Origin of the sequence: Pseudomonas sp. Pseusp16, from assembly GCF_047324915.1 — a bacterium.
Lineage (GTDB): Bacteria > Pseudomonadota > Gammaproteobacteria > Pseudomonadales > Pseudomonadaceae > Aquipseudomonas > Aquipseudomonas fluorescens_CD.
This window is the reverse complement of the sequence record NZ_CP168522.1, coordinates 1,890,132-1,944,112: the sequence shown is the minus strand read 5'-3', so window position 1 is coordinate 1,944,112 and position 53,981 is coordinate 1,890,132. Positions and strand designations below refer to the sequence as shown.

At 57.7% G+C, this 53,981-nt stretch carries 60 protein-coding genes and 1 tRNA gene (2 of these 61 cut by a window edge); 28 read left to right on the top strand and 33 right to left on the bottom strand.

The genetic code is table 11. The annotated features are described in order from the left end of the window. From ACEN8Q_RS08600 to ACEN8Q_RS08545, 12 genes are all read left to right on the top strand, one after another. Nucleotides 1-558 carry the 3' portion of a baseplate J/gp47 family protein gene (locus ACEN8Q_RS08600; protein WP_413704980.1) on the top strand. 330 nt of this gene lie to the left of the window's left edge, so only the last 558 of its 888 coding nucleotides appear in the window; its start codon lies beyond the left edge, outside the window; it ends in the stop codon at nt 556-558. Further along, nucleotides 555-1,166 carry a phage tail protein I gene (locus ACEN8Q_RS08595; protein ID WP_413704979.1) on the top strand — a complete coding sequence of 204 codons (612 nt, stop codon included), beginning with the start codon at nt 555-557 and terminating at the stop codon, nt 1,164-1,166. The genes ACEN8Q_RS08600 and ACEN8Q_RS08595 overlap by 4 nt, the downstream gene beginning before the upstream one ends. Beyond that, nucleotides 1,159-3,471, top strand: coding sequence for a phage tail protein (locus tag ACEN8Q_RS08590; protein WP_413704978.1), 2,313 nt, complete (start codon nt 1,159-1,161; stop codon nt 3,469-3,471). Before ACEN8Q_RS08595 ends, ACEN8Q_RS08590 begins: the two co-directional genes overlap by 8 nt. Continuing rightward, nucleotides 3,471-4,058, top strand: a complete 588-nt coding sequence (locus tag ACEN8Q_RS08585; protein WP_413704977.1) for a hypothetical protein — start codon at nt 3,471-3,473, stop codon at nt 4,056-4,058. The genes ACEN8Q_RS08590 and ACEN8Q_RS08585 overlap by 1 nt, the downstream gene beginning before the upstream one ends. A 96-nt stretch (nt 4,059-4,154) precedes the next feature. Continuing rightward, a complete protein-coding gene (locus ACEN8Q_RS08580) occupies nt 4,155-5,318 on the top strand; it encodes a phage tail sheath subtilisin-like domain-containing protein (RefSeq protein WP_413704976.1) in 1,164 nt (387 codons plus the stop codon). A 12-nt stretch (nt 5,319-5,330) separates the two neighbouring features. After that, nucleotides 5,331-5,834 (top strand): phage major tail tube protein, encoded by a 504-nt coding sequence (locus tag ACEN8Q_RS08575; protein WP_322617139.1) that lies wholly within the window; start codon nt 5,331-5,333, stop codon nt 5,832-5,834. 11 nt (nt 5,835-5,845) lie between these two features. Next, nucleotides 5,846-6,154: a phage tail assembly protein gene (locus ACEN8Q_RS08570; protein WP_008020753.1), complete on the top strand. Its 309-nt coding sequence runs from the start codon at nt 5,846-5,848 to the stop codon at nt 6,152-6,154. A gap of 141 nt (nt 6,155-6,295) precedes the next feature. After that, entirely contained in the window at nt 6,296-8,632 is a 2,337-nt protein-coding gene (locus ACEN8Q_RS08565; RefSeq protein WP_413704975.1) for a phage tail tape measure protein, read from the top strand. 9 nt (nt 8,633-8,641) lie between these two features. Next, on the top strand, nt 8,642-9,499 hold the full coding sequence (locus ACEN8Q_RS08560; protein ID WP_413704974.1) for a phage tail protein: 858 nt from the start codon (nt 8,642-8,644) through the stop codon (nt 9,497-9,499). Beyond that, nucleotides 9,474-9,680, top strand: a complete 207-nt coding sequence (locus ACEN8Q_RS08555) for a tail protein X (RefSeq protein WP_413704973.1) — start codon at nt 9,474-9,476, stop codon at nt 9,678-9,680. Before ACEN8Q_RS08560 ends, ACEN8Q_RS08555 begins: the two co-directional genes overlap by 26 nt. Before the next feature lie 52 nt (nt 9,681-9,732). After that, nucleotides 9,733-10,767 carry a phage late control D family protein gene (locus ACEN8Q_RS08550; protein ID WP_413704972.1) on the top strand — a complete coding sequence of 345 codons (1,035 nt, stop codon included), beginning with the start codon at nt 9,733-9,735 and terminating at the stop codon, nt 10,765-10,767. A 200-nt stretch (nt 10,768-10,967) separates the two neighbouring features. Further along, the gene (locus ACEN8Q_RS08545; protein ID WP_413704971.1) at nt 10,968-11,762 is read left to right on the top strand and encodes a DNA adenine methylase; all 795 of its coding nucleotides are present in this window, start codon (nt 10,968-10,970) and stop codon (nt 11,760-11,762) included. A 154-nt stretch (nt 11,763-11,916) separates the two neighbouring features. Here the strand turns inward: ACEN8Q_RS08545 and ACEN8Q_RS08540 are convergent, their stop codons facing one another. The 6 genes from ACEN8Q_RS08540 to ACEN8Q_RS08515 form a co-directional block, all read right to left on the bottom strand. Continuing rightward, nucleotides 11,917-12,438, bottom strand: a complete 522-nt coding sequence (locus ACEN8Q_RS08540; protein WP_413704970.1) for a hypothetical protein — start codon at nt 12,436-12,438, stop codon at nt 11,917-11,919. Nucleotides 12,439-12,500: 62 nt separating this feature from the next. Continuing rightward, nucleotides 12,501-12,896 carry a hypothetical protein gene (locus ACEN8Q_RS08535; protein WP_413704969.1) on the bottom strand — a complete coding sequence of 132 codons (396 nt, stop codon included), beginning with the start codon at nt 12,894-12,896 and terminating at the stop codon, nt 12,501-12,503. Nucleotides 12,897-13,181: 285 nt separating this feature from the next. Then, nucleotides 13,182-13,388 carry a hypothetical protein gene (locus tag ACEN8Q_RS08530; protein WP_413704968.1) on the bottom strand — a complete coding sequence of 69 codons (207 nt, stop codon included), beginning with the start codon at nt 13,386-13,388 and terminating at the stop codon, nt 13,182-13,184. A 157-nt stretch (nt 13,389-13,545) separates the two neighbouring features. Further along, entirely contained in the window at nt 13,546-14,052 is a 507-nt protein-coding gene (locus tag ACEN8Q_RS08525) for a hypothetical protein (RefSeq protein ID WP_413704967.1), read from the bottom strand. A gap of 78 nt (nt 14,053-14,130) precedes the next feature. Beyond that, nucleotides 14,131-14,733: a hypothetical protein gene (locus ACEN8Q_RS08520; protein WP_413704966.1), complete on the bottom strand. Its 603-nt coding sequence runs from the start codon at nt 14,731-14,733 to the stop codon at nt 14,131-14,133. Between the two features lie 746 nt (nt 14,734-15,479). After that, on the bottom strand, nt 15,480-16,775 hold the full coding sequence (locus ACEN8Q_RS08515; RefSeq protein ID WP_413704965.1) for a S8 family serine peptidase: 1,296 nt from the start codon (nt 16,773-16,775) through the stop codon (nt 15,480-15,482). A 488-nt stretch (nt 16,776-17,263) separates the two neighbouring features. On the opposite strand from ACEN8Q_RS08515, the gene ACEN8Q_RS08510 reads away from it, so the two are divergent. Beyond that, on the top strand, nt 17,264-18,193 hold the full coding sequence (locus tag ACEN8Q_RS08510) for a hypothetical protein (RefSeq protein ID WP_413704964.1): 930 nt from the start codon (nt 17,264-17,266) through the stop codon (nt 18,191-18,193). Between the two features lie 167 nt (nt 18,194-18,360). Here ACEN8Q_RS08510 and ACEN8Q_RS08505 read toward each other — a convergent pair whose 3' ends face one another. Next, nucleotides 18,361-18,570: a hypothetical protein gene (locus tag ACEN8Q_RS08505; protein WP_413704963.1), complete on the bottom strand. Its 210-nt coding sequence runs from the start codon at nt 18,568-18,570 to the stop codon at nt 18,361-18,363. A gap of 375 nt (nt 18,571-18,945) precedes the next feature. On the opposite strand from ACEN8Q_RS08505, the gene ACEN8Q_RS08500 reads away from it, so the two are divergent. After that, nucleotides 18,946-19,081, top strand: a tRNA-Leu gene (locus ACEN8Q_RS08500). Between the two features lie 147 nt (nt 19,082-19,228). On the opposite strand, the gene ACEN8Q_RS08495 is transcribed toward ACEN8Q_RS08500, so the two are convergent. After that, complete coding sequence (locus tag ACEN8Q_RS08495; RefSeq protein WP_413704962.1) at nt 19,229-19,714, bottom strand: hypothetical protein; 486 nt, start codon at nt 19,712-19,714, stop codon at nt 19,229-19,231. Between the two features lie 317 nt (nt 19,715-20,031). Between ACEN8Q_RS08495 and ACEN8Q_RS08490 the strand changes: the two genes are divergently transcribed. Beyond that, a complete protein-coding gene (locus ACEN8Q_RS08490; protein ID WP_413424953.1) occupies nt 20,032-20,637 on the top strand; it encodes a hypothetical protein in 606 nt (201 codons plus the stop codon). A gap of 191 nt (nt 20,638-20,828) precedes the next feature. Here ACEN8Q_RS08490 and ACEN8Q_RS08485 read toward each other — a convergent pair whose 3' ends face one another. Then, nucleotides 20,829-21,023: a hypothetical protein gene (locus tag ACEN8Q_RS08485; protein ID WP_413424955.1), complete on the bottom strand. Its 195-nt coding sequence runs from the start codon at nt 21,021-21,023 to the stop codon at nt 20,829-20,831. Nucleotides 21,024-21,115: 92 nt separating this feature from the next. Continuing rightward, complete coding sequence (locus ACEN8Q_RS08480) at nt 21,116-21,958, bottom strand: NAD(P)H-binding protein (RefSeq protein WP_413704961.1); 843 nt, start codon at nt 21,956-21,958, stop codon at nt 21,116-21,118. A gap of 178 nt (nt 21,959-22,136) precedes the next feature. Here ACEN8Q_RS08480 and ACEN8Q_RS08475 point away from each other — a divergent pair, with 178 nt between their 5' ends. Next, complete coding sequence (locus ACEN8Q_RS08475) at nt 22,137-22,802, top strand: TetR/AcrR family transcriptional regulator (RefSeq protein ID WP_413704960.1); 666 nt, start codon at nt 22,137-22,139, stop codon at nt 22,800-22,802. Nucleotides 22,803-23,056: 254 nt separating this feature from the next. Here the strand turns inward: ACEN8Q_RS08475 and ACEN8Q_RS08470 are convergent, their stop codons facing one another. The 6 genes from ACEN8Q_RS08470 to ACEN8Q_RS08445 form a co-directional block, all read right to left on the bottom strand. Next, nucleotides 23,057-23,287, bottom strand: coding sequence for a hypothetical protein (locus ACEN8Q_RS08470; protein WP_008020792.1), 231 nt, complete (start codon nt 23,285-23,287; stop codon nt 23,057-23,059). A 131-nt stretch (nt 23,288-23,418) separates the two neighbouring features. Further along, nucleotides 23,419-23,640: a hypothetical protein gene (locus tag ACEN8Q_RS08465; protein ID WP_413424961.1), complete on the bottom strand. Its 222-nt coding sequence runs from the start codon at nt 23,638-23,640 to the stop codon at nt 23,419-23,421. A 125-nt stretch (nt 23,641-23,765) separates the two neighbouring features. Next, entirely contained in the window at nt 23,766-24,845 is a 1,080-nt protein-coding gene (modC, locus tag ACEN8Q_RS08460) for a molybdenum ABC transporter ATP-binding protein (protein WP_413424963.1), read from the bottom strand. Between the two features lie 3 nt (nt 24,846-24,848). After that, on the bottom strand, nt 24,849-25,529 hold the full coding sequence (gene modB, locus ACEN8Q_RS08455) for a molybdate ABC transporter permease subunit (RefSeq protein WP_413704959.1): 681 nt from the start codon (nt 25,527-25,529) through the stop codon (nt 24,849-24,851). Beyond that, nucleotides 25,529-26,296: a molybdate ABC transporter substrate-binding protein gene (modA, locus tag ACEN8Q_RS08450; RefSeq protein WP_413424967.1), complete on the bottom strand. Its 768-nt coding sequence runs from the start codon at nt 26,294-26,296 to the stop codon at nt 25,529-25,531. Before modA ends, modB begins: the two co-directional genes overlap by 1 nt. Before the next feature lie 125 nt (nt 26,297-26,421). Continuing rightward, entirely contained in the window at nt 26,422-27,489 is a 1,068-nt protein-coding gene (locus tag ACEN8Q_RS08445; RefSeq protein ID WP_413424969.1) for an NAD(P)H-dependent flavin oxidoreductase, read from the bottom strand. A 260-nt stretch (nt 27,490-27,749) separates the two neighbouring features. On the opposite strand from ACEN8Q_RS08445, the gene ACEN8Q_RS08440 reads away from it, so the two are divergent. Beyond that, complete coding sequence (locus ACEN8Q_RS08440) at nt 27,750-28,733, top strand: MDR family oxidoreductase (protein WP_413704958.1); 984 nt, start codon at nt 27,750-27,752, stop codon at nt 28,731-28,733. Here ACEN8Q_RS08440 and ada read toward each other — a convergent pair whose 3' ends face one another. The 5 genes from ada to ACEN8Q_RS08415 all read right to left on the bottom strand — a co-directional run bounded on the left by ada (nt 28,734) and on the right by ACEN8Q_RS08415 (nt 31,885). Further along, nucleotides 28,734-29,798 carry a bifunctional DNA-binding transcriptional regulator/O6-methylguanine-DNA methyltransferase Ada gene (gene ada / locus ACEN8Q_RS08435; RefSeq protein WP_413704957.1) on the bottom strand — a complete coding sequence of 355 codons (1,065 nt, stop codon included), beginning with the start codon at nt 29,796-29,798 and terminating at the stop codon, nt 28,734-28,736. It lies immediately after the preceding gene. 87 nt (nt 29,799-29,885) lie between these two features. Beyond that, nucleotides 29,886-30,566: a DNA oxidative demethylase AlkB gene (alkB, locus tag ACEN8Q_RS08430; RefSeq protein ID WP_413704956.1), complete on the bottom strand. Its 681-nt coding sequence runs from the start codon at nt 30,564-30,566 to the stop codon at nt 29,886-29,888. Further along, complete coding sequence (locus ACEN8Q_RS08425; RefSeq protein WP_413704955.1) at nt 30,556-31,260, bottom strand: 2OG-Fe(II) oxygenase; 705 nt, start codon at nt 31,258-31,260, stop codon at nt 30,556-30,558. The genes alkB and ACEN8Q_RS08425 overlap by 11 nt, the downstream gene beginning before the upstream one ends. Before the next feature lie 117 nt (nt 31,261-31,377). Continuing rightward, nucleotides 31,378-31,545, bottom strand: a complete 168-nt coding sequence (locus ACEN8Q_RS08420) for a hypothetical protein (protein WP_007975954.1) — start codon at nt 31,543-31,545, stop codon at nt 31,378-31,380. Between the two features lie 37 nt (nt 31,546-31,582). After that, nucleotides 31,583-31,885, bottom strand: coding sequence for a DUF1883 domain-containing protein (locus ACEN8Q_RS08415; protein ID WP_007900033.1), 303 nt, complete (start codon nt 31,883-31,885; stop codon nt 31,583-31,585). A 201-nt stretch (nt 31,886-32,086) separates the two neighbouring features. On the opposite strand from ACEN8Q_RS08415, the gene ACEN8Q_RS08410 reads away from it, so the two are divergent. Then, the gene (locus tag ACEN8Q_RS08410) at nt 32,087-32,443 is read left to right on the top strand and encodes a hypothetical protein (protein ID WP_413704954.1); all 357 of its coding nucleotides are present in this window, start codon (nt 32,087-32,089) and stop codon (nt 32,441-32,443) included. Between the two features lie 72 nt (nt 32,444-32,515). Beyond that, complete coding sequence (locus tag ACEN8Q_RS08405; RefSeq protein WP_413704953.1) at nt 32,516-32,746, top strand: hypothetical protein; 231 nt, start codon at nt 32,516-32,518, stop codon at nt 32,744-32,746. Here ACEN8Q_RS08405 and ACEN8Q_RS08400 read toward each other — a convergent pair. Beyond that, entirely contained in the window at nt 32,737-33,039 is a 303-nt protein-coding gene (locus ACEN8Q_RS08400; RefSeq protein WP_413704952.1) for a hypothetical protein, read from the bottom strand. The two genes, ACEN8Q_RS08405 and ACEN8Q_RS08400, sit on opposite strands and share 10 nt — an antisense overlap. Before the next feature lie 136 nt (nt 33,040-33,175). Next, a complete protein-coding gene (locus ACEN8Q_RS08395; protein ID WP_057400160.1) occupies nt 33,176-33,364 on the bottom strand; it encodes a hypothetical protein in 189 nt (62 codons plus the stop codon). 290 nt (nt 33,365-33,654) lie between these two features. Between ACEN8Q_RS08395 and galU the strand changes: the two genes are divergently transcribed. Beyond that, entirely contained in the window at nt 33,655-34,494 is an 840-nt protein-coding gene (galU, locus tag ACEN8Q_RS08390) for a UTP--glucose-1-phosphate uridylyltransferase GalU (protein WP_007975949.1), read from the top strand. Between the two features lie 130 nt (nt 34,495-34,624). Further along, nucleotides 34,625-35,983 (top strand): glutathione-disulfide reductase, encoded by a 1,359-nt coding sequence (gene gorA / locus ACEN8Q_RS08385; RefSeq protein ID WP_413704951.1) that lies wholly within the window; start codon nt 34,625-34,627, stop codon nt 35,981-35,983. Here gorA and ACEN8Q_RS08380 read toward each other — a convergent pair. After that, nucleotides 35,980-36,990 carry a DNA-binding protein gene (locus tag ACEN8Q_RS08380; protein ID WP_413704950.1) on the bottom strand — a complete coding sequence of 337 codons (1,011 nt, stop codon included), beginning with the start codon at nt 36,988-36,990 and terminating at the stop codon, nt 35,980-35,982. The two genes, gorA and ACEN8Q_RS08380, sit on opposite strands and share 4 nt — an antisense overlap. 413 nt (nt 36,991-37,403) lie before the next feature. On the opposite strand from ACEN8Q_RS08380, the gene ACEN8Q_RS08375 reads away from it, so the two are divergent. The 4 genes from ACEN8Q_RS08375 (at nt 37,404) to ACEN8Q_RS08360 (ending at nt 41,867) form a co-directional block, all read left to right on the top strand. Beyond that, a complete protein-coding gene (locus tag ACEN8Q_RS08375; protein WP_413424990.1) occupies nt 37,404-38,342 on the top strand; it encodes a site-specific integrase in 939 nt (312 codons plus the stop codon). Nucleotides 38,343-38,481: 139 nt separating this feature from the next. After that, nucleotides 38,482-39,045 carry an alkyl hydroperoxide reductase subunit C gene (gene ahpC, locus ACEN8Q_RS08370; protein ID WP_010460707.1) on the top strand — a complete coding sequence of 188 codons (564 nt, stop codon included), beginning with the start codon at nt 38,482-38,484 and terminating at the stop codon, nt 39,043-39,045. Between the two features lie 140 nt (nt 39,046-39,185). Continuing rightward, a complete protein-coding gene (gene ahpF, locus ACEN8Q_RS08365; RefSeq protein ID WP_413704949.1) occupies nt 39,186-40,748 on the top strand; it encodes an alkyl hydroperoxide reductase subunit F in 1,563 nt (520 codons plus the stop codon). A gap of 357 nt (nt 40,749-41,105) precedes the next feature. Beyond that, nucleotides 41,106-41,867 carry a hypothetical protein gene (locus ACEN8Q_RS08360; RefSeq protein WP_413704948.1) on the top strand — a complete coding sequence of 254 codons (762 nt, stop codon included), beginning with the start codon at nt 41,106-41,108 and terminating at the stop codon, nt 41,865-41,867. On the opposite strand, the gene gloA is transcribed toward ACEN8Q_RS08360, so the two are convergent. Then, complete coding sequence (gene gloA, locus ACEN8Q_RS08355; RefSeq protein ID WP_413704947.1) at nt 41,854-42,375, bottom strand: lactoylglutathione lyase; 522 nt, start codon at nt 42,373-42,375, stop codon at nt 41,854-41,856. The genes ACEN8Q_RS08360 and gloA overlap by 14 nt on opposite strands. Nucleotides 42,376-42,519: 144 nt before the next feature. Here gloA and ACEN8Q_RS08350 point away from each other — a divergent pair, with 144 nt between their 5' ends. Then, the gene (locus ACEN8Q_RS08350) at nt 42,520-43,038 is read left to right on the top strand and encodes a DUF4946 domain-containing protein (RefSeq protein ID WP_413704946.1); all 519 of its coding nucleotides are present in this window, start codon (nt 42,520-42,522) and stop codon (nt 43,036-43,038) included. 163 nt (nt 43,039-43,201) lie between these two features. Here the strand turns inward: ACEN8Q_RS08350 and ACEN8Q_RS08345 are convergent, their stop codons facing one another. The 3 genes from ACEN8Q_RS08345 to ACEN8Q_RS08335 all read right to left on the bottom strand — a co-directional run bounded on the left by ACEN8Q_RS08345 (nt 43,202) and on the right by ACEN8Q_RS08335 (nt 46,316). After that, nucleotides 43,202-43,564, bottom strand: coding sequence for a histone-like nucleoid-structuring protein, MvaT/MvaU family (locus tag ACEN8Q_RS08345; RefSeq protein ID WP_007975932.1), 363 nt, complete (start codon nt 43,562-43,564; stop codon nt 43,202-43,204). 233 nt (nt 43,565-43,797) lie between these two features. Continuing rightward, nucleotides 43,798-45,330 (bottom strand): EAL domain-containing protein, encoded by a 1,533-nt coding sequence (locus tag ACEN8Q_RS08340; protein WP_413704945.1) that lies wholly within the window; start codon nt 45,328-45,330, stop codon nt 43,798-43,800. 104 nt (nt 45,331-45,434) lie between these two features. Further along, on the bottom strand, nt 45,435-46,316 hold the full coding sequence (locus ACEN8Q_RS08335; protein ID WP_413425604.1) for a LysR family transcriptional regulator: 882 nt from the start codon (nt 46,314-46,316) through the stop codon (nt 45,435-45,437). A gap of 78 nt (nt 46,317-46,394) precedes the next feature. Here ACEN8Q_RS08335 and ACEN8Q_RS08330 point away from each other — a divergent pair, with 78 nt between their 5' ends. Both ACEN8Q_RS08330 and hppD read left to right on the top strand, forming a co-directional pair. Beyond that, nucleotides 46,395-47,339, top strand: coding sequence for a DMT family transporter (locus tag ACEN8Q_RS08330; RefSeq protein WP_413425606.1), 945 nt, complete (start codon nt 46,395-46,397; stop codon nt 47,337-47,339). Between the two features lie 250 nt (nt 47,340-47,589). Continuing rightward, nucleotides 47,590-48,666 (top strand): 4-hydroxyphenylpyruvate dioxygenase, encoded by a 1,077-nt coding sequence (gene hppD / locus ACEN8Q_RS08325; RefSeq protein WP_008020954.1) that lies wholly within the window; start codon nt 47,590-47,592, stop codon nt 48,664-48,666. Between the two features lie 129 nt (nt 48,667-48,795). On the opposite strand, the gene rarD is transcribed toward hppD, so the two are convergent. From rarD to ACEN8Q_RS08300, 5 genes are all read right to left on the bottom strand, one after another. After that, the gene (gene rarD / locus ACEN8Q_RS08320) at nt 48,796-49,677 is read right to left on the bottom strand and encodes an EamA family transporter RarD (RefSeq protein ID WP_413425609.1); all 882 of its coding nucleotides are present in this window, start codon (nt 49,675-49,677) and stop codon (nt 48,796-48,798) included. A gap of 212 nt (nt 49,678-49,889) precedes the next feature. Beyond that, nucleotides 49,890-50,900, bottom strand: a complete 1,011-nt coding sequence (locus ACEN8Q_RS08315) for an aldo/keto reductase (RefSeq protein WP_413704944.1) — start codon at nt 50,898-50,900, stop codon at nt 49,890-49,892. 78 nt (nt 50,901-50,978) lie between these two features. Then, complete coding sequence (locus ACEN8Q_RS08310) at nt 50,979-52,274, bottom strand: efflux RND transporter periplasmic adaptor subunit (protein ID WP_413425613.1); 1,296 nt, start codon at nt 52,272-52,274, stop codon at nt 50,979-50,981. Next, nucleotides 52,264-53,748 (bottom strand): TolC family protein, encoded by a 1,485-nt coding sequence (locus ACEN8Q_RS08305; protein ID WP_413704943.1) that lies wholly within the window; start codon nt 53,746-53,748, stop codon nt 52,264-52,266. The genes ACEN8Q_RS08310 and ACEN8Q_RS08305 overlap by 11 nt, the downstream gene beginning before the upstream one ends. After that, a protein-coding gene (locus ACEN8Q_RS08300; RefSeq protein ID WP_413425699.1) for an ABC transporter permease crosses the window boundary here: on the bottom strand, nt 53,741-53,981 show its end. 956 nt of this gene lie beyond the right edge of the window; only the last 241 of its 1,197 coding nucleotides appear in the window; the start codon falls outside the window, past its right edge; its stop codon occupies nt 53,741-53,743. Before ACEN8Q_RS08300 ends, ACEN8Q_RS08305 begins: the two co-directional genes overlap by 8 nt.

Genomic DNA, 53,981 nt, shown 5'->3' with positions numbered 1-53,981 from the left:
CTTGAGGAAGACGATGCCCTGCGCGAGCGAGTGCAGCTGTCATATGAGGGGCTGACCACGGCGGGACCGCGAAACAGCTACATCCTGCATGCGCGCAACGCCTCGGGCCTGGTGGCCGATGCCACGGCGGAAAGTCCGTCACCCGCTGTGGTGGTGGTCACCGTGCTCAGCCTGGAAGGCAGCGGCGCCGCCTCGCCGGAACTGCTGGAAGAGGTCCGGCTGCACCTCAATGACGAAGACGTGCGACCGGTGGCCGACCGCCTCACGGTGCAGAGTGCGGTGGTTATTGATTACCACATTGAAGCGGTGCTGTACCCGCAGGCACCGGGGCCGGAAAACGAAGCCTACCTGGCCGAAAGCCAGAAACGCCTGAGCGAGTGGATCAACCCACGCCGTCGCCTCGGTCTGGAAGTGGCGCGCTCGGGGATCGATGCGCAATTGCACGTTCCCGGGATCGCCCGGGTTGAGCTGCTGGGCTGGACGGACGTCAGACCGAGCAAGGCCGAGGCGGCGTATTGCACGAGCTACAACGTGGTGTTGGGAGACAGTCTGACATGAGCAGTCAGTTGCCCCTCAACAGCACGCCGCTAGAGCTGGCCGTCGAGGCGGCCAACTATGAAAACACACTGATTCCGCTGCGCAGTTTGTACAACGCCGATACCTGCCCGGAACACCTGTTGCCGTATCTGGCGTCGGCCTGGTCGGTGGACCGCTGGAACAACAACTGGACGCAGGAGGCCAAGCGCACGGCAATCCGTTCGGCGTACGACGTGCATGCGCGCAAAGGCACCATCGGTGCGTTGCGCCGGGTGGTCGAGCCCTTGGGCTACCTGATCGACGTGGTCGAGTGGTTCGACACTGTGCCGGAAGGCGCGCCCGGCACCTTCGCCCTAGAAGTCGGCCTGAATGATTCGGGTATCACCGAGGAACTGTATGAGGAACTGGCGTGGTTGATCGACGACGCCCGTCCGGTCAGCCGGCACATGACCAACCTGGCGCTCAGCCTGCAGACCGAGGGGGTGCTGGGCATTGCCGTGTGCGTGCAAGAAGGTGAAGAGATCGACGTGTACCCGCCGGCCCCGAAAGACATCGACGTAACCGGAACTTTTGGCCCGGCGCTCTGCGTCGATGAAACCGATACTTTGGACGTTTATCCCTATGATTGATAAAACCAGTCAGTTTTTTGCCATTCTCACGGCGGTCGGTGAAGCCAAGCACGCCAATGCCATCGCCATGGGCCTGGACTGGATGTTCACCGAGATGGGCCTGGGCGATGCCAACGGCACCGACCCGATTCCCGATCGCCTGCAGACCCAGCTGATCAACGAATGGCGCCGGGCGCCGATCAACCAGATCCGGGTCGATCCGGACAATCCCAACACGGTGATCACTGAGCAGATCATTCCGCCGGAAGTGGGTGGTGAGTGGATTCGCGAGATCGGCCTGTACGATGTCGACGGTGATCTGGTGGCGGTGGCCAACTGCGCGCCGAGCTATAAACCATTGCTGGACCAGGGCAGTGGTAAAACCCAGGTCGTGCGGATGAATTTCATCGTCAGCAGCTCGGCGAACATCGTGCTGAAGATTGACCCGGCGGTGGTGCTGGCCACGCGTGAATACGTCGACCTGGCTATCAGTGAGGCGCTGGCCAAGCTGGATCACAAACAGTCAGCGCGGGTCGCGGCCACAATCCCCATCACCCTGAGCAATGTGCAAACCATCGATGGCGTGGCCGTGGCCGCCGGTGATCGCGTGCTGGTGACCGCCCAGACAGAGGCTCAGAGCAACGGTGTCTATGTTGCCAGCGCCGAAGGCTGGACGCGGGCCGTCGATGCCGACAACAGCCTGGAAGTGACATCGGGGCTGTTTATCCACGTCGAGCAGGGCACGAACAACGGCGACAGCCTCTGGCAGTTGGTCACCGACGCGCCGATCACCCTCGGCACCACCGGTTTGCAGTTTGAAATGATCGCGGGCGGCAGTGGGGGCGGTGTGGGCACTTTTCGCAGTGTCACCGTCGATGCCCTTGGGCGTGTGATCGCTGGCACCAATCCGACCACCTTGGCCGGCTACGGCATCACCGATGCCCTGGCGGTGAGTGAAAACCTGGGCGATGTTGCGGATGTGGTCGAGGCTCGGAATAACCTCGGGCTGGGCACCGCCGCGACCGCTGATGTACAGGTCTATCTGCACGATGGAACGCCTGATGCGCTGATGAAGGTCGGAGCGTTCGGCTGGGGCGGGCCCGCCTATGCGGTTAGCGATGTTGACATCGGTGGCTTGAACGCGGAGACGGCCCTCTATTTCATCAGCAATGGCATAGGGGGGCCAGGAGGTGGGATCTATGAGGGTTGGGTTCGCGTCTCGGCGATTACACCAGGTCAATACGCCTTCCAAGAGATTTATGGGAATGCCGACCACACCCTATACCGTCGGGCCTTGACTGCCGGTGTTTGGGGCCAATGGGAAAGCATCTGGGACTCAAACAATCTGGTTAAACAAACCTCTCCCCAAGATGACACGCCAGGCCGTGTATTGCTCACGGGGGCTTATGGCATCGGTCACGGGGGGATTGTCCTTCCCGACGGCACCGATCTAAACACAGTCACCACCGTGGGTATGTACCGAGTGAACCCCGGCCCGAACGTTCCAGCGGACGGTCAATTCTCCCCCATGCTGGTTACGGTCAGTCAAGACACCGTCTGGCAACAAATCATCGGCTATAACACCGGTACAGCGATTACTCGTGGCGGTGTTCGGGGCCAGGATGGGGTTTACATATTCACTGCGTGGGCAACCAGTTGGGACACTAATAACTTTAACCCTGCTGCGTACCAACCTGCGTTGGGCTTCGCTCCCGTGCAGCAAGGCGGGGGGGTGGGTCAAGACCCCAATAAAATTCACATCGGTTACAACAACGCCACGGGTCAAATAAAAATACAGGTTGATGCGTCTGATTTCGGGCATATCTGGACCCAGGCCAACTTTGATCCTGCTGCCATATTTTCGCTTCCCATCGGCGTGCCGTTTCCATGGCCAACTGCTACGCCACCGGACAAATGCGTGTTGATGGGGGGACAGCCGTTCAATGTCGAGTGGTACCCGGCATTGGCCGCCGTGTATCCCAGCGGCTTCCTGCCAGACATGCGCGCCGAGTCGATTCGTGGTCTGGACGGCGGGCGAGGAATTGACCCCGACTCTGGGCGCGCTGTGTTGAGCCTTCAACTCGACACGCTACAAAACATGACGGGTGAACTCAGGCTACAGGACGATGATTCGATGTTGCTGGTGAATACCGCGACCGGCGTATTTACGGCTACTGGCTACATGACGAGTGATATACCCGCTGCACCACGAGTCAGTACAACGGGCAACATGTCTGTAACTTTCAATCCATCGGCTGTCGCCCGTGTGAGCACGGAAACCCGCATGCGCAACGTGGCTTACAACTACATCTGCAGGATGTATTGATGACTACTTTAGTGAATGGTTTTTTTGAAGAGAGCGGCTGGATCGAGGTTTACACGTTCAGTGAAACCACCACCGAATACCTCGGCCAACACGAAACCTATGTCAGCTGTGGCTGCGGTCTTCCGGCGGGCGCCACGTTAGAGGAACCACCGCAAGCCGGGGATGGTGAGGTGGTCGTTTGGAGGGACGAGGCATGGGTGGTGGTGCCCGACTACCGTGGGGTGGCTTACCGCACCACCGATGGTACCGAGGTGACGCATTCGATGCCTGGTCAACTGCCGGCCGAGCTGACGACCTTGCCGCGACCGAGTGCGGCCTATGTCTGGGATGGTCTCGTTTGGGCGCTCGATGCGGCACGCGACCTGGCGCTTCAGAGCCGCCGAGAAAAGTCATGGATCGAAAACGAACTGCACTGGGCTGGCAGAGAGATCGACAAGCATCTGGATGCCGACCCGGCCGCGCTCAACACGGAGCTGGCCTGGCGCACCTACCGCAATGAACTGCGGGCTTGGCCAACTTCGCCAGACTTTCCAGGCATTGATAAACGGCCACTAAAGCCGGACGGGCAGACCCGCACCGCATCCTGACGCCCCGCATTGCCGGGGCGTTTTCTTTTCCGTTACGCGTCACGTCACTCACAGCTTCGCTTATGCGGGGCTTTTTCGTTTCTGGAGCATCACTCTATGAGTTTTTTTCACGGCGTCACCGTGACCCTGGTGGACACCGGGGCACGGCATATCGCCACCCCGTCCGCGTCGATCATCGGCCTGTGCAACACCTTCACCGTGGCGCCGCCGGCGACCGCGGCGGCTAACGAATTGCTGCTGATCACCCGCGAAAGCGAAGCGGTCGCCGCTTGGGGGCCGGATGCGGCGATCACCCAGGACTGCAAGGCCATTTTCAAACGGTCGAAGGCGGTGATTGTCGCTGTCGGTGTGCCGCTGTTGGACGACCCGGCCGAGCAGCTGTCAGCGATCATCGGCGGGGTCTGGGCCGATGGTAGCCGGACCGGCATGCAGGCGTTGCTCAACGGTAAAAGCAAGTTCAACGCCCAGCCACGGTTGTTGGTGACGCCGGGGTACTCGGCGACGCTGGCGGTGGCCACCGAGCTGGTGGCGCTGGGCGACAAGATGCGGGCGATGGCCATCCTCGACGGGCCGAACACCACCGACGAAGCGGCGATCGCCTATGCCGAAAACTTCGGCAGCAAACACGCGTACATGGTCGACCCGGGCGTGCAGTTCTGGGACACCGGAACCAGCGCTACCGTCAACGCACCAGCCTCGGCCTGGACCGCCGGCTTGTTTGCCTGGACCGATGCCACCTACGGTTTCTGGGCCTCGCCGTCGAACAAGGAGTTTGTCGGCATCACCGGCACCACGCGGCCGATCGAGTTTCTCGACGGCGATGCGTCCTGCCGGGCCAACGTGCTGAACAACGCCAACATCACCACGATCATCCGTGATGACGGGTACCGGCTGTGGGGCAACCGCACACTGTCCAGTGACCCGAAATGGAAGTTCGTCACCCGCGTGCGCACGCTGGATATCGTCATGGACGCCATCCTCTACGCGCACAAGTGGGCCGTCGACCGCTCGATCACCGCGACCTACGTCAAGGACGTCACCGAAGGCCTGCAGGCGTTCATGCGCGACCTGAAGAATCAGGGCGCGATCATCAACTTCGAAGTCTATGCCGACGAAGAGCTGAACACCTCCAGCGAACTCAGCGACGGCAAGGTGTATTGGAACATTCGTTTCACCGACGTGCCGCCAGCCGAAAACCCGAACTTCCGCGTGGAGGTGACCGATCAGTGGATCACTGAAGTGCTGGACACCGCTGCCTAAGGAGGCCGTTTTATGATTCCGGAAGTGCTCTACAACACCAACCTGTTCGTCGACGGCATCAGCCTGCAAGGCGATGTGCCGAGCCTGACTCTGCCCAAGTTGACCCTCAAGACTGACGAATATCGCGCAGGCGGCATGGACGCGGCGGTCGAACTCGACATGGGTATGGAGAAATTGGAAGCCAGCTTCCTCACCAATGGTGTGCGCCGCGAGGTGCTGAAGTTCTTCGGCCAGTCTGACCTGACCGGCTTCAACGCCTCGTTCCGTGGTGCCTTCAAGGGCCAGAAAGGTGTGGTCAAGTCGGTGGTCGCCACCCTGCGGGGCAGCCTCAAGGAAGTCGACCCGGGGGACTGGAAACCGGGTGAAAAAGGCGAGTTCAAGTACGCCGTCGCCGTGACCTATTACAAGCTGGAGATCGACGGCAGCGTGATGTTTGAAATCGATCCCCTCAACTCAATCCGCGTCATCGATGGCGTCGACCAACTGGCCGCCGTGCGGTCTGCCCTGGGCATGTGAGGAGCACCACCATGAGCAACGCAAAAGACAATGTTCTGCCCAAGTGGCTGCAACTCGGCGATGGCATCGCCACCGTCATCTTATCCAAACCGAGCGAGGCCAATGGCATCAAGGTCGACAAGCTGACCCTGCGCGAGCCAACGGTGCGTGAGATGCGCGCCGCGACCCTGCAGGGCGGAAGCAACGAAGAAGAACAGGAAATGGTCTTGTTCTGCAGCCTGGCGAGCATCGGCCGCGCGGATTTGGAGGGGCTGCTGATGCGTGATTACCGTCGTCTGCAGACCGCCTATTTTCGTCTGGGAGCAGACGACGGGGTTTAACCCCCGCCTGCAAAAGGCCCTGGCTAAACGCCTGGCCGTCGAGCTGAATTTTTCGGCGGCCGAGATTCAGGGGTTGTCGTTTTCCGAGATGGTCTGGTGGCTCACGGATTGAGCCCACCCCGTCGCACGTAGGTGATAAGCATGGCGAACAAACTCTCGCTCGGGCTGGTGATTGGTGGCGCCGTCGATTCTTCGCTCGGCGCCGCCTTCAAGAACGTCAGCGGCGAAATGAAAAAACTCGAGGCGCAAACCACGCGCGCCAAAGGTTTACAGAAAGTCATCGGCGAGACCATACGCCTGCGCGAGGAATGGAAAAAAGCCCACGACAGCGGGGCGGCCAATGCCGGCGTGCTGCTCAAAAAGCTGGAGGCCAATAACACCAGTCTGCGCAAGCAGGGGATTGAAGTCGGCCGCCTGCGTCAGGAGTACCTGGCGCTGGGCAAGGTGGTGCGCAGCGCCGAGTTCAAGGCCAAAGGGATGGGACAGGTCGAGGAGGGGCGGGAAAGTTTACGCAGCGGATTTGGCATGGCGGTGGCCGGCACCACCCTGGCTGCGGTGCCGACCAAAGTCAGTGCAGATTTTCAGGCGATCATTCGTGACATCGCAATCAAGTCCGGTACCGCCAATACTCAACAGGAAGTAAACACCGCGCGGGACATTGTGCAGACTTCGAAAGACACCGGCATGGCCAACACCCAGGTGGCCGAGCTGGTGAACCAACTGGTCGGTGGCGGCATGGATCTGACCGAAGCGCTGAAGTACGCCCCGGTGGCTGCCAAGTTTGCGGTCGGGCAGGGCGCGTCGGGGACCGACACGGCGAAGATGATTCTGGCGATGCAGAACAACGCCAAGATCACCGACCCGATAAAAATGGAGCAGGCCTTGGCGTCGGTCGCGTTGCTGGGCCAGCAAGGCAGCTTCGAAGCGGCCGACATGGCCAAGTGGTTTCCGGAACTGCTGGCGCAGATGGCCGGCAGCGGCATCACCGGTCAGGATGCGGTGACCCAGTTGGGCGCCATGCTGCAGGTGCAGATCAAGAGCGCCGGCAGTGCCGATGAGGCGGCGAACAACCTGAAAAACTGGATTGCGAAAATCGGTTCAGGGGAAACGGTCAAAGGTTATGCAGATGCCGGGATCGACTATCAGGGCTCGATGAATGCCGCCATTGGCAAGGGCCTGTCGACCTTTGAAGCCAGTTTTGAACTGGCTCGCCGGTACGTGGAAAAGACCGACCCGAAAAAGGCCAAGCAGCTGGATCAGGGCCTGACCAAAATTAACCAGGAGACGGACCCGGCCAAGGCGCAAGCGATGGCCGATGCCCTGGCCGCGACCCTGCGCACCGGCGACGTGTTTGCCGACATGCAGGTCAAGACCGCGCTGATGGCCTACACCCAGAACAAAAAGCTGTATGCGGACCTGAAAAGGGATGCCTCGAACCCCAACGGCCAACGCAAGGACATTCTCGACAAGAACCTGAGCGAGCGTCGCGAAGCCTCGTCACAACGCTGGGCCGAAACCGGTCAGGCGTTCAACGATTCGCTGCGGGCCATCGGGGATGCCTTGCGTCCGGCGACAGATGCGCTGGCTACCGGCACTGGCGCCGCAGCCCGTGGCTTGACCGCCTTGTCTGAGGAGACGCCCAAGGCGGTGCTGGGCCTGGCGGCACTCACGGCCGGTGCGTTGGTATTGGGCAAAGCCTGGGCCGCGCTGAAAATCGGTCGGGGGCTGGCCAACATCGCCCGTGGTTCGGCCGGCGACCGGTCCAACATCGTGCAGCGGGTGTTCGTGACTAACGCGAAGGACGGTGATGGCGGTGGGTTGGATCGCGATCCAGATCGAAAGGTAAAAGGTTCTGCCAATCGACTTTCCCGTGGCGTGAAAGCGGGCGGGGCGGTGGCGGTGGCTGCTGCCGGCTACCAGGTAGTGGACACTTACCTGAACGCCACCACCCGCGATGAAAAGGCTGAAGGTTACGGCGGGGCGGCGGGTAGCTTGGCTGGTGGCCTGGCGGGTGCAGCGGCCGGCGCGGCCATCGGTTCGATCATCCCACTGATCGGAACCGCGATTGGCGGGGTGATCGGTGGCATGGTCGGCGCGTGGGGCGGCGGTGACGTGGGCGCAACCATGGGCAAGGCCTTGTTTGGCGGGCCGGACACGCCGGCCAAAGCACCGATCGGCATCTTGCCCATGGGCGCCGGCCAAGGGGTGGGCGCGGTCGTGCGCTCGATGGAAAACGCCCCCGCCGCGCCGGTCACGGCGGCGGCATTGATGTCGACCACGGCAGCGAAGAAACCCGAATGGCCGAAGGTCGATCAGCAATTCACCTTCGCGCCGGCACCGGTTTTTCAGGTGCAAGGCGATGTGAAAGACCCGGCGCAGTTCGTCCAGGAATTGATGCCGTACCTGCGCCGTCAGTTTGACGACTTCGCTCGGGAGGCGCGTGACCGCCAGTTGTTTGATGCGCCCCATGTGGGCTAAGGAAGTGTTATGTCGGATGAAAAGACCTACCTGCAGCACTTGCAGGGCGGGCTCAAGTACATGGTCGATGCCGGTGAAGCCGGCCGTACGGACATCGAGTCGATGACCGGGCCCATGAATGGCGCACTCAATGAAATCAGCGGGGCGGCCGATGCGCTGGAAGGCTTGCCCTTCATCAGCGAAGACCTGAGCGACAAGACCCGGCGTCTGCAGGATGCGATCAATTCGGCGCAGGCCAAGATCGGCAAGGTGGCCAGCTACTACAACCAGACCCAGCGGGCACTGGCCCAGTTTGATGAGCATTTTTCCGCATTGACTGAGCAGATTGGCCGCTTTGGCGCGGCGTTCAACAAGGTCGCCGGCAAGGCCAACGCGGCGTTGGGCAACATCTTCCCCACGGAATGGTTTGCCGGCGATATGTCGCCGATTCCCGACGCGGTGAAGCCATTCCCGCACCTGCTGATCCTCTACCCGCTGAAAGCCAATGAGCGACCGTACTACTTCAACCTGGACACGGCAGCGTTCGATGAACTGCGCCGGCAGACCGCGTTTCGCTGGGCCGCGCAGGAACGTCTGACCCGGCGCCCAGCACAGCAGGCAGTGGGTCTGGGTGAGGAGAAAATCACCATCAAGGGCGCGATCTACCCGAGCTTCAAAGGTGGGCTGAAGCAGCTGGATAGGCTGCGCAGCATCGGTGCCAAGTTGCTGCCGCTGAACCTGACCACGGGTTATGGCGAGGTGCTGGGCAACTGGGTTTTGACCAATATCGAAGAAGAGCAAAGCGCTTTGCTGCCCGGGGCGATCCCGCGCAAGCAGGGCTTTTCACTGGAGTTTGTCCGTTATGGCGATGACCTGCAGAACGGCTGATGGGGATCTGCTCGATACCCTGTGCCACCACCATTACGGCCACCTGAACCGCAGCGTCGAGGCGGTGTTGGCCGCCAATCAGGGGCTGGCCGATGAGCCGCAACCGTTCCGGGCCGGCGTGCTGATCACGCTGCCGGACCTGGTGGTCGAGACCGACAGCGTCATTTCGTTGTGGGATTGATCCCGTTACCCAGCCCGCCGCGTGCGGGCTTTTTCTTGTCTGAGGCGCCGACATGCAACCACTTTTCCGCATCGCCGCCGACGGTGCCGACATCACCACCTTGATCAATGACCGGCTGGTCTCGCTGCAGCTGGCCGATCGGCCCGGCATGGCCTCAGATTCGTTTGAGCTGCGCATTGATGACCGCGACGGCGCGGTGTCGCTGCCCGTGCGTGGCGCGAGTATCGAGGTCTACCTGGGTTATGCCGGCGCCGACCTGACGCGCATGGGCCGCTACACCGTGGACGAAGTGGCCGTTTCCGGCCCGCCGGACACGCTGGTGATCAGCGGCAAGGCCAGCGACATGCGCGGCAGCGGCAAGACCACGCGCAGCGGCAGTTGGGAGGACGTCAGCTTGGCGCAGATCGTCGGTGATGTGGCCGCGCGCAATGGCTGGCAGCCGTCGTGCCCGGTCGATACCCGGGTGCCGCGCATGGACCAGCTCAACGAATCGGACTTCAATTTCATCACCCGAGTGGCCAAAAAACACGACTGCACCGCCAAGGTGGCCGACGGCAAGCTGCTGGTCCTGCCGCGACAGGGTGGGCAGAGCGCCAGTGGCAAGACCTTGGCTGTGATCACCTTGCAGCGGAGTGACGTGACCCGCTGGCAGTTTCGCTTGAGCGACCGTAGTACACACCAAGGCGTCAGCACCCAGTATCAGGACCCGGCCAGTGGAGAGCTGCTGATCTCGCACCTGGACAACCCCAACGTGCCGGAAGGCTTGCCGCCGGTGCACACCGACCGCCATCTCTACCCGGACAGAACAGCCGCTGATGAGGCGGCGAAGGCGCGTCTGGCGGCGTTCAATCGTTCCACCGCCTCGGTCCGCCTGGACCTGCCGGGCCGGACCGACCTTTTTGCCGAAAGCATGATCGAGGCGCTGGGCTTCAAGCGTGGGCTCGATGGTCAGTACCTGGTGGAGTCGGTCGATCACACCTTCACCCCGTCCGGGTGGACGGTGTCGGTCGAGTGCAATGGTGGCAAGGAGGGCAAGGCCAAGGCCTCCGGCAAGCCGCAGAAAGTTGTGCTTGAAGTGCCTGGTTGATCACCCGGGCGCATGAGTCGGTCCGAGTCAAAAGTTTCAAACTCAAAGTAAAAGGAGCGGCCAGTCTGGATGCGTCAACATCCAGGCTGGTCACCGTCCCCGCAGATTGTCCCTGCAAGTCCCGCCAAGGCTCCTGCTCTGTGCACAAAGCAGAGCGAGCCTAACACCTGTTTATTTATACAGTAAAGGTCTTGCTATCCATGTCTACCCCAATCATCCCTTGGATGGGCGGCAAACGCCGCCTGGCCGATCGCCTCATTCCGTTGTTTCCGCCCCATGAATGCTACGTCGAAGTCTTTGCCGGCGGCGCCGCGCTGTACTTCATGCGACCCCAGGCCGCACCCGTCGAAGTCCTCAATGACATCAACGGCGACCTGGTGACGTTGTACCGCGTGGTGCAAAACCACCTCGAAGAATTTGTGCGCCAATTCAAATGGGCGCTCAGTTCGCGCCAGGTGTTCGAGTGGCAGAAAATGACTCGCGTCGAAACCCTTACCGACATCCAGCGCGCCGCCCGATTTTTCTACCTGCAGCACCATGCCTTCGCCGGCAAGGTGTCCGGGCAGACTTTCGGTACCGCGACCACCACGCCGTCAATCAACTTGCTGCGGATCGAGGAAAATCTTTCGGCTGCTTGGCAGCGCCTGTCCGGTACCTACGTCGAAAATCTACCCTGGTTGGAGTGCGCGGAGCGCTACGACCGTGCCCATACCTTTCACTACATGGATCCTCCGTATTGGCAGACCGCTGGTTACGGCGTGGACTTTGTGTTTGAGAATTACGAGCGAATGGCCGACTTCATGCGCCGTTGCAAAGGCAAGGTGATGGTCAGCATCAATGATCATCCGGACATTCGCCGAGTCTTTGAGGGCTTTCATTTCGAGACGCTGGACATCCGCTATTGCAATACCAATCAGCGCCAGGGCAAGGCCGAGGTGAGTGGTGAGCTGGTTATCATGAACTGGGAACCTGCGGCGCTTGGAGGGTTGTTCTGAATGGGCGCTGTTTGAGTTATCTGCACAGCTAGTATGATCTGAGTCGATACAGACATGGCCTGCGGTCTCGACGGTGACGTTCTCACCGTCAGAGTTGAGAACATTCCGGAGATAATATGACAGATCGATTTCATAGTCGGATCAAACACCACGGCTAGTTTGCTGGGCAGTCTTTGTCGTAAGACTCCATCATTTCCTGCCTTGCACGCTTTTCCATTTCTTCACTGAAACCGTAGCGGCGAGCCACTGGCATGGTAATCGTATCGATCATTACCGCCGCATTGCGGAACACTTTCTGAATGGATTCAAGCTCGGAAATCATCTCGTTACGCCCGGAATGGTTCGTGAATGCAACTGACTTTTCCGAGAAGTATTTGTGCGCAAGTCGGTTTCGTTCGGTCAACGCATTAGCCAAAACAGTCTTGATTTCTTCGGTAGGTTGGCCAGCATCCTTGAACCTCTGAACAAGCTTTCCCATTGTTTTTCCAAGCTCTGTTGACTCATACCGGTCGAATTCTTGTTGCCAATGCTGTTGGTCCTTGAACTCTTTGACGTTTCGAGGAATGAAATCGAAAAACATCAGGTGAATGAATATTGATTGTTCAAGGCATTGGGCCAGATACATGGCTAGCCCGAAATGAGCGTAAACGTCGCGAGTCTGAGATTCGTCATCCATCGTCTTGTCTCACGGAAAGGGTGGTTGGTCACCGGGGACACAGCGACCGTCCGGATGATGCCTTAATCTGCGTAGCTATACGCACGGCCTTGCATCACTTCCAATGGTGTAAGCGTCACATTGACACGTTTGAACAGGGCGAAAAATTCAGCAAGTGTCAATTCTAAAGAAACACGGCGAACAGGTACCGGTTCGTCAACCGGAAGTGAGGCGATATGTTCCGCTACGGTATCGTAACTGCCAGCATCAAAAATGAGGAAGGTGACGTGAACTGGATCTCGATGCACGCCATGGTTTTCGCCGACGCTAAAGTCGATACCGACCAAGAATTCACTGTTGTTGATATGACCTTTTTGGCGAAGCCATTCCGCTGGAGCGACTCCGTCGGCACGATCAGCGGCAGCACCGCCTTTGTAGTCGCTGTATTGCGTTGCGGCGTGTAGTGACTCAATTGTCATATACCGATCCCTTTGTGTTTTGGTCGAACTGTATCGACTGTAGCAGAGGAAAGCGCATTGATCGGGACTTGCTCGGCGCATCTATATCTAGGATATGCCGGGCACAGCCGCAGTCTAGAGCAAGACTGATTTTTTAACTCTAGCCGAAAACGACCTAGCTAACAGCTTCATATTGGCAATCGTTAGAGTTCCCGGTTGCCACCGTAAACTCTCAATTCGATGGCCCCGATACCTGGCCAAGTGTCGGGGCTGATCTTACATAACAGGCGTTATGTGTGACACAACTCAGCGCACCGGAATCGGATTGACCGTAGGCACCTTGCGCTTTTCCAGACCTGGCAACGCCTCAGTGCCCTTAGCGCGGCCGAGCACATAGTCGGGGCCATTCTCACCTGCGACCACAGCCAGCAGCGTCCAGCCTTTATCCAGCAACTGATTGGCCGCCATGGCGGTGCGGGCCTGAGTCACTTCAGCCACGTCTTCGAATTTCATACTTTCTCCTTGTGATTACGCTGTGATGGCACCGCAGCTTGGCGCATGGCTCAACGGCGCAGGCTTTTCAGCCTTTCAACATATCCATCGACCGTTGCACACCAGCCATAGGTTTGCCTGGGCAACTTATATGGTGTGTTAAGTAGTGCTGTACGCTCTACAGCAATCCCAAGAGAACTGTAGCGCCGGCACCGACGATACTGGCCACCGTGCTGTTTTCTAACAACTTGCGCAATGTCGATTTCGCTTCCGGATCTCCGCTTTTGGCGATGGCTTCAGCAAGATTCTGAATACTGATATTGACGGTCTGAGAGTTGTTGTTTCCGACCTGTATCTGGTCCCCAGATATCGAACCTATGTGATAATTGGAGGAATGAGAGGTGGTCACATGAGGTTTCGCAGTAATATTCTCAACTTTCAGGGTCAGCATATTTTTATGGCTGGTGCCCACTCCCAGGCTGCCACCTGGCAGAAACTGAGCATCCACGACTTTTAGCTCAATCTCTCGCTGACCTGACTTCTGGATAATCACGTCACCAATCCCTATGTCCGGCTCGTCCGTGTACGGTATCAGGACGGTACCTTTCGACAGATGGCGTTGCCCATTAAACTCAGAGCCGCCGATAGTGAATTTGTCAGGGTAAGCAAGCGCATTGAAATTCATATTGCCTCCAGGTCAAGGTCATGCACAATTTTCAGAAAGGTCGCATCACATTTTAATAACGCTGCAATCGAAAAACTATCAGTCGGGTATTTCGTTGAGCAGTGCCGTACCGAAACTCTCTACACCGTTTATCCAGTTGGACACGTTAATGTTTCCAATTGACCGAACCGAGTGATTTCCTCTGCCGCCTGTTTCGTCACGATCAGCGCGATGAACGATAAGGTGCCGTCTGCTCATCACCTGAGCTAACTGAGTAAATTGCGCATTCACGTTGGGCAGCGAAACCCCAATGCTCGTAAGTAGACTCGCAACCTCGTCAACATTGTTGTAGTTCGAGCGTTCGAGGTAACCATGCACAGATTCTGATATCACAGTATCAACTGCCTTTCCGCGGTGAGCCGAAAGATCCCCCAAACTGAATTTGGCCGCAGGTGGCGCAGTGATCAGTGGGATCTTAGCCAACACATCCGCACTCGCTGAAGGCAATTTCCAGTAAGCCAGGCTTCGGAGCAGATCCTCTGTCGCCGCATGCAGCAAAACTACAGCCGCTCTCAAGACGTCTGTCTTGGCATGGCCACGACGTCCACCCCCTGTCCCAGCGAGATGGGTGGTATAGATTTCGACAAGGTTTCGAACTCGCGCAATATTTTCTGCAAATCGTCCGGCTATTCTGTCCTTCATTCCGCTTCCTATTCGCTGCGGTACCAAAATATTGGTGCTCGATGCACTAGATTTACCATATTTTGCACGAACCCTCGCACAGGGTTTAGGGCAGAGCACAGGCCGATGTAGGCCGTTTCATGCCCTGAAAAATTGTCGTTTTTCCCGGTTATATTGGCCTGTAGCGGCCTCCAAGCATTTCGGAAGGGGTTCAAATCCCTATCCGCACCTCCGCACCTCCGCATTTCAAGGGGCATATCCATAGGCTGCATTCGACCTATAGCTGCCAGCCATTAAGGTTAATTATCGATCCAATACTGATTTCGAAAAGTTAATCACACTGGTATCTACTACCTTGGCGAGTGCTAAAGCTGGGTACAAAAACTAAATCGGGCTAAAAATATGCAGTATAATTTTTAGCTATAAGTATGACTGTAAAAATTATATCTGTATTAGGCCAGACTTTTCAATTGCAAGTACTCCCTCAACACTATGGAGTTTCGCTAGCAGGTCGGGTTGAATGGTCCCAGTCACTACACCAACCCCCGATAATACACCCTCAAGGTGTAAACCTGCGGTCTCCAACTCGGAGGCGATACTGTGAATATGAGCTCTATCCGCGTCCTGAATGGTTATTATGACCTCAATGTCTGAAACGCTTGGAGCAGGCATGGGGGGATCCTCGTACAAAATGATCACACAAGTGTCGTGGCGCAACGACTTTAGGCGCCACGATCCTTTTTTGACAAAGCCTAACCAGCCTTGGTTCAAGGAGCTTGAACCAATCCTCTGCCGACATCAATAACTGGATCAGAAAGAGACTTTGCGTTCGATATCACTCGCTGCCATAAGGCTGCTCCTCGATCCCCTGTCGCTTCAGCCCAAAGGGCAGCTATACCGGCAACATGCGGTGTGGCCATACTGGTTCCGGAGATCACATTGAATTGGTCAGGCAATGGCCAAGACGAGTAAATGTCGACGCCGGGGCCTGCGATGTCAACAGCCGTGCCCGGAGCTAGCACCGTATCCCTTGCAGAAAAATTGGCTGTCTGAAGCCGATTCGCCAGGGCACCGACACTCATGAATGTTCGGCTATTCGCTGGGCGGCCTACAAAACCGAACTCGCCAACTTGTCGTCTTGCATTATTTCCCGCAGCTGCGACTATTAGAGTCCCTGCATCCAGTGCTCTCTGCCCTACGGCCTCATAGGCCGTAGAGGTTGACGTTATGTCAGCTCCTAGAGACATTGAGATTATTTCACTACCATTACTAATAGCCCAATCAATTGCAGCAAGGATTCCGCTATCGCGGCCGCTACCTTGATCTGAAAGGACTTTACCAACGAGTAGCTCTGCCTCGTGAGCTACGCCATATCGAGCACCTCGGATAGGAGACATCGGCCCACAGGCTGTTCCAGCGCAGTGTGTGCCATGACCATGCCCGTCTTGGACTGTAGGTACACCTGTGATAAACGACTGGCCTATTACATTCCTTCCAGAGAAATCCGGATGTAAAAGGTCTAATCCGGTGTCTAGTACCGCAACTTTAATGCCTAACCCTGAATATCTCGAGGAGCCGGCTTTTGTTGCCAATAGTCCCCAAGCTACTGTGGGGGTGTCTTGATAAAATTCTAATGCTCCAATATTAATGCTTTTCGACTCATCAAGAATTGCCTGCTCATATAGAGCGGTGGCCGCATCTTTAAAGCCTCGGAGATATTCTGATGAGATCGAGGAGTTGCTGATGGCATGCATTATGCCTTCTGGTTCAATTGCTAAAATTGCACTTCCACCACCTGATATCTCTTGAGCCAGTGAAATTGCGCTCATGGTCTCTATATTTACTACAGCGATACCCAGATTTTGGAATATAACTCCCCCAGTTTCCGGCGTTTGAGCTAGATTTACACCTAATACTCCGAAGTCAGAGCTGGACATAAGCTTTGACTTTGTAATTCCAGTCATCTTTTTTAGGGATGCAATGCCTTCTTCGGCAGCTCCCGTACGAAATGTAACGATAAAACTCCCGGTCGTGTCCATTTCACCTGATTTTACGCTTGGCATGACTAATACCTCAGTGTGTTATGTGAATGGCGAAGGTTGGCTATAGCTACTGCTATGAATCGCGTGCCTAGACTAATAGCGACGAAAGATGAAAACAGGCTCTGTGAGTCTAAACCGTGGTGCTATATTAATTTTTAAGATCGATAGCATCTTGACATTAGTAAAGATACCTCCTTTTGTCCAGGAGAGAGGGGGTATCCCTGCGTGCCATCGATAGGTGCCGCCGGCGCCACTGAAGCGGGGCCATTAGGGGAATTTCAGGGCGATCTGTGGATCGGTTGATTTTGAAGATGTAAAAGCGTCTTAAATCGAGTTTTCTTTCGGGTTCGAATAATAGGTCGCACGCTATTCCATGGCTGCATTGATTTATTTTCTAGCTTTGGCTAGCAACGTTGAAATTCATCAGCTATACCGAATGTGGCTAATGGCTGATGGCTAATGGCTATTTGTAGGAAATTTATAATGCAATAACAAGGAGCTACCGCGTCATGAAAAAACTAATAGTGCTAGGTTTTTTTGCGGTAATGTTAAGCGGATGTAACACTTGGGGAGTAATTTTCTCCCCTAAAGTTGATCCGTCAGACGCAAAGGGTGAATGGGATGCGGTTGTACCACTATCTCTGACTTCCTTCAGCGATGGAGGCCATGGTGAACCCAGTGTTTGGTCGAAGTTGTTTGATGGCAAGGCAGAAAAATACACTGGGCTGTGTAAAGGGAATAATGCAGGTGCAGCCGGCGTAGGAGTGGCAGTAGCGGCTGTCGGTGGTGCCGCGTGGGATATTGCAGTAAACGCGGCAAATAGCAAGGTGGACGAAATAAAGGCTAAGTCAATGAACACTTGGTCGGCGACATGGGCGGTAAGTGTTGCAGATGTGAAAGCAACTAAGTGTGTTGCCTTGGTTAGATATAAAAAATCTTCGAATGAATTTACGAATCCACAGATGGCTATTCTTCTTCATTTAAAAGACTTTGAAGGGGGCAAGGCATTTCAGGTTATCCCGTTATTCATACTATCCAAGACTAGTATTGCACTGACCAAAGATGAAGGAGGAGGGCAGGGGACGGTCGGGCTATCTATTGCGGTTGCGCAAGCTTCAATAGATGGTGAAGAGTTAAAGGAAAGCACTGGAGAGGCAGTAACGGTAGGTGGGGTTGTGGTGAAGGAGAATGGAGAAAATGAAATTGGAAGTGCCTTGGACGTTGGGATGGCGAAAGCAGATAACTCCATGCAAGGCTCGAAGCCAATTATTTATCCAAAAGGCACCGACGTTTACTTGAAGTTTGCGATAACTGAAACAGGCTCTTTGTCAGGGGATGATGCAAAAAGTAAGGCAGAACTCAAGGCTGTGACCGATGCACTTGGTCCAATTGCCAAGGAGGCGCTCAAGAAGCGATTTGCCCCAGATAACGGTGATTGACCCTCCAGATCCCCTTTGGCCATTGTCACGGGGGATTTGCCTACACTCCACTAAATTCGCTCAGACTATAGAGCGTTAAATCGCTCGGGTCATTGCGCAAATTTGCTTGCGTAAGGATGCTAGTCAGAGCAGGTTATATTGCGAATGTTCGCTTCAGCCAATTGCAGTCACTCAGGTGTCATTAACACCGCGAGCGTCATTTTAATGAACTCCTCATTGAGGTCGATCGCACCCAAAGCGCTGCGCACATTTTGGGCGACATCCGCAGCTCCGTGCTGATCGGCCCAGTTCGTGAGTTCCATGATGGCAGCTTCTAGAGCGAGTTGATTTTCGTTGATCTTGGACAGCAGGGAAGGGAGTAGGTCTGAGTTTGGCATCGCGATTCCTCCGTGGAGATATCAGCGTAGCAGCCGGCGATGATGAAGGAATGGGAGAGGGGTAACGGTCGGCTGGACGCCGGAAGGGTTGTGCGCAAAACCTCCGCTGGAAGCCGCGGATTATCGTTTGCAAAAGCACAAAAATACGGAAGTTTTGTCACTCTAAAACAGGCTGTATTCATTGTAAAACAATAAGTTAGGTGGCCGCTGGTCCATACAGGGATGCTAAGGGCTGAGAACCACACAGCGAAACGCTATGGTATGCGTGATCGGCATATCTGCGGTGTAAGTGGCTTCGGAGCGAAAACATACTTTGACGCTGAAATGGGTGATTTTTTACGGTCCGCAATCTCTGAAAGGTGTGCGGAAACATTGGCCTGGATGGCAGCCAAAAAGGCGCGATTGCGACCCGGAAAAACTATTGAGAGGTGCGGTCTGATTGATTTTCCCTTGGGACTTAAAATCCCCCGCTCGTAAGGGCGTGCCGGTTCGATTCCGGCTTCGGGCACCATGAATATCAAGGGCTTGCGTGAGATACCTCATTCAGGCCCTTAGTTTTTTTGCCGCACGCCTTATTTTGTAGATTTCACCTTCTTCCCCTTGCGGTTGCGGATGTATTGCTCAGTCATCACGACAGTGGTTTGACCAAGCTGGTCCATTACTTCCCGAATGTTGCCGGTTGAATCAGAAATAGCCCCGTCCGCGGATCGAAGCGGCGCACAAAGTGAACGTGCCTGGAATCGAAGGGCTGATTGCTGACCCCGGGCCCTCCGATCACCTCGAAGCTGTTTATCCGGTGGATCAGTACGAAGTGCCGGTTATCCATTGGTACGAAATGCTGGTTATCTATTAGTACGAAGTGCCGGTTATCCATTGGTACGAAATGCCGGTTGTTCATTGGTACGAAATGCCGGTTGCCCATTTGTACGAAATGCCGGTTTCCCATTGGCACGAAATGCCGGTTTCCCATATGAAACGAGCCACTGTGGAAATGGTGGAATTGCCCGCATTGCTGTGGCTGCCCACTGACCAGAACGGCCGGGTGAGGATTTTGACCTAGGCCGCCACTGCTGATTGCCTCCAGCGAGAGGCTACTTGCCAGAAGCCCCGCGACCAGGAGCAGGAGCTGCTTGAAGATACGCATAGCGCTACCTCCGACGGTCCCCCAACACTAAATTATAGTTCGTCATGGACCCCGGCCTGACCCTGGCCCTGGCGCTGAAGTAGGCAGCTAGTCAGACGGTGGTCCTTATTTCTTTGCATCGCAAAATCAAAAGTCTGCCCCGCAACTCATCCCGTTCTACATCCGAATGTCTGCAACAGGCACTTACAAAGCAGTCCCTCAATAAGGGTGACGCCACCAGGAAAGATGTCTTCTGAGGTTTTTGCCTGCAACTGCCTGACTCAGGCGCCTTGCAGTAAACGGAGGGCACCTTATGCCCTTGTTTTTGAGGATGATGAATGAAACAAGGACAAGTTTTACTGTTGGCTTTGTTGGTTACTTTTTTGACAGGTTGCACGACTACACCACCAAGGGATCAAGGCAATCTCTGCAGCATTTACCGTGAGTATCCCGACTGGTATGAGGACTCGCTAGAGATGCAGAGTGAATATGGGACGCCTCTGCATGTGGCCATGGCGATCATGAAGCAGGAAAGCAGCTTCGTGGCTGACGCATTGCCGCCTCGTGACTACCTGCTCTGGGTGATCCCCTGGGGGCGGGTCAGCTCGGCTTACGGTTATGCGCAGGCTCAGGATCCGGTGTGGGGCGAGTACAAGAACGATACTGCCAACGGCGGTTCGCGTGACAGCTTCGACGACGCGATCATGTTTATCGGTTGGTACACCGCTGGCACTCAGCGTCAGCTCGGAATCTCCAAATGGGACACCTACAATCAGTACCTGGCTTATCACGAGGGGCGTGGGGGCTTTAGCCGCAATTCCTATCGCAGTAAACCGTGGCTGATGCAGGTTGCCCAGAAAGTGCAAAAGCAGTCAGAGATTTACAACGCCCAACTCAAGCAGTGTCGCCAGGAACTGGAAGATGATCGTGGTGGGTGGTTTTAGCGCGGTAAAAAGTGACGGCCCCGACGTGAGTTCGTACGACCGGACTGGATGCGTCGATCTGGACTTTTGATGTGTTTGACAGGCCTGTCGGGCGTCAACTAAAAATCAAGGGCTTGCAGCGAAAGTGGATGCAAGCCCTTGTTTGTTTCTGCTCCATCATTTCTTTCTTGATCGTGGTTGCCTGATGCTATTCAGGACGCCGGGTCTGCCTTGCGGCGATCGCTGCCGGTCGGATTGCCGGTGTTGATCAGCCTTCTTTCCAGCAATTCGTTTTCCAGTGCCTGGCGGTCTGACGGGGTCAGTTGATGTTCTCGCTCCTTGAGCTCCAGCAGGATCGGGGTGGACCACTGGCGGTAGATTTGTTCGGCACTACGATTGAGTGACATGGGTTCCTCCTTGATCAGGCTCCTGCCAATTAAGGCGCCGCAGTTCGATACGCAAGAGACCCTAGCCGAGGAATCCTGTTCTCGCCAATGCGTTACGTCGGGCTTCCATCTCCCCAGATGCCCGTAGCGGCAGTGCGTTGCACATAGTCGCTGAAGTCGCGTGCCGGCCGCCCCAGTACCCGCTGTACGCCATCGGCAATTGGCGTGTTGCGGCCATCGAGCACAGTCGTGAAGAGATAGAGCACCAGGTCGATCAACTCCTGGGGAAGTTGTTCCTGTTCCATGGCCTGTCGATAGGCGTCCGCTGGTACGGCCACGAATTCGATGTTGCGACGGGTGGAGCGGGCAATATCGGTCACGGCATCGGCAAAGGTCAATGCTCGAGGGCCGGTCAATTCATAGAGCTGGTTGGTGTGTCCGGGTCGGGTCAGTGCAGCGATGGCACACTCGGCGATGTCTTCTGCATCGACAAAGGGCTCGGCGACCTGGCCGACGGGGAGTGCGAGTTCACCTTGCAGAATGGGTTCAAGAAAGTGCGCCTCGCTAAAGTTCTGGCAGAACCAGCTGGCCCGCAGAATCGTCCAGTCAATCCCGCTGTTCTGTACAACACGCTCAGCCTGTTCCGCTTCGATTTCGCCGCGCCCGGATAACAGAACCAGTTTGCGGACTCCGCTTTTGACCGCCAGGTCGGTGAAAGCCTGGATGGATTCCAGAGCGCCAGGAACGGCGAGATCAGGTTGAAAGCAAATGTAGACCGCATGCACGCCATCTATCACTGCGTCCCAGGTTGATCGATCTTCCCAGTCGAAAGGGGGATTCGCGTTACGGGAGCCTCGGCGGACGGCCAGGCCGGCAGCTTCGAGTCGTTGTGTGATTCGCCGCCTGGTTTTGCCCGTGGCACCAAGGACCAGTGTGATTGGTTGATCGGTTTTCATCGCGTTCATCTCCATCGGTTAATGTGAGTGATGCTCATGTTTAAAAGATGATAGATCCTCATGTTTTTCCGTCAACCCGTCAGTTCGAGTTCCCCGACGTGTGGTATCTGTTATTGGGCGTTGGGAGTGGCGATGCTAAGGTGAGTACATGTCACGTTATTGATCGGGAAATTCACTCGTGCGCAAAAAGACTCCTGAAGCCCTCGAACAGCCTGCTGCACAAGCGGTTCGACGCAATCCCACGCAACAGCGCAGCCGCGAACGTCAGGAGCGGATTTTGGCGACGGCGACTCAATTGATCGCGGAAAAGGGCAGCGATCAACTCAAGATGAGTGAAATCGCCGAGCGCTGCGGGATCTCGATCGGTTCTCTTTATCAGTATTTTCCCGACAAGAGTTCCGTCATCCGCACGCTGGCCGAACGCTACAACGCTGAGAGTCGTCGCTGCATTACAGAGGCGATAGAAGCTGTCGAGGATGCCCAGGGCTTGCGTGCCGCCTATTCGCAGTTGCTCGATCTGTATTACGAGATCGTGATGGCGACACCGGTGATGCGTGACATCTGGTCCGGCATGCAGGCCGACAAGCAGTTGTTGCAACTGGAGCTGGTGGAGAGCCGGGTGGCCAGCGCACTACTGGCCCAGGCGATGTTTCGCGTGTATCCCGACATCGATGAACAACAGGTTCAGGAGTCGGCGTTTTTGATCTGGCACCTGGGCGAGGCGACCATGCGCCTGGCGGTCACTTGTGCACCGGAGGAAGGGCGAGCACTGGTCGAGGCGTTCAAGCGCATGTCCCTGCGCGAGATCATGGGGCCGGCTCGCAAGGGCACCGACAGGCAATAAAATGACGCCTCTGTTTATGGATTTTTCCTCCGATTGAGTCCTCGCGCGGGCAAGCGGTCAGTCGCTCGGTCCAGGCTGAACGCCAGTTATTGGCGGTGTGGACGGCAGGTTTCGCGCAACAAAAAATCCCGGCGTCAGGCCGGGTTGTGGGAGAGGGTGAAAAACTGGCAGGCAGCCAAACGTTCGGAGACGTCACCGTCACCGATCATGCTGCCCGAATCGGGCCTGTCCTCGCACCGCAAATCCGTGACGGATCATCTGAACCGAGGCAGAGGTCGGTCGTCAGGCTTAAGGGACGACAGCGTGTGCCGGATCAGCGGCGTGTCCTTCTCGATGTCGTTCAGGCGATCACGAATTCTGAGGGCGGTGGGATGCCCGCCTTGATGATCGACCCAGTCGGCGATTTCCTTGCAAGCCGCAGCCAAGCGTACCTGACGGGAGTCCAGCAAGGTGAGCAGGGTGGTGATGGACTCTTTTTCGGACATGGGAGACACCTCCGTTCAAGAAACCTGGGTGTGGCAGCAAAAAGCCCGCCTGGAGCGAGCTATCTGCCGATGGGGTCGCTGATCCTTCAGGCATTTTCAGTATAGACCCGTTAAAAAATGGTGACAGGCCGTCAACCTTGCAGGGCTGTCACTCGTGATCTGGCATTCAACTGCCGGCAAACACGCAGTGCGTCCTCTTCAACAGCATAGCCATCTCCGATGAAGCCTTGGGTGCGGGTATCGGCGATGCGATACCAGGCCGCGGTATCCGGTGGCAGGTGGCCAATTTCACCCGCACGGCGAGCATGGATGATGATCTTGTTACAACGCTTCACGACGAAAATGTCTTCCATGGCGACTCCGTAGCGGATTCCTGTTCAGATCAACTATAGAAGCCATTGGTGATCGTGCAAAAAAACAGGCAGGTCAATTCGTCGGTTCAGGCGCTGCCGGCCCCGGTGCAGGCGTGTCGCCGGATTTACGCCAGTACCGCAACCGCTTTGATTTGCGCCCAGAGTTGCTGGCCAGGGTGGACGTTGAGTTGATCGCGCGAGTAACGCGTGATGCGCGCCAGCAGTGGCGTGCCTGCGGCATCCAGGCGAATCAGCACATGGGCGGCGTTGTCGGCGTTCATTTCACTGACCACGGTGACCGGCAGGCGATTGAGGATGCTGCTTTGCCCGGCACCGTGCAGGCTCAGGCTCACATCCCGCGCCTGGACCTTGCAGCGCAGTGCCTGGCCCGGATCCAGCGGCGTATGAGGCACACGAATGTTGAGGGTGGTGTCGGGCAATTGCAGGCTCAGCAATTGATAGTCGGCGTCATAGGCGCTGACGCGACCTTCGATCACCACGCCGGCGTCATCCCCCATCGCCAGCGGCAAGTCGAGGCGCGCCAGAGTCTGGCCGATCGGGCCGCTGGCCAGTGCCTTGCCGTTGCTCAGCAGCACGATATGGTCGGCCAGCCGCGCGACTTCATCCTGGGAGTGGCTGACGTACAGCACCGGGATCTCGAGCTCATCGTGCAGGCGTTGCAGATAGGGCAGGATTTCACTTTTGCGTTGGGCATCCAGCGCGGCCAGCGGCTCGTCCATCAACAACAGTTTCGGGCTGGTGAGCAAGGCGCGGGCGATGCCGACGCGCTGCCGCTCACCGCCCGAAAGGTTGTGTGGGTGCCGGTCCAGCAAATGGCTGATGCCCAGCAACTCGGTGGCGTGAGCCATGTCGACCCGGCGCTGCGGCTTCGGGATGCGCTTGAGACCGAACTCCAGGTTGGCCAGCACCGAGAGATGAGGAAACAGGCTGGCTTCCTGAAACACGTAGCCCAGCGCGCGTTTGTGCGGCGCGACGAAAACCTTGTTTTCGCTGTCTTGCCAGACTTCATCGTTGACCTGGATAAAGCCATGATCGGCCCGCTCCAGGCCGGCGATGCAACGCAGGCAAGTGGTCTTGCCCGAGCCGGAATGACCGTAAAGTGCCGTGACGCCACGGCCCGGCAGTTGCAGGTCGACGTCCAGGGCGAAGCCCGGGTAGCGTAGTTTCAGACGCATTTGAATCATCGGTCAGCTCCAGCCCGCTTTGGTTTTACGGCTGGAGTACAGCGCCAGCAGGACGGCAAACGAGAACACCAGCATCGCCCCGGCCAGCCAATGGGCCTGGGCGTATTCCATGGCTTCGACGTGATCGTAGATCTGCACCGAGACCACGCGGGTCTTTTCGGGAATATTGCCGCCGATCATCAACACCACGCCGAACTCGCCGACGGTGTGGGCGAAACCGAGAATGGTGGCGGTAATGACACCGGGGCGGGCCAGTGGCAGTGTCACGCTGAAAAAGGTGTCCCAGGGGTTTGCCCGCAATGTCGCGGCGACTTCGAGCGGGCGCGTGCCGATTGCGGAAAAAGCGTTCTGCAGCGGCTGGACTACGAATGGCATCGAATACAACACCGAACCGATGACCAACCCTGCAAAACTGAAAGTGAGGGTGCCAAGGCCGAGTGATTGGGTGAGCTGACCGACGAGCCCGTAAGGGCCGAGCGCCAGCAACAGATAAAAGCCAATCACCGTCGGTGGCAGCACCAGGGGCAGGGCGACAATCGCCCCGACCGGGCCGCGCAACCAGGAGCGGGTGCGCGCAAGCCATAACGCAATCGGAGTGCCGACAATCAGCAGGATAACGGTCGTCAGGGACGCCAGTTTCAGGGTCAGCCAAATGGCGGAATAATCGGCACTCGATAGCGACATCAGATTTCGTAGCCGTAGGACTTGATGACAGCTGCCGCTTTCGGCCCCTTGAGGTAGTCAACCAATGCCTTGGCGGCCGGGTTGTCCTTGCCCTTGTTGAGAATCACGGCGTCCTGTTTGATCGGGTCGTGCAGGCTGGCCGGAACGATCCAGGCCGAACCGCTGGTGATTTTTCCGTCCTTGTAGATCTGCGACAGGGCGACAAAACCCAGCTCGGCATTGCCGGTGGAGACGAATTGGTAGGCCTGGGTGATGTTCTGGCCTTCAACAATCTTGTCCTTGACCTTGTCGCTCAGCCCTTCCTTGGCCAACACCTGGGTAGCCGCCAGGCCATAAGGCGCAGCTTTCGGGTTGGCGATGGACAGGTGCTGATATTCGTTCTTTTTCAGCACATCGCCCTTGGCATCGACGTAGCCTTCTTTGGCCGACCACAGCGCCAGGGTACCGACCGCGTAGGTGAAGCGCGAGCCCTTGACGGAGTCGCCTTCGGCTTCAAGTTTTTGCGGGGTGCTGTCGTCTGCCGAGAGGAACACTTCGAACGGCGCGCCGTTTTTGATCTGGGTGTAGAACTGGCCGGTAGCACCAAACGAGGTGACCAGTTTATGCCCGGTGTCTTTTTCAAAGTCAGCGGCGATGGCCTGGATAGGCGCGGTGAAGTTGGCAGCGACCGCCACCTGGACTTCGTCCGCCTGGGCTGAGCCGAAGGCAAATACAGCGACAAGGCTTGCCAGGCAGGCAGGGGCAAAACGTGAGGCACGAATGGTCATGAAACGGCTCCGTTAAAGGCAATTGCAGCAGGGGTGAATCGTTATGTACAGAAATATATAGCGAATTGCCTTTAAACGGAATGTGCTGTCGAAAAAATTGTATACAATTTTAACGAAAGTGATGCTCAGGGGCGCCGCAGCAGTCTCGCTAATCCTCCTTCAGCCAGTTGTCGAGTCAGTGCCGCGGTGGTCAATTCGACTCCGAGGGTAAATGCCTGGCCGGCCCAGAGGTTGCTGAAGTCTGCTTCACCTTTGGCCCGCAGCGGCATCAGCGCGCCACCGGCCAGGGGGAAGGCCGGTGCCTTGGCGCTCATGGGGCCCAGTTCACGCATCACCCGATTGAGGATGCCCCGGGCCGGGCGACCGGTGAACACGTTGGTAATCGCCGTTTCGCTTTCTTTGGCGGTACGCAACGCTTTGTGATGGGACGGGCTGACCTTGGCCTCTGGCGTGAACAGGTAGGCCGTGCCGACCTGTACCGCCGAAGCGCCCAGCATGAAGGCGGCGGCGACACCTCGTGCATCAGCGATGCCGCCGGCGGCAATCACCGGCACTTTCACTGCATCGACGACCTGAGGCACCAGGGCGAACGTCCCCACCTGGCTGCTCAGGTCATCGCTGAGAAACATCCCGCGATGGCCCCCGGCTTCGGAGCCCATGGCAATGATTGCATCGCAGCCATGCTGCTCCAGCCACACCGCTTCTGCGACGGTAGTGGCCGAGGACAGCACTTTGGCACCCGTGGCCTTGACCCGGTCGAGCAGGGCTTTTTCCGGCAGGCCAAAGTGAAAGCTCACCACTTCAGGGCGAAATTCCTCGACCACTTCGCAGGCCGCGTGATCGAACGGCGCGCGGTTGGACACGGGCGTTGGCGCATCGAAATCGACACCGAGTTCCTGGTAGTAGGGTTGCAGCAGGTTTTTCCACTCCTGCGCGCGTTGTTCATCAGGGGCTGGAGGCTGATGACAGAAGAAGTTGACGTTGATCGGGCGCTGGGTGTGTTGGCGGATCGTTTTCAGTTCCTCGCGCAATTGATCGATGCTGAGCATCGCCGCTGGCATCGAGCCCAACCCGCCGGCATTGCAGGCTGCAATCACCATGGACGAGTTCGTGGCACCGGCCATCGGCCCTTGAATGATCGGCAGTTCGATCCCGAGCAGGTCAAGAATGCGGGTATCTGGCCATTGGTTCATGTGCTGTGTTCTCCGACGTTGAAAGCAGGGCAGGGACGGTAGAACAGGATTTGTAACGCAACGACTGGTGCAAGGCCAGTCGTCCTTTCGCAGGGTCCGGTTTTCTTCAGCGTCGATGGCAACCTCCACTTTCGCCATTGCGATCATGGGTACCGGGAATGGGCGGTTTGCCCGGTTGGCTTAAAGTCGGGTACGGCAATCTGTTGCGATGTGTTATTTCAATTGCACCACAACCAGACTGATTCCATTGAGAGGCCGTCATGTTCAAAGGCATTTTGATCGACAAAGACGACAGCGGTTACCGGGCCACACTGCAAGAGATCCAGGACGATCAGTTACCCGAGGGCGATGTCACGGTGCGTGTTGCCTACAGCACGCTGAATTTCAAGGATGGACTGGCGATCACCGGCAGCAGTCCGGTGGTGCGCAAATTCCCGATGGTGCCGGGCATCGACCTGGCCGGTGTCGTCGAAGTCAGCGGGCATCCGGACTACAAGGTCGGTGACCAGGTCCTGCTCAATGGCTGGGGTGTGGGTGAAGGACACTGGGGCGGATTGGCGCAGAAGGCTCGCCTGAACGGTGACTGGCTGATTCCGTTGCCCAAGGCGTTCACCGCTGCCCAGGCGATGGCCATCGGAACGGCGGGCTACACGGCCATGCTGTGCATCCTGGCTCTGGAGCACAACGGGGTGACGCCTGAGCAGGGCGAAATCCTGGTGACCGGCGCCAACGGTGGCGTCGGCAGTTTCGCCATCGCGTTGCTCAACAGGCTCGGCTATCGGGTGGTCGCGTCTACAGGGCGTACGTCGGAGCATGACTACCTGAAGCAACTGGGCGCTGGTGAAATCATCGACCGTGCCACGCTGTCCGAGCCAGGCAAGCCGTTGGCCAAAGAGCGCTGGGCGGCGGTCATCGATTCGGTCGGCAGCCACACCCTGGCCAATGCTTGCGCCAGCACCAAGGCCAATGGCACCGTCGCGGCATGCGGTTTGGCCCAGGGCATGGACTTTCCGGCATCCGTTGCACCGTTCATTTTGCGCGGTGTGACCTTGGCCGGTATCAACAGCGTGACCCAGCCCAAAGCCAGGCGAGTGGAGGCCTGGGGTCGACTGGCCAAGGATCTGGATTTCAACCTGTTGCCATTGATCAGTCACGAAATCGGCCTGAGCGAAGCCATCGAAGCCGCGCCGCGCTTGCTTGCCGGGCAATTGCGCGGGCGCGTGGTGGTGGATGTGAATCGCTGATTACTGCGACTCGCGTTCCAGCAACTGACGTTTGCGCTCGACACCCCAGCGATAGCCCGACAGGTGGCCATCGCTGCGCACCACGCGATGGCAAGGGATCGCCACGGCCAGGTTGTTGGCGCCGCAGGCTTGAGCCACGGCGCGAACGGCTTTCGGCGAGCCGATGCGCTGGGCGACGTCGGCGTAGCTGGCCGTGCTGCCAACGGGAATTTCCCTCAGCGCTTGCCAGACACGCTCCTGAAACGCCGTGCCGCGTACGTCCAGAGGTAAATCAAGGCCAATGGCCGGCGCCTCGATAAAGCCGACGACCCTGGCAATCAATTGCTCGAATTGATGATCGGCACCAATCAGGTTGGCGCGCCGGAATTTATCCTGCAGATCACAGACCAGTTGGTGCGGATCATCGCCCAACAGGATCGCGCAGACCCCGCGCTCACTCTGCGCCACCAGTATCGCCCCCAGTGAACACTGGCCGACGGCAAAACGAATGTCATTGTTTTGGCCGGCCGCGCGGTAGTCCCCGGGTTTCATTCCGAGCAGATGGTCTGCCGCTTCATAAAATCGACTGTTGGAGTTGAAGCCAGCGTCGTACAGGGCATCGGTCACCGAGCCTCCATCCGCCAGGCGCTCGCGCACCTTGCGTGAGCGATGAGCGTCGGCGTAGCCCTTGGGCGTCAGGCCGGTGACGGCCTTGAACACGCGATGGAAGTGGAAGCTGCTCAGCCCCGCCGCTTCGGCCAGCTCGCCAAGGGCAGGCAGCGTTTCCGCGCTTTCGATCTGGCGGCACGCGGCGGCCACGGTGGCGGCATGTTGCGCGGCGAGTTCGCTCTGGTCTTTGGTCGCGCGTTTGCTTGGGCGATAACCCGCCGCCTGTGCCTGCTCGGCGCTATCGAAGAATTCGACATTGTGTGGTTTGGGCAAGCGCGCAAGGCTGCTGGGGTTGCAGTAGATGCCGGTGGTCTTCACGGCATAGACAAACTGCCCGTCAGCCTTGGGATCGCGCGCGACCACGGCGGCCCAGCGCGGATCGTTTTCGGTGCTGATCTTGCTCGATTGGGTTGTCATGGCGTCATGTCCTTTGAGGAGTTGCCTGCACATTAACCATGGGGCAATTGCCACACACTCCGGCGCTTGCGGTCAAATTCGAAGTCTTTATCCGGCGGTACGGAAGGTGAAGTTGATGCGTTGCTCGCCGAGCCTCGGGTGATGACCGTCCTTGATCGGCAACACACCGTGATAACGCAGACGATCAACGCCACCCCAGACCACGATGTCGCCATGCAGCAAGGGGATGCGCTGGCTTTTGTCACTGCGTGCAAAACCGCCGAACAGGAACATCGCCGGCAAGCCCAGCGATACCGAAACGATAGGGGCTGCGTAGGAATGCTCGTCCTTATCCTGATGCAATGACATTTTTGCCCCGGGAATGTAACGGTTGATCAGGCAGGAGTCCGGCGCAAATTCGCTGAACCCCGCTGCCTGCGCCGCCGCTTGCGCCAACTGGAAAAACACCTCGGGCATCCTCGGCCAGGGCTGGCCGGTCTGCGGATCGTGGCGGGTGTACTGATAACCGCTGCGGTCAGTGGTCCAGCCGAATGTGCCACAACTGCTCAGGGCGACCGACATGGTAAAGCCGCCGGGCGTGATCATCTGCCGAAACGGCGCGGCCGTCAGCACCGCCTCCAGGGCGGGCAACAAACGCTCAAGCCAGGGCAGGGCGAAGCCTCTGAGCACATAGGATTGTTCGCCGATCTGCTCGCGCCTGGGCTGTTGCTCGGGCTCGGCATTGGCAAACAGATCGAAAGTCAGCGGATTCATGGGGTCATAACGCATCGTGAAAGATGATTCCAAGGGTATGCCGTTTGCCGCTGTGCAGGCGACTCACGCCGTGACGCAGGGTCACGCGGTAGTAACCGCGAACCCCTTTGACCGGCCGCTGGTTGACGGCAAATATCAGCCCGTCACCTTTCTTCAGGCCGATGACCATCGGGCGTGACTGCATGCGCGGGCGCTGTTCGGTCATGACAAATTCGCCGCCGGTGAAGTCTTCATCCGGGGCGGACAGAAGAATCGCCACTTGCAACGGGAAAACGTGCTCACCGTACAAGTCCTGATGCAGGCAGTTGTAGTCCTGCGGACCGTATTGCAGCAACAACGGCGTCGGACGGTTCTGACCAGCGGCATGACAGCGTTCGAGAAAGGCTTGATGAGCGTCTGGAAAGCGGGTCGGTAGATCCATCTGTTCATACCAGCGATTGGCGATGGGTACCAGCCATGGGTAGAGCGCGCTGCGCAGGCGGGCCACGAGGTCCGGCAATGGATAGCTGAAATACTTGTACTCGCCGCGGCCGAACCCGTGGCGAGCCATTACCACGTGCGAGCGAAAGGCTTCGGCCCCGGGGTACCAGGCGCTGACCTGATCGCAAGCCTTGTGGCTCAACAGTGACGGGATGACGGCGCAACCGTCCTGATCAAGTTGCTGTTCCAGCCGGGGCCAGTCCAGGTTGTCCAGATATTGCTCGCTCATTGCCGGGCCTCTTGTTGGTGAGGTGGCCAGTCTGGAGGGCAGGGGTGAAGCAGGCACTCCGGCGCTTGCGGTCGAATTGCGAGCGGGAGCCGACGTCCGTTGTCGCTCCGGATCGTGTTACAGCGCTTTGCTGACGCTGATTTCGCTGATGACGTCGTCCTGTCCATGAATGGCATCCAGCGCCGCCTTGGCTTCTTCTGCGGTGCCGTGTTCAAGCTGGGCAAACTCGAAGCGGCGCTCACCGTTGAGTTTGTATTTGATGACGTACTTGGTCGTTTGGGCCACGGTTGTATCTGCCTGTCGTTTGTTTCGGGTGCGCTGTTCAGCTCAGTTTCGAGCTGGAGCGGCGAATGATTTTGATCGAGTGTGTCAGGGTGGGTTTGCGGGTCACGCTGATAGGGCGACGGTTGACGGTATCGATCGTGATGTTCCAGAAACCGGTGCTCGGGGCGGTGATGCGCGCCGGAAACGTGTCGAATGCACCGCCGTGATAGGTGTGACGGCCGCCATTTTTAAAGCTGCGGAAGTTGGCGTCGTTCATCAAACGGATGTTGCACATTTGGGAGCATTGAATGACGACAATGTCGTCTTCATTGAGGTGCTCGCGCTGATGGATAAATTTCATGAGGCGCCTCCAGAAGGGCTTTTTCTACAAAATCAAAACGATAGCATGGGCGATTGGCGCAGTTTATCAGCCCCACCGCCTTATTATCCGGCCACTTTGACAATTAAAAACGCTAATTTCACGTTTGATGAGCGATAAAGCAGGTTGCCCTGGAGAAAAAACGCATCTGCGCTGTCCGAGCGTCTTTATAGGAGGTTTTGTATGAAATGGGGTTTTTCGTTTCTTTCGCTGGCGGTATTGGTGAGTGGTTGTGCGAACGTCTCTGAAATCAACGAGTCGCTGCCGACCATGAACGTGATTTCTGGCAAGAAGCCCCATGAATATGCGCAATGCCTCAGCGAAAAACTGGCCGACAGTCGTGGTGCCTTGCAAATCCAGCCGCACAAGGATGGATTGCGCGTGATCGTCCCGCTCAAGTTTTCCTCGGGTCCGTCTGCCGTATTCGACATTGAAGAGCGCTCGGGCGGCAGCAGCATCAAGCTGCACGAGAGCATGTCCAACGTCCCGGTACGTCCAAAGGACGTACAGAATGCCGCCACCGAGTGCATTTCCGGCTGATAGACTATCGACCAACAGCACCGATGCCGCCAAAGCCTGGCTTTGGCGGCATCGTTATTTCTGGAGTCGAGTATGAAGCGAGAGCAGGTCCGGGCGCGCCATGCAGAGGGGCTTATCTCTGCCACCCATGTGATTCAGAATCCGGCGGACCTTGGAGAGTGGATCGTGTTTTTCAAGAAAAGCGCCGGGCGCAGCTATTTCCTGGTGGATGACAATGATGAAGTCGAGTCCTTCGGTAAACTCGACGAATTGATCGAAACGCTGCGCGGACTCGGGATCAAGTTCGCCGAAATTCATCTGTAGGGTCGAGTGCCTGATTTGCAGACCACCACGACGCTGCGGCTCTTGAAATTGCCGATATCGGCCCCGAGGGTCTTTTCACTTTCCTTGAGCGATGGCGTGCCGTCGGTACCGACAATCCGGTAGCCGGTGCCCGCACAGGAGGCATCGGCTTTTTCGTAGCAGGCGGCCCAGGAATTGGCCTCTCCCGAGCAATCGATCGTCAAGCCCTGCTCTCCATTGTTCAGGTAGGTTTCTTCCGATGTTGCGCAGCCGTTCAGGGCCAATACCGTTAGCAAAGGCAAAATCTTGTTCATGGATTGATCATCGTCAGGGTGGTGGGGCAAGGCTGAGACAGCGCCGGGATCAAAAGGTTATAGCGAAAGGCCACTTCTTTTTCTGTATTCACAAAAAAGCCCTGTGCAATGACAGGGCTATTCGAAAGGGCGTCGGTCAGTTCTTGTCCTTGCCGCGTCGCTTGGGTTCCGGGTGCTCAAGCTCCAGTACCGAAGCCACTTCGATTGCCAGGGCTTCGGAAGGGAAAGGTCCGGCGATATTTTCACCGGCGACACTCGCCACCCACCATTGACCGTCTTTCACCTGATTGATCAGGAATCCGTTGACGCTTTTTGCTGCCGACATTTATTAACCTCGTGGTCTGGTTCAATCGCGCCATGATACCGCCAAACGCGCGCACCGGGTGCCATTGGGCGTATGGCGGGATGCCCCGGCTGAGGTAGAAAGCGTGCAATTGCGCGAATCTCTGCTATGCATAAGAGTTTGCCCGGTAATCTGCGCACCCGCGCAGGGAACTATCGGCAAGAATATTTCTCTATGTTGGCATCGGTTAGCCAGCGCGGGGCATTGTAAGGTGCACGCGGCCTGATTAGACTGCGCCGAAACTCGTACACACAGCCGTTACAAGGACTTATATGATCAAGAAATGCTTGTTCCCAGCAGCCGGTTACGGTACTCGCTTCCTGCCAGCGACTAAAGCCATGCCCAAGGAAATGCTGCCGGTGGTAAACAAGCCACTGATCCAGTACGGCGTCGAAGAGGCATTGGATGCCGGCTTGAACGAGATCTCCATCGTCACCGGTCGCGGCAAGCGCGCCCTGGAAGACCATTTCGACATCAGCTACGAGCTGGAAAACCAGATCAAGGGCACCGACAAGGAAAAATACCTGGTCGGCATCCGCCGCCTGTTGGATGAGTGCTCGTTCTCCTACACCCGTCAGACCGAAATGAAAGGTCTGGGCCACGCGATCCTGACCGGTCGCCCGCTGATCGGTGACGAGCCGTTCGCCGTGGTGCTGGCGGATGACCTGTGCGTCAACCTGGAAGGTGACGGCGTACTGAAGCAGATGGTCAAGCTGTACAAGCAGTACCGCTGCACCATCGTCGCGATCATGGAAGTGGACCCGCAGGAAACCAGCAAATACGGTGTGATTGCAGGCGACCTGATCGGTGACGACCTGTACCGCGTGCGTAACATGGTCGAGAAACCAAAACCGGAAGATGCCCCGTCGAACCTGGCGATCATCGGTCGTTACATCATGACGCCGGACATCTTCAGCCTGATCGAACAAACCGAGCCAGGCAAAGGCGGCGAGATCCAGATCACTGACGCCCTGATGAAGCAGGCACAGGATGGTTGCGTGATCGCTTACAAGTTCAAGGGCAAGCGTTTCGACTGCGGTGGCGCCGAAGGCTACATCGACGCGACCAACTTCTGCTTCGAGAACTTCTACAAGACGGGCAAGGCTTACTGATAGCCGAAGACCGGATTGTATTGAAAAGCCACCTTCGGGTGGCTTTTTCATTTTCCATCCCAATATCGTCTGCAGCGCTTGCCCCACAAATGTCTGCGGGTATGCTGGTCACCTGCCGAGGAGATTGAAAATGGCCTACGATTTTGACCTTTACGTGATTGGTGCCGGTTCTGGCGGTGTGCGGGCGGCGCGGTTTGCCGCCGGGTTCGGTGCGAAAGTGGCCGTGGCCGAGAGCCGCTACCTGGGCGGTACCTGTGTGAACGTCGGCTGCGTGCCGAAAAAGTTGCTGGTCTACGGTGCGCACTTCGCCGAAGACTTCGAGCAGGCTTCCGGTTTTGGCTGGAGCCTGGATGAGGCGCAGTTCGATTGGCCGACGCTGATCGCCAACAAGGACCGCGAGATCAATCGCCTCAATGGCATTTATCGCAATCTGCTGGTCAACAGTGGCGTGACCTTGCATGAAGGCCACGCCAGGATCGTCGATCCGCATCAGGTCGAGATCAATGGCGAGCGCTTTACCGCCAAAAATATCCTGATCGCTACCGGTGGCTGGCCGCAGATTCCGGATATCCCGGGACATGAGCATGCCATCAGTTCCAACCAGGCGTTCTTCCTTAAACAACTGCCCAAGCGAGTGTTGGTGGTGGGCGGGGGCTACATTGCGGTCGAGTTCGCCGGGATCTTCCACGGCCTGGGCGCCGAGACCACGCTGTTGTATCGCGGTGAACTGTTCCTGCGCGGCTTCGACACTTCCGTGCGCAAGCACTTGCAGGAAGAGTTGACCAAGCGCGGCATGGACCTGCAATTCAACGCGGACATCGAGCGCATCGACAAGCAGGCCGACGGCAGTCTGAAAGTCACGCTCAAGGATGGTCGCCAGCTGGAAGCCGATTGCGTGTTCTACGCCACGGGCCGTCGTCCGATGCTGGACAATCTCGGGCTGGAAAACACCGGGGTCAAACTCGACAGGAAAGGCTTTGTCGAGGTCGATGAGCTGTATCAGACGGCGGAGCCGTCGATCCTGGCGCTGGGCGATGTGATCGGTCGTGTTCAGCTGACACCGGTTGCCCTGGCAGAGGGCATGGCGGTTGCGCGACGCCTGTTCAAGCCGGAGCAGTATCGTCCAGTGGATTACAAGATGATCCCGACGGCGGTGTTCAGCCTGCCAAACATCGGCACCGTCGGGTTGACCGAGGAAGAGGCCCGCGAAGCCGGCCACGACGTGCAGATCTTCGAAAGCCGCTTCCGGCCGATGAAACTGACCCTGACTGAATGTCAGGAGCGCACGCTGATGAAGCTGGTGGTCGACGCCAGGACCGACAAGGTATTGGGTTGCCACATGGTCGGTCCGGATGCCGGTGAAATCGTCCAGGGTCTGGCGATTGCCTTGAAGGCCGGCGCCACCAAGCGCGACTTCGACGAAACCATCGGGGTGCACCCGACGGCCGCCGAAGAGTTCGTCACCATGCGTACGCCGGTCGCCGGTTAATCGTCCTTCGCTGCGTCTGCCGCTGCCGCAATGGTTGCGGCCAGACGTACGCGTTCTTCCAGATCCGTCCGGGTTCTGGTCAGCTCGATTTCCAGTGACCTGTTGAGCTGCGACTGCTCGTCGACGTTCTGTTTGAGGGCCTGGCTTTCCAGCAGGGCGACGCGCAGGCGTTCCTGGAGGAGGGTGCGCTCGCTGTCGACGCGGGTGGCCTGTTCCAGCAACTGATCCTGACGGGTATTGCTTTGCTTGAGCTGTTCTTGGAGCAGGCTCAGCTCGCGCAGCGTGCCGCGGTTTTCGGTCAGCAAGCGTTCGTTGTCGCGGTGCAATTGGGTGATTTCGTCCTGGCGCACCAGCGCGCTTTGTTGTGCCTGGCGCAGCTCCATCTGTATCTGTTGCACCTGGCCTTCATGGCGACTCAATTCCTGTTCGCGCTGTTCCTTGACCGCGTTGCGGTAGTGCTCCAGTGCGTCCCGAGTGTGCAGGTGTTTTTCTTCAAGGGAGCGAATCTGCTCGTCCTTGTCTTTCAAGCGTAATTCGAAATCGGCCAGCGCCTGGTTCAGCCCGGCGTTGCGGGTTTGCTCCGTTTGCAGCATGGCGCGGGTTTCTTGCAGGGCCTCGGATTCCTGAGTCAGCGCCAGGCTCTGAAACTCGTATTGCTGGTGCAGTTCGCTATTGGCTTCTTGCGCTTCGGCGAGCTGGTTTTCCAGCGCCTTGCGTTGTTCCTCGTACTGCGCGCGCGCCTGGTCGATGGGCTCCTGCGCTTGCTCCTTCAGGCGTTGTGCGAGCCGCGCCACCAGCGCCATCAGTTCGTCGTCAATCGGTTCCGCCGGTGGTTCGACCGGTTCGTTCCTGTCATCGAGCTCTTTGAGGTAGCGATGAATCGTGGTTTTCGAACCGGTATTGCCCATCTCGATCCGTACGGCATCGATGCTGGGGTTTTCGCCACGGGCGAGGATCGCCAACCGAGCGGCTTGCACCACCGCTTTATTTACACCGCCGCGTGCCATGAGTTCTCCCGGGATTTGATGATGTGGTACGTACCACGTAAATACACATTGTACCATTCAATCTGAAAAGTTAAATACTGAATGTAGCTGACACGGGATATACTGGTATTACCCCGTGTGATCACGGTTTCGAGGTATTCCTCGCGCTATTTCCGTACACAAACCCTGTAGGAGCGAGCTCGCTCGCGAAAAACCCGGGAACGCCGCGGGGCACCTGCCAGCCAGCGTTATCGTTGACGACCATCGCGAGCGAGCTCGCTCCTACAGAGTTTTGTGTTATTCGTGCCGCCGTAGGAGCGAGCTCGCTCGCGAAAAACCCGAGAACGCCGCGGGGCACCTGGCAACCAGCGTTATCGTTAACGATCATCGCGAGCGAGCTCGCTCCTACAGTCGGTCAAACAGGTTCATTTTCTATGAGCGATCTGGATCGCTATCTGCAAGCGGCGACTCGCGACAACACCCGTCGCAGCTATCGGGCAGCCATCGAACACTTCGAAGTCACGTGGGGCGGTTTTCTGCCGGCAACCGGCGACAGCGTGGCGCGCTACCTGGTGGCCCATGCCGGCGTGTTATCGATCAATACGCTGAAACTGCGTTTGTCGGCATTGGCGCAGTGGCACAACAGCCAGGGTTTTGCCGATCCCACCAAGGCGCCGGTGGTGCGCAAGGTGTTCAAGGGCATCCGCGCGCTGCACCCGGCCCAGGAAAAACAGGCCGAACCCTTGCAGCTTCAGCATCTGGAGCAGGTGGTCAGTTGTCTGGAGCAGGAAGTGCAAACCGCCAGGGCCGAAGGCGACCGACCGGGTTTGCTGCGGGCCAGGCGCGACATGGCGTTGATCCTGCTGGGCTTCTGGCGCGGCTTTCGTAGTGATGAGTTGTGCCGGCTGCGGGTTGAACACGTGCAGGCAAGCGCTGGTTCCGGCATCAGTCTCTATCTGCCGCGCAGCAAGAGTGATCGCGACAACCTCGGCAAGACGTATCAAACGCCGGCCTTGCAGCGTTTGTGTCCGGTGCAGGCTTACATCGACTGGATTACCGAGGCAGCCCTGGTGCGTGGGCCGGTATTCCGTAGCGTCGACCGCTGGGGGCATTTGGGCGAGGAGGGGTTGCACGCCAATAGCGTGATTCCGTTATTGCGTCAGGCGCTGGAGCGCGCCGGCATTGCCGCCGAACTCTACACCAGCCATTCCTTGCGCCGTGGCTTTGCGACTTGGGCGCATCAAAGTGGCTGGGATTTGAAGTCGCTCATGAGTTACGTGGGCTGGAAGGACATGAAGTCGGCCATGCGTTACATCGAGGCCAGTCCGTTCTTCGGGATGGCACGCATTACAGAAAGGCCGATTGAGTCCTAGATACCGTTTTCTTCTATTAATACAGCCGGCTAATAGCGAAAGCCAATCAGCAGCATGAGGTTTGCCAATGAGCCTTCTATCCGACGAGTGGGTAAAGTTCTCTCCATCAACTTCTTAACCCCCTGACGGAGAGTCAACGATGCCTATCATCAACAGCCAAGTTAAACCGTTCAAAGCTGACGCATTCAAAAATGGCGACTTCGTAAAAGTCTCGGACGCTGACCTGAAAGGCAAATGGTCTGTGGTTTTCTTCTACCCGGCAGACTTCACCTTCGTATGCCCGACCGAGCTGGAAGACCTGGCTGACAACTACGACGCTTTCCAGAAACTGGGCGTCGAGATCTATAGCGTTTCCACCGATACCCACTTTGCCCACGCTGCCTGGCACAACACTTCGCCAGCCATCGGCAAAATCCAGTACACCATGATCGGCGACCCGACCCACGCCATCTCCCGTAACTTCGACGTGCTGATCGAAGACGCCGGTCTGGCTGACCGTGGCACCTTCGTGATCAACCCGGAAGGCCAGATCAAGATCGTTGAACTGAACGATGGCGGTGTAGGCCGTGACGCTTCCGAGCTGCTGCGCAAAATCAAGGCTGCCCAGTACGTCGCTGCTCACCCGGGCCAGGTTTGCCCTGCCAAGTGGAAAGAAGGCGAGGCCACTCTGGCTCCGTCGCTGGACCTGGTTGGCAAGATCTAAGTCTGTGACTCGCTTCATCAGGGCGGACTTCCGCACCTTCTAAGCAAGCTGCACCGCCCAATAAAAACGCCCGGGCGAGATTCGCTCGGGCGTTTTTTTATGCCTGCTCCAAATGAATCAGCAAAAAGGAAATCGCCCGTATGTTGGACGCCAATCTTAAAGCCCAGTTGAAATCGTACCTGGAACGGGTCACCCAGCCGATCGAGATCGTTGCTTCCCTCGACGACGGTGCGAAATCCCGGGAAATGCTCGAACTATTGAAAGACGTTGCCAGTCTTTCCACCCAGATTACTTTGCTCGACAACGGCGATGATGCACGCAAGCCGTCGTTCTCGATCAATCGCCCGGGAGCGGATATCAGCCTGCGTTTCGCCGGCATCCCGATGGGCCATGAATTCACGTCCCTGGTGCTGGCCCTGCTGCAAGTCGGCGGTCACCCGTCCAAAGCCAGTGCGGAAGTGATCGAACAGATTCGCTCGCTCAAAGGCGAGTTCAACTTCGAGACTTACTTCTCGCTGTCATGCCAGAACTGCCCGGACGTGGTCCAGGCGTTGAACCTGATGGCGGTACTGAACCCGAACATTCGCCATGTCGCCATCGACGGTGCGCTGTTCCAGGCCGAAGTCGACGAGCGCCAGATCATGGCCGTGCCCAGCATTTACCTGAACGGTGTGAACTTCGGCCAGGGCCGCATGGGCCTGGAAGAAATCCTCGCCAGGATCGACACCAGCGGCATCGAACGCCAGGCCGAGAAAATCAGCGCCAAGGATGCCTTTGATGTGCTGGTGGTTGGCGGTGGCCCGGCCGGTGCTTCGGCGGCAATCTATGCGGCCCGCAAAGGTATTCGCACCGGTGTCGCGGCCGAACGTTTTGGTGGGCAGGTGCTGGACACCATGGCCATCGAGAACTTTATCTCGGTGCAGGAAACCGAGGGTCCGAAGCTGGCTGTGGCCCTGGAAGAGCACGTCAAGCAGTACGACGTGGACATCATGAACCTGCAACGTGCGGACAAATTGGTGCCTGGCAAGAATGGCGAGCTGCACCAGATACACTTCGCCAGCGGTGCATCGCTGAAGGCCAGGAGCGTGATTCTGGCAACCGGTGCGCGGTGGCGAGAAATGAATGTTCCAGGCGAGCAGGAATACCGCAACAAAGGCGTTGCCTACTGCCCGCACTGCGATGGCCCGCTGTTCAAGGGCAAGCGCGTGGCAGTGATTGGTGGCGGCAACTCGGGTGTCGAAGCGGCCATCGACCTGGCCGGTATCGTGGCTCATGTCACGCTGCTGGAGTTCGATGTGCAGTTGCGTGCCGATGCGGTATTGCAGCGCAAGTTGCACAGCCTGCCCAACGTCACCGTGATCACCAGCGCACAAACCACTGAAGTCACCGGTGACGGTCAGAAGGTCAACGGCCTGCGCTACAAGGATCGCCAGAACGACGAATTGCGCAGTGTGGAACTGGAAGGGATCTTCGTGCAGATCGGTCTGCTGCCGAACACCGATTGGCTCAAAGGCACCGTAGAGTTGTCGCCGCGCGGCGAGATCATCGTCGACGCTCGCGGTGAAACCTCGGTGCCGGGTGTGTTCGCTGCCGGCGACGTGACCACTGTTCCGTACAAGCAGATCGTGATCGCGGTGGGCGAGGGCGCCAAAGCTTCTCTCAGCGCCTTCGATCACTTGATCCGTACTTCCGCCCCGGCATAAAGCCCAGCGCTGAAAACACCAAACCCCATGATTGATCATGGGGTTTTTTTTTGCCCTGCACATCACCCATGTAGGAGCGAGCTCGCTCGCGATGGTCATTAACGATAACGCTGGTTGGCAGGTGCCCCGCGGCGTTCTCGGGTTTTTCGCGAGCAAGCTCGCTCCTACAAGGGGCATCGGCGCCGGCACTGAAAACACAACGACTGTAGGAGCGAGCTCGCTCGCGATGGTCGTTAACGATAACGCTGGTTGGCAGGCGCCCCGCGGCGTTCTCGGGTTTTTCGCGAGCAAGCTCGCTCCTACAAGGGGCATCGGCGCCGGCACTGAAAACACAACGCCTGTAGGAGCGAGCTCGCGATGGTCGTTAACGATAACGCGGGTTGGCAGGTGCCCCGCGGCGTTCTCGGGTTTTTTGCGAGCAAGCTCGCTCCTACAAGGGGCATCGGCGCCGGCACTGAAAACACAACGCCTGTAGGAGCGAGCTCGCTCGCGATGGTCGTTAACGATAACGCTGGTTGGCAGGTGTCCCGCGGCGTTCTCGGGTTTTTCGCGAGCAAGCTCGCTCCTACAAGGGGCATCGGCGCCGGCACTGAAAACACAACGCCTGTAGGAGCGAGCTCGCTCGCGATGGTCGTTAACGATAACGCGGGTTGGCAGGCGCCCCGCGGCGTTCTCGGGTTTTTCGCGGGCAAGCTCGCTCCTACAAGGGGCATCGGCGCCGGCACTGAAAACACAACGCCTGTAGGAGCGAGCTCGCTCGCGATGGTCGTTAACGATAACGCGGGTTGGCAGGTGCCCCGCGGCGTTCTCGGGTTTTTCGCGAGCAAGCTCGCTCCTACAAGGGGCATCGGCGCCGGCACTGAAAACACAACGCCTGTAGGAGCGAGCTCGCTCGCGATGGTCGTTAACGATAACGCGGGTTGGCAGGCGCCCCGCGGCGTTCTCGGGTTTTTCGCGGGCAAGCTCGCTCCTACAAGGGGCATCGGCGCCGGCACTGAAAACACAACGCCTGTAGGAGCGAGCTCGCTCGCGATGGTCGTTAACGATAACGCGGGTTGGCAGGTGCCCCGCGGCGTTCTCGGGTTTTTCGCGAGCAAGCTCGCTCCTACAGCGGAGTAGGCTGGATGATCTCTACCCAGTAGGCGTCCGGGTCCTTGATGAACGCCAGGCTCTTCATGCGACCATCGCTCAAGCGTTTCTGGAAGTCGCAGCCCAGTGCTTCAAAGCGCTCGCAAGCGGCGACGATATCCGGCACCGAGATGCAGATGTGGCCGAAACCGCGTGGGTCGGTATTGCCATTGTGGTAGGCGAAATCCGCATCGTTCTCTGTGCCATGGTTGTGGGTCAGTTCCAGAATGCCGGGGATCGATTTCATCCACTCGGTGCGCGCGGCGGCATCGGCCGGGATCTGGTTTTTGTCGACCAGCGCGAGGAAATACAGGCTGAACTCGGCTTCCAGGAAGTCGCGTTTTTCCACCAGGGTAAAACCCAGGATGCGCGTGTAGAAATCCAGGGACCTGGTGATGTCCTTGACCCGCAGCATGGTGTGGTTGAAGACGAATTTCTGCGTAGCGGCGTCCGGTTGGGCGGTGACGCCGGGGAAGGTGTTCAATTCGTGCAGGCTCATGGGCCCTCCGGGAAATATGTGGGCTAACAATTGGTGACAATGATACGCAAGGGTTCGGACATCACCAAACCCAAACAGTCGGCTATTGCCTGACAGCCGGCCTGGGCCCAGACTTTACAGCTTGATCCTTGAGTGCCCATTGCAATGATTCGAATCCGTAACGTGCTGTTCATCCTGCTAAGCGTGTTTTCGCTGGCTGGCGTTGCTCGCGCCGATGCGCCAGTAGTGACCTGGCCGGAAGGCTGGCAGGTCGAAGAAGTGCCTGAATCGGCGTTGGGGGTCAGCCGTCAGCGGGCGGTGAAAAATGATCAGAATGGATCGCCGCTCATGGTGATGGAACTGACCATGAGCCCGGTACAAAGCGATCACCAGGTAAACCTCGAAGGCGTATTGCTGGAGATGCGCAAGTCGGTTCAAAAAGACTTCTTTCAGGGTGGGTATCAAAGTGTCTGCACGCGAATTCATTCGACTACCTTGAGTCGATTGGCCGCGCTGGAAACAACCTGCACCGTCACGCAAAACGGCAGGCACGTGCTTTCTCAAACACTGGTGGCCGCGGTGGATGCCGATAAGGCCTATGTTCTTTCCTACGCAGGGCAGGCCGAGGCTTATAAGGCGAGCCAGGAAGAAATAGACGCTGCCCGTAACAGCTTGAAACTTTAGTTGGCGTCAGTGCTTTTTCGATGCATGAAGAAAATTTTAGATATCCAAATGGATTAAGCACAAAGTTGTTGGCAGTCAGGTAGTTGTCTGGTGCCTGCCCCGGGCATTTAGATAACCCATGAAAAAGCCCTGCATATGCAGGGCTTTTTTGTCACCGCGAGAGTTAGCCGCGCAGCCAGGAGTCAACGGTGGCTGCACCGTACTGTTCTTTCCAGGCTTTCAGGCCGCGGTGGTTGCCGCCCTTGGTTTCAATCAGCTCGCCGGTGTGCGGGTTCTGATAAACCTTGACCACACGGGCGCGGCGGGTTTTAGGTGCTGCTGCCTGCAGGCCGGATTTTGCCGGGTTGGGGTCGAGAATGGCGATGATGTCGCGCAGGCTCTTGCCATAGGTTTTCATCAAACCCTGGAGCTTCTCTTCGAATTCGATTTCTTTCTTGAGCCCGGCATCGTTCTTCAGGGATTCCAGCTGCTTGAGCTGCTCTTGAAGGGCCTTTTCGGCTGCACGAAATTCAGCGAGTCTGGACAATATCTTTACTCCAATAGTGTATTTGGCTGATACCAACCGCAAACAAAGCTATAAGCCAAGAGCCTTGAAGCGACTCGGTGATAGTGGCTCACCTGCCAAATTAGCGCAGGCATGAAAAATTGTAGTAGTTAATTGGCCAAGAGTAAATCCTGTCTTTTTTTTCATGTAACGGCAGTAGCGTTTTGATTCAAATTGGTGCGTGCAAGCGTTGTTTTATCAATTAAATTCGCGAGTTAATGGTCGCTTAATGCACTAATGAATTCCGCGCCGGGCATGGGTTTGCCGAATAGATAACCTTGCAGGAAGTTGACCTGATGAGCGCTCAGGTAATCACTCTGCTCACGGGTCTCGACACCTTCGGCCACCAGGGCAAGGTCGAGTTTGACTGCCAGTTCGATGATGCTGTCGAGGATGTGGCTCGAGAGTGTGTCGATACCGATCATGGCGACAAAACTCTGGTCGATTTTCAGGAAGTCCACATTGAACTGGCGCAGGTAGCCAAGGCTCGAGTGACCCGTGCCAAAATCGTCGATGGCGATTTTCACACCCAGTTCGCGAAGTTGCTCGAACAGTTGCAGGGTGATGGCCGTGGGCTCGATCAGTTCGCGCTCGGTCAGCTCCAGTACCAGATGGATCGAGCCCGGTTCGAACGTATCGAGAAAGTCACGACAGTCCTTGACCAGTTCCAGGTCCTGACAATGGCTGGCGGTGATGTTGATGCCAATGTGAAACGGTTTGTTGAATCTGGCGGATTGCGGGGCGAGCAGGGCAGCAGTCTGCCGCATCAGCGAGCGGGTCATCGGCACGATCAGTCCCGAGTGCTCGGCAAACGGGATGAACAGGTCCGGACGCACCAGGCCTTCCTTCGGATGTTTCCAGCGCATCAGCACTTCAGCACCGGACCAGCTTTTGCTGTCGCCATGCACCACGGGCTGGAAATAGGGAATGAACTCTGCGGCTTCCAGTGCCCGTTGCATTTCCTGGGTGGGTGCCGATGAGCGTTTTTGCAGGAAATGACCGATTGACCCGGCAATCACACCGAAGAAAATCAGCAGGCTGAACAGCGGCGGATATTCGCTGCTCATGTATCGCCAGGTTTCGCCTTCGGGGAAACCGGCTGCCACGGCAAATGCATAGTGCCCGGAGGTCAATCGGCTCGGCGCAACGGGCGGTTCAGGTACAGCACCGGTGTGAACCTTGCCATCGACGGACATCCAGTCCGGGCCGACCTGCAGCAACAGCAAGGTCTTGCGACCGATCAAGCGCAGAATGTTGCTCAAGTGATAACCATCGAGGGTTGTCAGCACGCCTTTTTTCCCTTCGCTCAGACGGTACACCAGCAAGGCGGTGTCGGGTGTCACCAGGTTGCCATTCATGAGCCACAAGGCGCCCTGGGTGTAGTCACCGGGGTTGACGTTCTCCTGGTAGTCGCCGAACAAAGAGCTGCAATAGAGGTTGTTGTCCCACACCAGATTGGTCGCGCGCACGAATGGGCGGCGAGTGACCTGTTCACGCAGAGCCAGTTTGACGTCAGCACAACTTTGGCCAGACAGCGGCAGCAGTTCGCGAGCGGCCTGGGAGTTGTTGTCGAGCATCAAGTCGAACTGGCGAATCGCTTCTTCGGCGGTTTGTTCGGCGTCTTGTTTGAGTGCACGGCCTGCTTGCATGTAAAGAATGGCGGCCCCCAGCAGCACCGGGAGCAATCCACTGATCAGGGTGACAGCAATTCTTGTACCGCGACTGCGGGTTTTGGCTTTCAGTGGCATTCGCGAATCCTGTCACGAAAAAAGTAGGGCTCTCAAACGCTGGCAGGGTAATACGCCTCCCATGAAGAGTTCGGGTATGGGCCATGATAGTTGGCCCTTGGCGGTTATGCCGTTCTATGGAAGTCAAGGCTTACGGCCAGATTGATAAAGGCCAGCGTCGCGGGTGATGCCTGGCGTCGATCGAGTACCGCCAGGCCGACCTGGCGCACCACCGCCGGCGACAGCGGTTTTTTCACGCAGCGGCTGTCAATCTGATTGGGTAATGAACCTTCGGCAACCACCGTCACCCCGTCGCCACGCGCGACAACATCCAGGGTGCTCATCAACTGCGAGCAGCGATAACGGATGTTGGGCATCAGTCGGGCCTCGGCGAACAGGCGTGAAACCAGCTCCGAAGAGCCGGCCTCGGTCAGCACAAACGGGGCGTGACACAGATCCTTCAGGCTCAGGCTGTCGTGAGCTGCCAGCGGATGGCCAGCGGGCAGCAGCGCGACCATCTGGTCTTCGATCAACGCGACCGTATCGAAACGCTCCTCGGGCAACACCACAAAGCCGATGTCGATCCGTCGTTCCTCCAGCCACTGGAGTACCTGGCGATCAGGGCCTTCGTCGATATGCACCTCGATGCCGGGATGGGCGACGCGGTACTGCTGCAGAATCAACGGCAGCAACTTGATCGATGAGGTCGGGCCGAAGGAACCGATGCGCAACGTGCCGCGTTTCATGCCCCGTGCATCGGCCGCTTCCTGGCGCAGGGTGTTGGCCAGGCCCAGCATCGCTCGGGCGCGCAGCAACAACTGCTGGCCAATGTCGCTTGGCTCGACCCGGGATTGATGCCGGCGCAACAACTCGACACCCAATTCCTGCTCCAGGGACTTCAAGGCATGGGACACCGCCGATTGGGAAATACCCAGGCGATTGGCCGCTGCCGTGAAGCCGTGGAGTTCGGCCACGATGGAGAAAATCTCCAGTTGAGTGAGAGTCATGAGTGTTTACTCATTTTACGATGACTGTGTATTAGTCGAATGATACGTCATCTCTCCGACATCCGGCCCTGGAATCTTATGACGATCTGCGAGCAAACCCTGTCAAAACCCTCGGATCTGCCGGTGTACCTAAAGCTGGCGGCGGTCACCATGGTGTGGGGTGGCACCTTCGTTGCCGGACGCTATCTGGCCGGCAGCCTCAGCCCGCTGCTGGCTGCCAGTCTGCGGTTCCTGCTGGCCAGCGTGGCGTTGCTACTGTTTGTGCGCCTGGCGCGGATACCGCTGGCCCGGCCCAGCGCCCGGCAATGGCTACAATTGTCATTGCTTGGCTTTTTCGGGATTTTTTTTTACAACCTGTGCTTCTTTTATGGCTTGCAGTACATCAACGCTTCACGGGCATCCTTGATCGTGGCTCTGAACCCGGCAGTGATCGGCCTGGCTTCCTGGCTACTGTTCAAGGAGCGTTTGAACCGGGCAAAAGTCGTCGGCATTGCGATCTGCATCGCAGGCGCGAGCCAGGTGATCGTCAGTCGCAACCCGCAATTATTGGCCGGTGGAGCCGACGCCTGGCTCGGTGATCTGCTGATTTTCGGCTGTGTCCTGGGCTGGGGCATCTACTCGCTGTGCTCCAGAGAACTGAACCAGACCCTGGGGCCGGTGCAAACAGTGACGTATTCGATTCTGCTGGGCACCGCCATGCTCTGGATGGCCTGCATCGTCCGTGGTGAGGCGAGTGTTGTCGCGATCGCCCACCTGGGTGCGCAGCAATGGTCGAGTCTTTTGTACCTCGGCGTGCTGGGATCGGCGCTGGCGTACATTGGCTATTACGACGGCATTCGCAAAATCGGTGCGACGCGTTCCGGGGTGTTCATTGCCCTGAACCCGTTGACGGCGGTGATTCTTGGCGCGCTGCTGCTGGATGAGCCGCTGACACTGGCCATGTGCCTGGGTGGCGGGCTGATACTGGCGGGGATTTTCCTCTGCAATAAACCCCTTGCGCGGGCAAGGAAAAAGGGGATTTGATACAGAAGGCGGACAAACTGATTTACGCTGTGTAGAATCAGGTTACGCATACAATAATAATCGTCTTCTGGCAGCAGAAGCCTCGCCCGCAAGAGCCTTGGGTCGATAATGAAGATATTCGGGTTTCAACTGATCTACGGTGATTTTCTCGCCCGCAGTGTGCGGGGCATCTCCTGTGCGCCACCCACCGGTCTCAGCATTGCTTACAACTAACCTTTGTTAATTGATAAAGAATGATGAGGCGCCAACCATGGCAGATTTATACGAAAACCCAATGGGCCTGATGGGCTTTGAATTCATCGAGCTCGCATCGCCGACCCCCAATACCCTGGAGCCGATCTTCGAGATCATGGGCTTCACCAAGGTGGCGACCCACCGCTCCAAGGACGTGCACCTGTATCGCCAGGGCGCGATCAACCTGATCCTCAACAATGAACCCCACAGCGTGGCCTCGTACTTCGCGGCCGAGCACGGTCCGTCGGTGTGCGGCATGGCGTTCCGGGTCAAGGATTCGCAAAAAGCCTACAAGCGCGCCCTGGAACTCGGCGCCCAGCCGATCCACATTGAAACCGGCCCGATGGAACTGAACCTGCCGGCGATCAAAGGCATCGGTGGTGCGCCACTGTACCTGATCGACCGTTTCGGTGAAGGCAACTCGATCTATGACATCGACTTCGTGTTCCTCGAAGGCGTTGACCGTCACCCGGTCGGTGCCGGCCTGAAGATCATCGATCACCTGACCCACAACGTGTATCGCGGTCGCATGGCCTACTGGGCCAACTTCTACGAGAAGCTGTTCAATTTCCGCGAAATCCGCTACTTCGACATCAAGGGCGAGTACACCGGCCTGACCTCCAAGGCCATGACCGCACCCGATGGCATGATCCGCATTCCGTTGAACGAAGAGTCGTCCAAGGGCGCCGGGCAGATCGAAGAGTTCCTGATGCAGTTCAACGGCGAGGGCATCCAGCACGTTGCTTTCCTGTCCGATGACCTGATCAAGACCTGGGATCACCTGAAAAGCATCGGCATGCGCTTCATGACCGCGCCACCGGACACCTACTACGAAATGCTCGAAGGCCGTTTGCCGAACCATGGCGAACCGGTGGGCGAACTGCAGGCACGGGGCATCCTGCTGGATGGTTCGTCCGAGTCGGGCGACAAGCGCCTGCTGTTGCAGATCTTCTCGGAAACCCTGATGGGGCCGGTGTTCTTCGAGTTCATCCAGCGCAAGGGCGACGATGGTTTCGGCGAAGGCAACTTCAAGGCGCTGTTCGAATCGATCGAGCGTGACCAGGTTCGTCGTGGTGTTCTCTCCACCGACTAATCCGTTGACGCTGTAAAAAAACTGTGGGAGCGGGCTTGCTCGCGAAGACGGAGTGCCAGTCGCCATCAATGCTGACTGATACACCGCCTTCGCGAGCAAGCCCGCTCCCACTTTGTTTTGTGTCGGTAGTTAAGGTCTGCGCTGCCGCACCAGATGCTTGAACCCTTCAAACACCAGCACCAGCACAGCCATCCAGATCGGGATGTAGGTCAGCCATTCGCCGGCCTTGATGCTCTCTCCCAACAGCAGCGCCACGCCCAGCAGCAACACCGGTTCGACGTAGCTCAACAAGCCGAACAGGCTGAACGGCAGCAGGCGACTGGCAATGATGTAGACCACCAGCGCCGACGCGCTGATCACGCCAAGCATCGGGATCAGCAGCGACAACCATGGATGCTGGTCAAACACCCCGAAACCTTGTGCGCCGCTCTGAACGAACCAGATCGCCACCGGCAGCGTCAATGCCATGTCCAGCCACAAGCCGCCGAGATTGTCCGTTGCCAGCCGTTTGCGAACGACGAAGTAAGTCGGATAGCCGATGCAGACCAGCAAGGTCGCCCAGGAAAAACCACCGACCTGATACACCTCGTTGATCACGCCCAGGCAGGCGAACACCACGGCGATTTTCTGCAGATAGGACAGGCGTTCGCCATAGGCGAGGCGGCCGGTCAGGACCATGGTCAGCGGCAGCAGGAAATAACCGAGGGACACGTCCAGGCTGTACCCGTTCAGCGGTGCCCACATGAACAGCCACAGCTGCACGGCGAGCAGGAAAGAGGAGGCGATCAGCGCGCCCATCAGTTTCGGATTGGCAACGACCCGCCGAACGATGTCCAACACGCGCTTCCATTCGCCGGACAGCACCATGAACACGGTCATGCACGGCACGGTCAGCAGCATGCGCCAACCGAAGATTTCCACACCGCTCAAGGGGGTGAGCAGCGACGTGTAGTAATACATGACGGCAAACAGCACCGAGGCTGAAACCGATAGAGCGATACCTTTAGACAAGCTGTCCTCGCGGGTTGAAGGTTAAACGGGGCGGGCAGGATACGTGGTTTTTGTGCTGAATATTGTCCGGATGATCAATATTTCCAACATCCACCCTGTAGGAGCGAGCTTGCTCGCGATGAACGACCAGACACCGCGGGCAGGCAGGCTCCCCCGCGTTATCGTTGACCACCATCGCGAGCAAGCTCGCTCCTACAGTGGTTTATGTTTCTTCAGTTAAGCGGTCTGCGGCCGGACACGAAGTGGCTCACATCATTGAACCCCGGTGTCGACGCATGTCCCGGCGTCACCAGCGAATCGATGAACGCCTCGTCATCGGTCGTAAGCTTCACCGTCTGCGCCTTAGTGTAGGCGTCCCACTGCGCTTCGGTACGCGGCCCGACAATGGCTGAGGTAACGGCGCTGTTGTTCAACACCCAGGCAATCGCGAACTCGACGATGCCTACGCCGCGTTCCTGAGTGTATTGCTGGATTTGCTGGGCGATGCGCAGGGACTCGACACGCCATTCGGTTTCCAGAATGCGTTTGTCTGCCCGCCCGGCGCGGCTGTTGGCGTCCGGTTTCACGTCCGGCGCGTACTTGCCGCTGAGCACCCCGCGCGCCAGCGGGCTGTAGGGCACCACGCCGAGACCGTAGTTTTGCGCAGCCGTGATCTGCTCGGATTCAGCCTGGCGGTTGACGATGTTGTACAGCGGCTGGCTGATCACCGGCCGGTCAACGCCCAGTTTGTCGGCGATGCGGATGACTTCGGCGATGCGCCAGCCACGGTAGTTCGACAGGCCCCAATAGCGGATTTTGCCATGGCGAATCAGATCGCCGATGGCCGACACCGTGACTTCCAGCGGCGTATTGTGGTCTTCGCGGTGCAGGTAATAGATGTCGAGGTAGTCGGTGCCCAGGCGCGTCAGGCTGGCGTCGATACCGTTGAACAGGTGCTTGCGACTCAGGCCGCTGCGGTTGGGGACGCCGTCCACGGGACCGAAGCCGACCTTGGTGGCCAGCACCCATTCGTGGCGGCGGCTGGCGATGGCCTCGCCGACGATCTCCTCGGAACGGCCGTTGGTGTAGACATCGGCGGTGTCGATGAAGTTGATGCCCTGATCCCAGGCCTTGTCGATGATGCGCAGGGAATCCTCGGTGCTGGTCTGTTCGCCGAACATCATGGTGCCCAGAGTCAGGGTGGACACCTGAAGACCCGAATGACCCAGTGTGCGGTAGCTCATGAGCAAATCCTTTTACCAATGGGAAAGGCTCAATCAAATACCAGAAACGCCTTTCGGGGCAATCTGAATCAGGGCGGCTTACAACGGATTGCCCTGGTTCCCCAGGCGAATGAATCCCGGCAGCAGCCCAAAGACCTCTACACCATCGAGGGTTGATCGTCCGGTGGAGACTGGGATTTGCTGGATGGGGCGATCCATTGCCTCCCGATAATCCACAACTTTGCTCAGACCCTCCAGGCGGATTGCCTGCGGCGGGATAATGATCGCCTGCTCATTGCGGTAAGTGATGATGGCCAGGCGTGCGCTCATGCCCAGCCGGACACGTTGCATCTGTTCAGGGGTCAATTTCGAGACTGACAGAGTTACCGAGAAACTCGCACCGCCGCTTGATTCGTCGCTCGGTTCGGCCAGGCTGCTGACCACCTGCACTGTGCCCTTCAGGCGTTCGCCCTCGAAACCATCGCCCTCTATCTCGACCTCTTGTCCCGGATGTAACTGATTGATGTCGAGCTCCGATACCGAGGCCACGATTTTCAGATGCTCGATATCGGCGAGTCCGAACAACGCTTGTCCCTGACTGAGTCTGGCCCCTGCCTGCAAAGGCCCGAGTGAGATTGCACCGGGGAGTTGCGAAGTACGGGCAGGCACGACCACTCCGGTGAAAGGTGCGAGGATGTTCTGGTCAGCGAGCAACGCTTGCAATCCTTCGTACCTGACTGTGGCATTCTTCAGTTCCATTTCTGCCACTCGCCGATGCTCGCCAGCCCCCTCATCCAATACGTGTTGCAACTCGTTTTGAGCTGCCACCAGTTCAAGCTCGTGCATCTGCATCTGCTGATTCAAATCGTCCAGCTCGCTGCGCGCAATGATGCCGCGCTTCAATAGTCGCTGAGTGTCGCCAAGCCGGCGCTGCAGATTGCTCACGGCTATTTCGGCCGTACGGACTGTTCGGCGTGCCCGTGCGACTTGCGCACTGTTCTCCCAATCTGTCAGCTCCCGGGCAGTACGCTGCGCCTTGAGCTGCGCCGAAAGGGCATCGCGCAGCTGCGATTCGATGGAAGCAGGGTCCATGGTCAACAGTGTCTGGCCTTGGTGCACCCGCTGTCCTTGCCCCACCCGGATTGTTTGAATGTTGCCTTCAAATGGCGCGGTCAGAAGGACAGTCTTATTGGGCTCTATTGTTCCTGCCAGGCCGATTTTGTGAACCAGTGATTCGTTGCGTATGCTCACCCAGTTTTCACCATCGGGTCTGCTGACAATCCATGCTTGCACATTGATGATCGCGATGCCTGCCAGGACCAACGATATCGACAGAGCAACCCAGACAAAGCGACTTGAGTACCAAATGACTGGGGCTTTGTTATCAGACGTCATTGAGTGCAATCTCCCAGCTTTCCAGGGTCATGCCGAGGGTCAGGTCGAGTTGGGTCTGGGCGTTCAAATACGAGATCAATGCACTCAGACGAGCATTTTCGGCGTTTCGCAGATCGCTCTCAAAGCTGATGATCTGAAAGTTGCTGGAGCGCCCGGCGTTGAGTTTTTCCTGTTCGATTTCAAGCTTGCGTCTGGACAGTTCGGTGGCTCGCTGCGCAATTTCATATTGGCGCCAGCGTGTGCCGAGCTCACGCACTGCGTTATTGACGTCGCGCTCCAGTTCCTGGCGAGCGTCTGCCAGATTGATTTCCTGCGTCTGCAAATTGATATGCGCGTGAATCTCGGCCTGGCGGGTACTGAGGGCACCTATGGGGATTTCCAGTTGCACACCGGCGTAGCTATCCCAGTTTCTTCCGGAACCGATGCCGTTGTCATAGCGACCATGAATCTGAGTGGCGCCGGCCACCAACGAGACATCCCAACGCGCCTGGTCTTTGGCGATGAGCAGGTTCAGATCGGCCTGATGGCTGCCGAGCAGCATGGATAAATATTGCGGTTGCTGAATCTGTGCCAGGCGCAGAGCTTCCGGCTGGTCGATCGTGATGCGGAATGCCTCCAGCACTTCGCTGGCGTGGAGTGGGGTAGACAAGTCCAGAGCCAGCAGACGCAGAAGATCCAGACGACTGATGTGCACCTGATTCTGTGCTTCTTCGACGTCCATTTCCTGCACAGCAATTTCGGCTTCGGTCTGGACGATTTCGAACTCGGCCATTCGCCCGGCAGTGATCAACGCCTTGTTCACATCCAGCAGCGATCGCGTTCGCCTGAGCGCCTCCTGAACAATGGCAAGTTGCTCTTGCGACCTGAGCAGTTCGCGGTAGGTCGTGATGATGTCGACAATTGCCTGGGAGACGCTGGTCTTGAGATTCAGGCGGTTCGCTTGCTCCTTGAGTTGTTCCAGGCGCAGGGGGGCAGTGGAGACATCCCGCCCCGCACCCCGCAGAAGTGGCTGAATCAACGTCATCTCCAGGCCGTCGCCGCGAAAGCGGCCTGCACGCTCGGCATCATTCAGCTGTCGGGTCCAGCTCACGCTCAGACGCGTACCGTATTCGCCAAGCAAACTGACACTGGGGGATAGCGACGTCTTTCGGGCCCGGTCTTCGCTGCCCTGGTTATCTGTGTAGTGTCCCTTGAGCAACAGCTTCGGACTGAACGCATCCTTGGCCACGCGCAAGTCGAATTTCTGTCCCACGCGTTGCAGATAAGCACTTCGAATTCCGCGATGATTGCGCAATCCGAGATACACGGCGTCGCCCAAGGATATGTGTGTCGCCTGCTGGCTCAACAGTGCACTGCGAGAGTGGCCGTCGTGTAACGTCGGCGCCGACAGCTGTCGGGTGATTTCCATTGACGCTTTGCCGCTCTGGGTAAAAAGGCAAAGCAGGGTGACCATCAAGGCTCGTCCGCTACTCATCGCGCAACGCCTCAACCGGTTGCAGCCGAGAAGCCAGTACGGCCGGATACAGACCAAAAAATACACCCACCCCCAGGGTGCTGATGACGCCGAGCGGTAGTGCAGCAGGTGCGAGGAAAAACGTCCAGTCAGACAAATGGGCGTACATGAATGCGAAGCCGATGCCCAGGACTCCACCGCAAAAGGCGCCCACGGCGGTCAGTGTGATCGCCTCCAGCATGAAAAGATTGCGA

What these genes read in the sequence shown, in the direction of transcription:
- ACEN8Q_RS08405 (WP_413704953.1), top strand. Translation starts at nt 32,516, where the DNA reads ATGAAGCGAGAGCAGGTCCGGGCGCGCCATGCAGAGGGGCTTATCTCT.
- ACEN8Q_RS08410 (WP_413704954.1), top strand. Translation starts at nt 32,087, where the DNA reads ATGAAATGGGGTTTTTCGTTTCTTTCGCTGGCGGTATTGGTGAGTGGT.
- modA (WP_413424967.1), bottom strand. Translation starts at nt 26,296, where the DNA reads ATGACCATTCGTGCCTCACGTTTTGCCCCTGCCTGCCTGGCAAGCCTT.
- ACEN8Q_RS08480 (WP_413704961.1), bottom strand. Translation starts at nt 21,958, where the DNA reads ATGAAAACCGATCAACCAATCACACTGGTCCTTGGTGCCACGGGCAAA.
- ACEN8Q_RS08515 (WP_413704965.1), bottom strand. Translation starts at nt 16,775, where the DNA reads ATGCCAAGCGTAAAATCAGGTGAAATGGACACGACCGGGAGTTTTATC.
- ACEN8Q_RS08490 (WP_413424953.1), top strand. Translation starts at nt 20,032, where the DNA reads ATGAAACAAGGACAAGTTTTACTGTTGGCTTTGTTGGTTACTTTTTTG.
- ACEN8Q_RS08580 (WP_413704976.1), top strand. Translation starts at nt 4,155, where the DNA reads ATGAGTTTTTTTCACGGCGTCACCGTGACCCTGGTGGACACCGGGGCA.
- ACEN8Q_RS08540 (WP_413704970.1), bottom strand. Translation starts at nt 12,438, where the DNA reads ATGGATGACGAATCTCAGACTCGCGACGTTTACGCTCATTTCGGGCTA.
- ACEN8Q_RS08380 (WP_413704950.1), bottom strand. Translation starts at nt 36,990, where the DNA reads ATGGCACGCGGCGGTGTAAATAAAGCGGTGGTGCAAGCCGCTCGGTTG.
- ACEN8Q_RS08310 (WP_413425613.1), bottom strand. Translation starts at nt 52,274, where the DNA reads ATGACGTCTGATAACAAAGCCCCAGTCATTTGGTACTCAAGTCGCTTT.
- ACEN8Q_RS08585 (WP_413704977.1), top strand. Translation starts at nt 3,471, where the DNA reads ATGACTACTTTAGTGAATGGTTTTTTTGAAGAGAGCGGCTGGATCGAG.
- ahpF (WP_413704949.1), top strand. Translation starts at nt 39,186, where the DNA reads ATGTTGGACGCCAATCTTAAAGCCCAGTTGAAATCGTACCTGGAACGG.
- ACEN8Q_RS08565 (WP_413704975.1), top strand. Translation starts at nt 6,296, where the DNA reads ATGGCGAACAAACTCTCGCTCGGGCTGGTGATTGGTGGCGCCGTCGAT.
- ahpC (WP_010460707.1), top strand. Translation starts at nt 38,482, where the DNA reads ATGCCTATCATCAACAGCCAAGTTAAACCGTTCAAAGCTGACGCATTC.
- ACEN8Q_RS08330 (WP_413425606.1), top strand. Translation starts at nt 46,395, where the DNA reads ATGACGATCTGCGAGCAAACCCTGTCAAAACCCTCGGATCTGCCGGTG.
- ACEN8Q_RS08315 (WP_413704944.1), bottom strand. Translation starts at nt 50,900, where the DNA reads ATGAGCTACCGCACACTGGGTCATTCGGGTCTTCAGGTGTCCACCCTG.
- ACEN8Q_RS08530 (WP_413704968.1), bottom strand. Translation starts at nt 13,388, where the DNA reads ATGAAATTCGAAGACGTGGCTGAAGTGACTCAGGCCCGCACCGCCATG.
- ACEN8Q_RS08550 (WP_413704972.1), top strand. Translation starts at nt 9,733, where the DNA reads ATGCAACCACTTTTCCGCATCGCCGCCGACGGTGCCGACATCACCACC.
- ACEN8Q_RS08555 (WP_413704973.1), top strand. Translation starts at nt 9,474, where the DNA reads ATGGCGATGACCTGCAGAACGGCTGATGGGGATCTGCTCGATACCCTG.
- ACEN8Q_RS08545 (WP_413704971.1), top strand. Translation starts at nt 10,968, where the DNA reads ATGTCTACCCCAATCATCCCTTGGATGGGCGGCAAACGCCGCCTGGCC.
- ACEN8Q_RS08510 (WP_413704964.1), top strand. Translation starts at nt 17,264, where the DNA reads ATGAAAAAACTAATAGTGCTAGGTTTTTTTGCGGTAATGTTAAGCGGA.
- gorA (WP_413704951.1), top strand. Translation starts at nt 34,625, where the DNA reads ATGGCCTACGATTTTGACCTTTACGTGATTGGTGCCGGTTCTGGCGGT.
- modB (WP_413704959.1), bottom strand. Translation starts at nt 25,529, where the DNA reads ATGTCGCTATCGAGTGCCGATTATTCCGCCATTTGGCTGACCCTGAAA.
- ACEN8Q_RS08415 (WP_007900033.1), bottom strand. Translation starts at nt 31,885, where the DNA reads ATGAAATTTATCCATCAGCGCGAGCACCTCAATGAAGACGACATTGTC.
- ACEN8Q_RS08400 (WP_413704952.1), bottom strand. Translation starts at nt 33,039, where the DNA reads ATGAACAAGATTTTGCCTTTGCTAACGGTATTGGCCCTGAACGGCTGC.
- ACEN8Q_RS08340 (WP_413704945.1), bottom strand. Translation starts at nt 45,330, where the DNA reads ATGCCACTGAAAGCCAAAACCCGCAGTCGCGGTACAAGAATTGCTGTC.
- ACEN8Q_RS08445 (WP_413424969.1), bottom strand. Translation starts at nt 27,489, where the DNA reads ATGAACCAATGGCCAGATACCCGCATTCTTGACCTGCTCGGGATCGAA.
- ACEN8Q_RS08485 (WP_413424955.1), bottom strand. Translation starts at nt 21,023, where the DNA reads ATGTCACTCAATCGTAGTGCCGAACAAATCTACCGCCAGTGGTCCACC.
- ACEN8Q_RS08595 (WP_413704979.1), top strand. Translation starts at nt 555, where the DNA reads ATGAGCAGTCAGTTGCCCCTCAACAGCACGCCGCTAGAGCTGGCCGTC.
- ACEN8Q_RS08305 (WP_413704943.1), bottom strand. Translation starts at nt 53,748, where the DNA reads ATGAGTAGCGGACGAGCCTTGATGGTCACCCTGCTTTGCCTTTTTACC.
- gloA (WP_413704947.1), bottom strand. Translation starts at nt 42,375, where the DNA reads ATGAGCCTGCACGAATTGAACACCTTCCCCGGCGTCACCGCCCAACCG.
- alkB (WP_413704956.1), bottom strand. Translation starts at nt 30,566, where the DNA reads ATGCGTTATGACCCCATGAATCCGCTGACTTTCGATCTGTTTGCCAAT.
- ACEN8Q_RS08495 (WP_413704962.1), bottom strand. Translation starts at nt 19,714, where the DNA reads ATGCGTATCTTCAAGCAGCTCCTGCTCCTGGTCGCGGGGCTTCTGGCA.
- ACEN8Q_RS08535 (WP_413704969.1), bottom strand. Translation starts at nt 12,896, where the DNA reads ATGACAATTGAGTCACTACACGCCGCAACGCAATACAGCGACTACAAA.
- ACEN8Q_RS08395 (WP_057400160.1), bottom strand. Translation starts at nt 33,364, where the DNA reads ATGTCGGCAGCAAAAAGCGTCAACGGATTCCTGATCAATCAGGTGAAA.
- ACEN8Q_RS08520 (WP_413704966.1), bottom strand. Translation starts at nt 14,733, where the DNA reads ATGAAGGACAGAATAGCCGGACGATTTGCAGAAAATATTGCGCGAGTT.
- ACEN8Q_RS08425 (WP_413704955.1), bottom strand. Translation starts at nt 31,260, where the DNA reads ATGAGCGAGCAATATCTGGACAACCTGGACTGGCCCCGGCTGGAACAG.
- ACEN8Q_RS08570 (WP_008020753.1), top strand. Translation starts at nt 5,846, where the DNA reads ATGAGCAACGCAAAAGACAATGTTCTGCCCAAGTGGCTGCAACTCGGC.
- ACEN8Q_RS08590 (WP_413704978.1), top strand. Translation starts at nt 1,159, where the DNA reads ATGATTGATAAAACCAGTCAGTTTTTTGCCATTCTCACGGCGGTCGGT.
- ACEN8Q_RS08525 (WP_413704967.1), bottom strand. Translation starts at nt 14,052, where the DNA reads ATGAATTTCAATGCGCTTGCTTACCCTGACAAATTCACTATCGGCGGC.
- ACEN8Q_RS08575 (WP_322617139.1), top strand. Translation starts at nt 5,331, where the DNA reads ATGATTCCGGAAGTGCTCTACAACACCAACCTGTTCGTCGACGGCATC.
- ACEN8Q_RS08360 (WP_413704948.1), top strand. Translation starts at nt 41,106, where the DNA reads ATGGTCGTTAACGATAACGCGGGTTGGCAGGTGCCCCGCGGCGTTCTC.
- galU (WP_007975949.1), top strand. Translation starts at nt 33,655, where the DNA reads ATGATCAAGAAATGCTTGTTCCCAGCAGCCGGTTACGGTACTCGCTTC.
- ACEN8Q_RS08440 (WP_413704958.1), top strand. Translation starts at nt 27,750, where the DNA reads ATGTTCAAAGGCATTTTGATCGACAAAGACGACAGCGGTTACCGGGCC.
- ACEN8Q_RS08350 (WP_413704946.1), top strand. Translation starts at nt 42,520, where the DNA reads ATGATTCGAATCCGTAACGTGCTGTTCATCCTGCTAAGCGTGTTTTCG.
- ACEN8Q_RS08560 (WP_413704974.1), top strand. Translation starts at nt 8,642, where the DNA reads ATGTCGGATGAAAAGACCTACCTGCAGCACTTGCAGGGCGGGCTCAAG.
- modC (WP_413424963.1), bottom strand. Translation starts at nt 24,845, where the DNA reads ATGATTCAAATGCGTCTGAAACTACGCTACCCGGGCTTCGCCCTGGAC.
- ACEN8Q_RS08375 (WP_413424990.1), top strand. Translation starts at nt 37,404, where the DNA reads ATGAGCGATCTGGATCGCTATCTGCAAGCGGCGACTCGCGACAACACC.
- ACEN8Q_RS08465 (WP_413424961.1), bottom strand. Translation starts at nt 23,640, where the DNA reads ATGGAAGACATTTTCGTCGTGAAGCGTTGTAACAAGATCATCATCCAT.
- ACEN8Q_RS08505 (WP_413704963.1), bottom strand. Translation starts at nt 18,570, where the DNA reads ATGCCAAACTCAGACCTACTCCCTTCCCTGCTGTCCAAGATCAACGAA.
- ACEN8Q_RS08335 (WP_413425604.1), bottom strand. Translation starts at nt 46,316, where the DNA reads ATGACTCTCACTCAACTGGAGATTTTCTCCATCGTGGCCGAACTCCAC.
- hppD (WP_008020954.1), top strand. Translation starts at nt 47,590, where the DNA reads ATGGCAGATTTATACGAAAACCCAATGGGCCTGATGGGCTTTGAATTC.
- ada (WP_413704957.1), bottom strand. Translation starts at nt 29,798, where the DNA reads ATGACAACCCAATCGAGCAAGATCAGCACCGAAAACGATCCGCGCTGG.
- ACEN8Q_RS08470 (WP_008020792.1), bottom strand. Translation starts at nt 23,287, where the DNA reads ATGTCCGAAAAAGAGTCCATCACCACCCTGCTCACCTTGCTGGACTCC.